The 55,116-nt window shown below is 68.6% G+C and carries 54 protein-coding genes (1 of these 54 only partly in view); 23 read left to right on the top strand and 31 right to left on the bottom strand.

The window, feature by feature from the left end; all coding sequences use genetic code 11:
- Positions 1–107, bottom strand: partial view of an ABC transporter permease gene (locus VSO01S_RS09300; RefSeq protein ID WP_068641632.1) — the 5' end (the start) only. 661 nt of this gene lie to the left of the window's left edge; the window shows 107 of its 768 coding nt (coding positions 1–107); it begins with the start codon at positions 105–107; its stop codon lies beyond the left edge, outside the window.
- Between the two features lie 113 nt (positions 108–220).
- Between VSO01S_RS09300 and VSO01S_RS09295 the strand changes: the two genes are divergently transcribed.
- Positions 221–955, top strand: a complete 735-nt coding sequence (locus tag VSO01S_RS09295; protein WP_068641631.1) for a GntR family transcriptional regulator — start codon at positions 221–223, stop codon at positions 953–955.
- A complete protein-coding gene (locus VSO01S_RS09290; RefSeq protein ID WP_068641630.1) occupies positions 952–2,115 on the top strand; it encodes a mandelate racemase/muconate lactonizing enzyme family protein in 1,164 nt (387 codons plus the stop codon). The genes VSO01S_RS09295 and VSO01S_RS09290 overlap by 4 nt, the downstream gene beginning before the upstream one ends.
- An 18-nt stretch (positions 2,116–2,133) precedes the next feature.
- Here the strand turns inward: VSO01S_RS09290 and VSO01S_RS09285 are convergent, their stop codons facing one another.
- Positions 2,134–3,180, bottom strand: coding sequence for a homocysteine S-methyltransferase family protein (locus VSO01S_RS09285; RefSeq protein ID WP_068641629.1), 1,047 nt, complete (start codon positions 3,178–3,180; stop codon positions 2,134–2,136).
- A 264-nt stretch (positions 3,181–3,444) separates the two neighbouring features.
- On the opposite strand from VSO01S_RS09285, the gene VSO01S_RS27970 reads away from it, so the two are divergent.
- Both VSO01S_RS27970 and VSO01S_RS28150 read left to right on the top strand, forming a co-directional pair.
- Complete coding sequence (locus VSO01S_RS27970) at positions 3,445–3,873, top strand: hypothetical protein (RefSeq protein WP_245684154.1); 429 nt, start codon at positions 3,445–3,447, stop codon at positions 3,871–3,873.
- A 114-nt stretch (positions 3,874–3,987) separates the two neighbouring features.
- Positions 3,988–4,110 (top strand): hypothetical protein, encoded by a 123-nt coding sequence (locus VSO01S_RS28150; RefSeq protein ID WP_281179821.1) that lies wholly within the window; start codon positions 3,988–3,990, stop codon positions 4,108–4,110.
- Between the two features lie 67 nt (positions 4,111–4,177).
- Here the strand turns inward: VSO01S_RS28150 and hutG are convergent, their stop codons facing one another.
- From hutG to VSO01S_RS09215, 13 genes are all read right to left on the bottom strand, one after another.
- Entirely contained in the window at positions 4,178–5,002 is an 825-nt protein-coding gene (hutG, locus tag VSO01S_RS09275; RefSeq protein WP_068641649.1) for an N-formylglutamate deformylase, read from the bottom strand.
- An 8-nt stretch (positions 5,003–5,010) separates the two neighbouring features.
- Positions 5,011–6,393, bottom strand: a complete 1,383-nt coding sequence (locus VSO01S_RS09270) for a formimidoylglutamate deiminase (RefSeq protein WP_068641628.1) — start codon at positions 6,391–6,393, stop codon at positions 5,011–5,013.
- Positions 6,390–7,673 carry an imidazolonepropionase gene (gene hutI / locus VSO01S_RS09265; protein ID WP_068641623.1) on the bottom strand — a complete coding sequence of 428 codons (1,284 nt, stop codon included), beginning with the start codon at positions 7,671–7,673 and terminating at the stop codon, positions 6,390–6,392. Before hutI ends, VSO01S_RS09270 begins: the two co-directional genes overlap by 4 nt.
- Before the next feature lie 33 nt (positions 7,674–7,706).
- Positions 7,707–8,276, bottom strand: a complete 570-nt coding sequence (locus tag VSO01S_RS09260) for a HutD/Ves family protein (RefSeq protein WP_068641622.1) — start codon at positions 8,274–8,276, stop codon at positions 7,707–7,709.
- Complete coding sequence (locus VSO01S_RS09255; protein ID WP_068641619.1) at positions 8,273–8,941, bottom strand: amino acid ABC transporter permease; 669 nt, start codon at positions 8,939–8,941, stop codon at positions 8,273–8,275. The genes VSO01S_RS09260 and VSO01S_RS09255 overlap by 4 nt, the downstream gene beginning before the upstream one ends.
- A 116-nt stretch (positions 8,942–9,057) precedes the next feature.
- Positions 9,058–9,801: a transporter substrate-binding domain-containing protein gene (locus VSO01S_RS09250; protein WP_068641617.1), complete on the bottom strand. Its 744-nt coding sequence runs from the start codon at positions 9,799–9,801 to the stop codon at positions 9,058–9,060.
- A 55-nt stretch (positions 9,802–9,856) separates the two neighbouring features.
- Positions 9,857–10,489 carry an IclR family transcriptional regulator gene (locus VSO01S_RS09245; RefSeq protein ID WP_245684156.1) on the bottom strand — a complete coding sequence of 211 codons (633 nt, stop codon included), beginning with the start codon at positions 10,487–10,489 and terminating at the stop codon, positions 9,857–9,859.
- 10 nt (positions 10,490–10,499) lie between these two features.
- Positions 10,500–12,227 (bottom strand): urocanate hydratase, encoded by a 1,728-nt coding sequence (gene hutU, locus VSO01S_RS09240; protein ID WP_068641615.1) that lies wholly within the window; start codon positions 12,225–12,227, stop codon positions 10,500–10,502.
- Positions 12,228–12,249: 22 nt separating this feature from the next.
- Positions 12,250–13,797 (bottom strand): histidine ammonia-lyase, encoded by a 1,548-nt coding sequence (hutH, locus tag VSO01S_RS09235; protein ID WP_068641613.1) that lies wholly within the window; start codon positions 13,795–13,797, stop codon positions 12,250–12,252.
- A gap of 168 nt (positions 13,798–13,965) precedes the next feature.
- Positions 13,966–14,691 carry a histidine utilization transcriptional repressor HutC gene (gene hutC / locus VSO01S_RS09230; protein ID WP_153305191.1) on the bottom strand — a complete coding sequence of 242 codons (726 nt, stop codon included), beginning with the start codon at positions 14,689–14,691 and terminating at the stop codon, positions 13,966–13,968.
- Between the two features lie 83 nt (positions 14,692–14,774).
- Positions 14,775–15,557 (bottom strand): ABC transporter ATP-binding protein, encoded by a 783-nt coding sequence (locus tag VSO01S_RS09225; RefSeq protein ID WP_068641611.1) that lies wholly within the window; start codon positions 15,555–15,557, stop codon positions 14,775–14,777.
- A 148-nt stretch (positions 15,558–15,705) separates the two neighbouring features.
- Positions 15,706–16,575: an ABC transporter permease gene (locus tag VSO01S_RS09220; protein ID WP_068641647.1), complete on the bottom strand. Its 870-nt coding sequence runs from the start codon at positions 16,573–16,575 to the stop codon at positions 15,706–15,708.
- A gap of 48 nt (positions 16,576–16,623) precedes the next feature.
- Complete coding sequence (locus VSO01S_RS09215; protein WP_068641610.1) at positions 16,624–17,583, bottom strand: ABC transporter substrate-binding protein; 960 nt, start codon at positions 17,581–17,583, stop codon at positions 16,624–16,626.
- A 335-nt stretch (positions 17,584–17,918) separates the two neighbouring features.
- Here VSO01S_RS09215 and recQ point away from each other — a divergent pair, with 335 nt between their 5' ends.
- Positions 17,919–19,823 (top strand): DNA helicase RecQ, encoded by a 1,905-nt coding sequence (gene recQ, locus VSO01S_RS09210; RefSeq protein ID WP_084241769.1) that lies wholly within the window; start codon positions 17,919–17,921, stop codon positions 19,821–19,823.
- 44 nt (positions 19,824–19,867) lie between these two features.
- Here recQ and VSO01S_RS09205 read toward each other — a convergent pair whose 3' ends face one another.
- The 3 genes from VSO01S_RS09205 to VSO01S_RS09195 form a co-directional block, all read right to left on the bottom strand.
- Positions 19,868–20,299: an MAPEG family protein gene (locus VSO01S_RS09205; protein ID WP_068641608.1), complete on the bottom strand. Its 432-nt coding sequence runs from the start codon at positions 20,297–20,299 to the stop codon at positions 19,868–19,870.
- Positions 20,300–20,326: 27 nt separating this feature from the next.
- Positions 20,327–21,922 carry a S41 family peptidase gene (locus VSO01S_RS09200; protein WP_245684153.1) on the bottom strand — a complete coding sequence of 532 codons (1,596 nt, stop codon included), beginning with the start codon at positions 21,920–21,922 and terminating at the stop codon, positions 20,327–20,329.
- 67 nt (positions 21,923–21,989) lie between these two features.
- Entirely contained in the window at positions 21,990–24,314 is a 2,325-nt protein-coding gene (locus VSO01S_RS09195; protein ID WP_068641605.1) for an ATP-binding protein, read from the bottom strand.
- 203 nt (positions 24,315–24,517) lie between these two features.
- On the opposite strand from VSO01S_RS09195, the gene VSO01S_RS09190 reads away from it, so the two are divergent.
- The 3 genes from VSO01S_RS09190 to VSO01S_RS09185 all read left to right on the top strand — a co-directional run bounded on the left by VSO01S_RS09190 (position 24,518) and on the right by VSO01S_RS09185 (position 27,992).
- Complete coding sequence (locus VSO01S_RS09190) at positions 24,518–25,717, top strand: threonine ammonia-lyase (RefSeq protein WP_068641604.1); 1,200 nt, start codon at positions 24,518–24,520, stop codon at positions 25,715–25,717.
- Between the two features lie 83 nt (positions 25,718–25,800).
- The gene (locus VSO01S_RS27710) at positions 25,801–25,953 is read left to right on the top strand and encodes a hypothetical protein (protein ID WP_169804091.1); all 153 of its coding nucleotides are present in this window, start codon (positions 25,801–25,803) and stop codon (positions 25,951–25,953) included.
- Between the two features lie 170 nt (positions 25,954–26,123).
- Entirely contained in the window at positions 26,124–27,992 is a 1,869-nt protein-coding gene (locus tag VSO01S_RS09185; protein ID WP_068641603.1) for a phosphoenolpyruvate carboxykinase (GTP), read from the top strand.
- An 89-nt stretch (positions 27,993–28,081) separates the two neighbouring features.
- Here the strand turns inward: VSO01S_RS09185 and VSO01S_RS09180 are convergent, their stop codons facing one another.
- Positions 28,082–28,612: a hypothetical protein gene (locus tag VSO01S_RS09180; protein ID WP_068641601.1), complete on the bottom strand. Its 531-nt coding sequence runs from the start codon at positions 28,610–28,612 to the stop codon at positions 28,082–28,084.
- A 106-nt stretch (positions 28,613–28,718) separates the two neighbouring features.
- Between VSO01S_RS09180 and VSO01S_RS09175 the strand changes: the two genes are divergently transcribed.
- A complete protein-coding gene (locus VSO01S_RS09175; protein WP_084241768.1) occupies positions 28,719–29,750 on the top strand; it encodes a LysR family transcriptional regulator in 1,032 nt (343 codons plus the stop codon).
- Positions 29,747–30,718 carry a Bug family tripartite tricarboxylate transporter substrate binding protein gene (locus tag VSO01S_RS09170; RefSeq protein WP_068641597.1) on the top strand — a complete coding sequence of 324 codons (972 nt, stop codon included), beginning with the start codon at positions 29,747–29,749 and terminating at the stop codon, positions 30,716–30,718. Before VSO01S_RS09175 ends, VSO01S_RS09170 begins: the two co-directional genes overlap by 4 nt.
- A 32-nt stretch (positions 30,719–30,750) precedes the next feature.
- On the opposite strand, the gene VSO01S_RS27705 is transcribed toward VSO01S_RS09170, so the two are convergent.
- Positions 30,751–30,918: a hypothetical protein gene (locus VSO01S_RS27705; protein WP_169804090.1), complete on the bottom strand. Its 168-nt coding sequence runs from the start codon at positions 30,916–30,918 to the stop codon at positions 30,751–30,753.
- Between the two features lie 149 nt (positions 30,919–31,067).
- Between VSO01S_RS27705 and VSO01S_RS09165 the strand changes: the two genes are divergently transcribed.
- Positions 31,068–31,880, top strand: coding sequence for a metallophosphoesterase (locus VSO01S_RS09165; protein ID WP_068641596.1), 813 nt, complete (start codon positions 31,068–31,070; stop codon positions 31,878–31,880).
- 10 nt (positions 31,881–31,890) lie between these two features.
- On the opposite strand, the gene VSO01S_RS09160 is transcribed toward VSO01S_RS09165, so the two are convergent.
- Entirely contained in the window at positions 31,891–33,438 is a 1,548-nt protein-coding gene (locus tag VSO01S_RS09160) for an alkaline phosphatase D family protein (protein WP_068641595.1), read from the bottom strand.
- Between the two features lie 41 nt (positions 33,439–33,479).
- On the opposite strand from VSO01S_RS09160, the gene VSO01S_RS09155 reads away from it, so the two are divergent.
- The 4 genes from VSO01S_RS09155 to VSO01S_RS09140 all read left to right on the top strand — a co-directional run bounded on the left by VSO01S_RS09155 (position 33,480) and on the right by VSO01S_RS09140 (position 37,571).
- The gene (locus VSO01S_RS09155; RefSeq protein WP_068641592.1) at positions 33,480–34,790 is read left to right on the top strand and encodes a D-amino acid dehydrogenase; all 1,311 of its coding nucleotides are present in this window, start codon (positions 33,480–33,482) and stop codon (positions 34,788–34,790) included.
- Between the two features lie 13 nt (positions 34,791–34,803).
- The gene (locus VSO01S_RS09150) at positions 34,804–36,033 is read left to right on the top strand and encodes a spore maturation protein (protein WP_068641590.1); all 1,230 of its coding nucleotides are present in this window, start codon (positions 34,804–34,806) and stop codon (positions 36,031–36,033) included.
- A 170-nt stretch (positions 36,034–36,203) separates the two neighbouring features.
- The gene (locus VSO01S_RS09145) at positions 36,204–36,647 is read left to right on the top strand and encodes a flavin reductase family protein (protein WP_373282886.1); all 444 of its coding nucleotides are present in this window, start codon (positions 36,204–36,206) and stop codon (positions 36,645–36,647) included.
- A gap of 33 nt (positions 36,648–36,680) precedes the next feature.
- On the top strand, positions 36,681–37,571 hold the full coding sequence (locus VSO01S_RS09140) for a DMT family transporter (protein WP_068641585.1): 891 nt from the start codon (positions 36,681–36,683) through the stop codon (positions 37,569–37,571).
- Positions 37,572–37,574: 3 nt separating this feature from the next.
- Here VSO01S_RS09140 and VSO01S_RS09135 read toward each other — a convergent pair whose 3' ends face one another.
- From VSO01S_RS09135 to VSO01S_RS09125, 4 genes are all read right to left on the bottom strand, one after another.
- Complete coding sequence (locus VSO01S_RS09135) at positions 37,575–38,741, bottom strand: TAXI family TRAP transporter solute-binding subunit (protein WP_245684152.1); 1,167 nt, start codon at positions 38,739–38,741, stop codon at positions 37,575–37,577.
- Between the two features lie 22 nt (positions 38,742–38,763).
- A complete protein-coding gene (locus tag VSO01S_RS27080) occupies positions 38,764–39,468 on the bottom strand; it encodes a hypothetical protein (protein ID WP_153305189.1) in 705 nt (234 codons plus the stop codon).
- 110 nt (positions 39,469–39,578) lie between these two features.
- Entirely contained in the window at positions 39,579–40,667 is a 1,089-nt protein-coding gene (locus VSO01S_RS09130; RefSeq protein WP_245684151.1) for an MBL fold metallo-hydrolase, read from the bottom strand.
- Positions 40,668–40,729: 62 nt separating this feature from the next.
- A complete protein-coding gene (locus tag VSO01S_RS09125; protein ID WP_068641583.1) occupies positions 40,730–41,623 on the bottom strand; it encodes a LysR family transcriptional regulator in 894 nt (297 codons plus the stop codon).
- Positions 41,624–41,714: 91 nt separating this feature from the next.
- Between VSO01S_RS09125 and VSO01S_RS09120 the strand changes: the two genes are divergently transcribed.
- Both VSO01S_RS09120 and VSO01S_RS09115 read left to right on the top strand, forming a co-directional pair.
- A complete protein-coding gene (locus VSO01S_RS09120) occupies positions 41,715–41,963 on the top strand; it encodes a DUF1127 domain-containing protein (protein ID WP_068641581.1) in 249 nt (82 codons plus the stop codon).
- 98 nt (positions 41,964–42,061) lie between these two features.
- Positions 42,062–42,958 (top strand): DMT family transporter, encoded by an 897-nt coding sequence (locus VSO01S_RS09115; RefSeq protein WP_068641580.1) that lies wholly within the window; start codon positions 42,062–42,064, stop codon positions 42,956–42,958.
- A 117-nt stretch (positions 42,959–43,075) separates the two neighbouring features.
- On the opposite strand, the gene VSO01S_RS09110 is transcribed toward VSO01S_RS09115, so the two are convergent.
- Positions 43,076–44,323 (bottom strand): CaiB/BaiF CoA transferase family protein, encoded by a 1,248-nt coding sequence (locus VSO01S_RS09110; protein WP_068641578.1) that lies wholly within the window; start codon positions 44,321–44,323, stop codon positions 43,076–43,078.
- A 142-nt stretch (positions 44,324–44,465) separates the two neighbouring features.
- Positions 44,466–45,662: an acyl-CoA dehydrogenase gene (locus VSO01S_RS09105; RefSeq protein WP_068641575.1), complete on the bottom strand. Its 1,197-nt coding sequence runs from the start codon at positions 45,660–45,662 to the stop codon at positions 44,466–44,468.
- A 192-nt stretch (positions 45,663–45,854) separates the two neighbouring features.
- Between VSO01S_RS09105 and VSO01S_RS09100 the strand changes: the two genes are divergently transcribed.
- Positions 45,855–46,757 (top strand): LysR substrate-binding domain-containing protein, encoded by a 903-nt coding sequence (locus VSO01S_RS09100; protein WP_068641573.1) that lies wholly within the window; start codon positions 45,855–45,857, stop codon positions 46,755–46,757.
- Positions 46,758–46,831: 74 nt separating this feature from the next.
- A complete protein-coding gene (locus VSO01S_RS09095) occupies positions 46,832–47,545 on the top strand; it encodes a 2OG-Fe(II) oxygenase (RefSeq protein WP_068641571.1) in 714 nt (237 codons plus the stop codon).
- Positions 47,546–47,558: 13 nt separating this feature from the next.
- Here VSO01S_RS09095 and VSO01S_RS09090 read toward each other — a convergent pair whose 3' ends face one another.
- On the bottom strand, positions 47,559–48,263 hold the full coding sequence (locus VSO01S_RS09090) for a Crp/Fnr family transcriptional regulator (protein ID WP_068641569.1): 705 nt from the start codon (positions 48,261–48,263) through the stop codon (positions 47,559–47,561).
- Positions 48,264–48,378: 115 nt separating this feature from the next.
- On the opposite strand from VSO01S_RS09090, the gene VSO01S_RS09085 reads away from it, so the two are divergent.
- Positions 48,379–48,813: a hypothetical protein gene (locus tag VSO01S_RS09085; RefSeq protein WP_068641567.1), complete on the top strand. Its 435-nt coding sequence runs from the start codon at positions 48,379–48,381 to the stop codon at positions 48,811–48,813.
- A gap of 58 nt (positions 48,814–48,871) precedes the next feature.
- On the opposite strand, the gene VSO01S_RS09080 is transcribed toward VSO01S_RS09085, so the two are convergent.
- From VSO01S_RS09080 to VSO01S_RS09070, 3 genes are read right to left on the bottom strand one after another with little or no spacing between them, the layout of a single operon-like run.
- Positions 48,872–49,315 (bottom strand): YbaY family lipoprotein, encoded by a 444-nt coding sequence (locus tag VSO01S_RS09080; RefSeq protein WP_084241766.1) that lies wholly within the window; start codon positions 49,313–49,315, stop codon positions 48,872–48,874.
- Positions 49,312–51,357: an acetoacetate--CoA ligase gene (locus VSO01S_RS09075; protein WP_068641565.1), complete on the bottom strand. Its 2,046-nt coding sequence runs from the start codon at positions 51,355–51,357 to the stop codon at positions 49,312–49,314. The genes VSO01S_RS09080 and VSO01S_RS09075 overlap by 4 nt, the downstream gene beginning before the upstream one ends.
- A 9-nt stretch (positions 51,358–51,366) precedes the next feature.
- On the bottom strand, positions 51,367–52,671 hold the full coding sequence (locus tag VSO01S_RS09070) for a hypothetical protein (RefSeq protein ID WP_068641563.1): 1,305 nt from the start codon (positions 52,669–52,671) through the stop codon (positions 51,367–51,369).
- A 121-nt stretch (positions 52,672–52,792) separates the two neighbouring features.
- Between VSO01S_RS09070 and VSO01S_RS09065 the strand changes: the two genes are divergently transcribed.
- The 3 genes from VSO01S_RS09065 to VSO01S_RS09055 form a co-directional block, all read left to right on the top strand.
- Complete coding sequence (locus tag VSO01S_RS09065) at positions 52,793–53,218, top strand: hotdog fold thioesterase (protein ID WP_068641561.1); 426 nt, start codon at positions 52,793–52,795, stop codon at positions 53,216–53,218.
- Positions 53,219–53,250: 32 nt separating this feature from the next.
- A complete protein-coding gene (locus VSO01S_RS09060) occupies positions 53,251–54,606 on the top strand; it encodes a solute carrier family 23 protein (protein WP_068641559.1) in 1,356 nt (451 codons plus the stop codon).
- 191 nt (positions 54,607–54,797) lie between these two features.
- A partial coding sequence (locus tag VSO01S_RS09055) for a septum site-determining protein MinC (RefSeq protein WP_506016898.1) occupies positions 54,798–55,116 on the top strand: 319 nt, incomplete at its 3' end.

The following is a 55,116-nucleotide window of genomic DNA, read 5'->3' as shown; positions in this document are numbered from 1 at the left end:
GCCGGGTTGACCAGGCCGCTGTAGCGCAGCGCATACCACAGCGCCAGCAGCAGCACCCACGGCAAGAGAATCAATGCAACTCGGCGCATGGCCGTGTTTCGGGGCATGGTGGTCCTGTCTCCTGGTCTTCGCCTTGCTTGCAATCGGAGTGGCGCGAGCCCGGTTCCTTCTGCTATATTGGTTTAAACGTTCTATAGACCATACCTTTAGATGGCTCAGGATGGCAAGCCCGAATTCACCCTACTTCGGCGACAACCCCACGCCGCGCTACCTGCAGCTCGCACAGCTGATGCGCCAGCGCATCGCGCGCGGTCAGTGGCCGCAGGGCCATCGCCTGCCCTCGCTCGATGAACTGGTCCAGGAGTTCGGCGTGGCGCGCGTCACCGTGCGCCAGGCGGTCGACATGCTGGCGCGCGACGGCCTGCTGTCGCCGCAGCAGGGCCGCGGCACCTTCGTCACCGGCCAGCCGAGCGAGCGCTGGCTCAGCGTGCAGACCTCGCTGGAATCCCTGGCGAGCATGTACGCCGACACCGAGCCGCAGATCGTCAACATCGACGAATCCACCAGCGCACCGGCGCTGCAGCCGGGCGAAGGCGTGCCGGCCGAGCGCTATGTGTTCATGCGCCGGGTGCACTCGCGCCAGGGCCAGCCCTATTGCGTGATCAACATCCACCTGGCCGAGCCGGTCTTCCGCCGCTCGCCCAGGCGCTTTCGCGACGAACCGGTGATTCCGATCCTGGTGGGCCTCAAGAGCCTGCGCATCGCCAAGGCGCACCAGGTGCTCACCATCGGCACCGCAGACATGGAAGTGGCGCGGCTGCTGGACGTGCCGGTCAATTCGCCCACGGCCGAAGTGCGCCGCATCTTTCGGGACGACAGCGACCGGGTCGTCTACCTGGGCGAAGTCACCTACCGCGGCGACGCCATCCACGTGGAGATGAACCTGTTGCCATGAACGAAACCGCCCTGCCCCGCGCGCCGCTTCGCATCGCCAGCGTTCAGGCGCACGTGTTCCGCTACCCGGTGAAGGTGCCGGTGCGCACTTCCTTCGGCACCATGACCGACCGGCCGGCGCTATTCGTGCAGGTGCAGGACGAAGACGGCGCCGAGGGCTGGGGCGAGGTGTGGTGCAACTTTCCGGCCTGCGGCGCGGAGCACCGGGCGCGGCTGCTGCACTCCGTGATGGCGCCGCTGCTGCAGGGCCAGGCCTTCGGCGGCCCGGCAGCGGCCTGGGAGTCGCTCACGCGCCAGACCGCGGTGCTGGCCATCCAGTCGGGCGAGCCCGGCCCCATGGCGCAGGCCATCGCCGGCATCGACCTCGCCCTGTGGGACCTCGCAGCCCGCCGTGCCGGCCAGCCGCTGTGGCGCTACCTGGGCGCTCAGCGCTCGCGCATTCCGGTCTATGCCAGCGGCATCAATCCGCAAGGATCGGTGGAGATGGCCCAGCAGATGCGCTCGGCCGGCCATTGCGCCTTCAAGCTCAAGGTGGGCTTCGGCGCCGAGCGCGACATCGAGAACCTTGCGGCGCTGCGACGGGAGCTGGGTGAATCCACGCCCCTGATGGCCGATGCGAACCAGGCCTGGACGCTGCAGGAGGCCCTGTCGATGGCGCCGCGCCTCGCGCCTTTGCACCTGGGCTGGCTGGAAGAACCACTGCGCGCCGACCGCCCCTGGTCCGAATGGCAGCAGTTGAAGGCCCAGGCGCCGATGCCGCTGGCCGGCGGCGAGAACCTGGCCGGTGATGAGGCTTTCGACGCCGCCATCGCGGCCAGGGTCTTCAGCGTGATGCAGCCCGACGCGGCCAAGTGGGGCGGCATCTCGGCCTGCTGGCCGGTGGTGCAGCGCGCCCGCGCCGCGGGCCTGCGCTACTGCCCACACTACCTGGGCGGCGGGCTGGGCCTGCTGGCCTCGGCGCATCTGCTGGCCGCCGCCGGAGGCGACGGCTTGCTGGAGATCGATTCCAACGACAACCCGCTGCGCAGCGCGCTCAGCCCGCAGCTCTGCGACATCGACGATGGCTGGGTCACGCTCGACGACGAGACACCCGGCATCGGCGCACCGCCGGACGTGGCCGGCGTGGCGGCCTCGGTGGCCCGGCCGGTCGCGCTTTCCTGAAACTGAAGGCCCGGTGGCTCAGGCCGCTTCGCGGTAGAAGCCGTTGGCCTGCACGCTGCGCGCCGCCAGCGGCTTCACCGCAGCGCCGATGGCCGCGATATGGTCCGGCGTGGTGCCGCAGCAGCCGCCGACGATGTTCACCAGCCCCTCGGCCGCGAACTCGTGCAACAGGCGCGAGGTGACTTCGGGCGTTTCGTCGAAGCCCGTGTCGCTCATCGGATTGGGCAGCCCGGCGTTGGGGTAGCAGCTGATGAAGGTGTCTTCCGCCACCTTGGCCAGCTCCTGGATGTAGGGGCGCATCAGCGCCGCACCCAGCGCACAGTTCAGGCCGATGGCCAGCGGCTGCGCATGCCGCACACTGTGCCAGAAGGCGGTGACCGTCTGCCCGCTCAAGATGCGGCCCGAGGCGTCGGTGACCGTGCCGCTGATGATGATGGGCAGGCGCTCGCCGCTCGCCTCGAAGTACTCGTCGATGGCGTAGAGCGCGGCCTTGGCATTGAGCGTGTCGAAGATGGTTTCCACCAGCAGCACGTCGGCGCCGCCTTCCACCAGCGCCTCGACCTGCTCGTAATAGGAAGCGCGCAGCTCCTCGAAGCCCACGTTGCGTGCGCCGGGGTCGTTCACGTCGGGGCTGATGCTGGCCGTCTTGGGCGTGGGGCCGAGCGCGCCGGCCACGAAGCGCGGCTTGTCGGGCGTGCTGAACTTGTCGCAGGCGGCCCGCGCGAGCTTGGCCGATTCGAGGTTCATCTCGCGCGCCAGGTCGGCCATCTTGTAGTCCTCCTGCGCGATGCGGGTGGCGCCGAAGGTGTTGGTCTCGATGAGGTCGGCGCCGGCGGCGAGGTAGCCCTCGTGGATGTCGCGGATCACGTCGGGGCGGGTGAGCGAGAGCAGCTCGTTGTTGCCCTTCACGTCGCGCTCGAAGTCCTTGAAGCGCTCGCCCCGGTATTGCGCTTCGGTGAGCTTGAAGCGCTGGATCATGGTGCCCATGGCGCCGTCGAGGATGGCGATGCGCTCGGCCAGGATGCCGGGCAATTGCTGGGCGCGGGTGTAGGCGATGGGCTTCATGCCCCCGATTGTAGGAAGCGGGACATCACCGACACGTCGGCTGGTTTTTGCGCAATGATTGAGCTGCACAACCGGAGGGAGAACACATGAAAACCGAACTTATCCATGCATTGACGGCGACCTTCGAAGGTCATGCGCAACAGACAGATAGTGGCATTGAGTATTGGCTGGCCCGCGATCTGCAGCACCTACTGGGCTATACCAAGTGGGACAACTTTCTGAACGTGGTGTCCAAGGCCAAGACCGCTTGCGAAGTCTCTGGACATGCCGTCGCCGACCCATCTTGCCGACGTCGGGAAATTGGTCGACCTCGGCTCCGGCAGCCAGCGCGAAGTGGACGACCTCATGCTCACCCGCTACGCCTGCTACCTCATCGCCCAGAACGGCGACCCCAAGAAGCAGGAAATTGCATTTGCCCAGACCTACTTCGCCGTCCAGACCCGCCGCGCGGAATTGATCGAGCAACGCCTGCTCGACGCCGAGCGCGTGTCTGCCCGCCGGAAGCTCAGCGCAACAGAAAAGGAACTCTCCGACGTGATCTTCGAGCAGACAGGCGGCACCCAGGACTTCGCGCTCATCCGCAGTAAGGGCGACCAAGCCCTGTTCAGTAAATCCACCCAGGCCATGAAGGCGCAATGGAAAGTGCCCGACGGCCGACCGCTGGCCGACTTCGCGCCGACCATCATCCTCTAGGCGAAGGATTTCGCCACCGAGATCACGATCTTCAATGCGCGCGAACACAAGCTGGGCAGCGAGCGCGCCATCTCCAAGGAGCACATCACCAACAATGAAGCCGTTCGCAACACCTTGTTGGAACGTGGCATCCGACCCGAAAACCTGCCACCGGCAGAAGACGTAAAAAAGGTCGAGCGGCGCATCGCTTCCGAAGACAAGAAGGCCCTGAAGAAACCCGGCGCGCTGGACACGTGACCATGGCCATCAAAAAGGCCCACACCCTCTCGTAGCCGACACCCTCAAGCGAGCGTGTCGCACAGCATCAAGGTGCCGGCCCTTCCACAAATGCAAGCACCGCCTCCAGCATCCTGCGCACATGCGGCTTCACGCCCGCCGCCACCTCGGGCAGGTAGTCGAAGGGCAAGGCCTCCTGCATGTAGCTCGACTGCGTCATCTCCAGCTGCACGGCATGCACGCCACCGGCCGGGTTGCCATGGTGGCGCGTGATGTGGCCGCCCTTGAAGCGGCCGTTGAGCACGCCGGTGTATCCGGTGGCCGACTTGGCAATGTTCAGCAGCGTCTGCGCCAGGGCCGGGTCGCAGCTGGCGCCGTCGGCCGTGCCCAGGTTGAGGTCGGGGAGCTTGCCTTCGAAGAAGCGCGGCAGCACCGAGCGGATGGAATGCGCGTCCCACAAGGCGGCCACGCCATGCGCAGCCTTGATGCGCGCGAGTTCCTCGGCCAGCTTGGCGTGGTAGGGCTTCCAGATCGCGTCGCGTCGCTGCGCAATCTCCTCTTCTCCTGGCAGATCCTTGGCGTCGGCATAGACGGGCGTGTCGTCGAAGGTGTCGACGGGGCACAGGCCCGTCACGCTCTGGCCGGGATACAGGCTCGCGCCATCCGGCGGACGGTTCAGGTCGATGACGTAGCGCGAGTGCGTGGCCACCAGCACCGAGGCGCCCAGTTCGTCGGCAAAGTCATACAGCTGCTCCAGGTGCCAGTCGGTGTCCGGCACATGGCGCGCCTCGCCGGTGAAGCGCGCGGCCAGCGCCGGCGGCACGTGGGTGCCGACATGCGGCATGGAAATGAGCAGCGGGCGCGTGCCCTGGCGGAAACGGAACGGCGGTTCCTGGGTGATGAAGAAGGCCATGGTATCGATCAATCCTTGAGAAGCTGGCTGCGCGCGGCGACAAAGCCCTTGGCAGCGTCATCGTGAAGTGCGTGGCGCCCGGCGCTCACGCGCTCGCGGCCCCCCACCCACACGGCATCGACGGCCGAGGTGCGGTGGCTGGCGAAGACGTGGGCCGAGAGCATGTCGGGCGCGCCCAGGCCTTGCAGCGCGAGGTGCTGCGCATCGAGCACGACGAAGTCGGCCCGCTGGCCGGCGGCCAGGCCGGCCACGGGGCGCCCCGCGGCCTGGGCCCCGCCCTGCACGGCCGCCAGCGTGAGGGCCGTGGCCACATGCGGCTGCGCGGCCGTGGCGCCAACGTTGCGCTGGCGGCTGGCGAAGCGCTGGCTGTATTCGAGCATCAACAGTTCCTCGGCCGCGTTGACGGTGGCATGGCTGTCCGAGCCCACGCCCCACGCGCCGCCGTGGTCGCGCCATTTGACGAAGTCGAAGATGCCGTCGCCCAGGTTGGCCTCGGTCGTGGGGCACAGGCCCGCCACGGCGCCGCTGGCGGCTCCGCGCCGGTATTCGTCATCGCTCATGTGCGTGGCATGCACCAGGCACCAGCGGGCGTCGACGGGCGCGTGGTCCAGCAGCCATTCCACCGGGCGCTGGCCGCTCCAGGCCACGCAATCGTCGACCTCCTTGGTCTGCTCGGCGATGTGGATGTGGATGGGGGCGCCTGGGTCCATGGCGCTCAAGCCGGCCACGGCATCGCGCAGTGCCGCGGGCGGCACGGCGCGCAGCGAGTGCGGCGCCAGGCCCAGGCGCGCGCCTTGCGCCTCGCACACCGGCTTGAGCGATTCGAGCAAGCCGAGCATCGACTCGGTGGAGCGGATGAAGCGGCGCTGCCCTTCGTTGGGCGGCAGCGCGCCGAAGCCGCTGGTCTGGTAGAGCACCGGCAGCAGCGTGAAGCCGATGCCAACTTTGGTGGCGGCGCGCAGGAGCGCCAGGCTCAAGGTCGCGTCGTCCGCATACGCACGGCCATCGGCCTGGTGGTGAACGTACTGAAATTCGCACACGCTCGTGTAGCCGGCCTCGAGCATCTCGGCATAGAGCCAGGTGGCGATGGCCTCCATGTGCTCCGGGCCCAGGCGCGCGGCAAAGCGGTACATGAGCGTGCGCCAGCTCCAGAAGCTGTCCTGCTCACCGGCGCGGTGTTCAGTCAGCCCTGCGAAGCCGCGCTGGAAGGCATGCGAATGCAGGTTGGGCATGCCCGGAATCACCGGGCCCTTGGCGACGGCCGCATCCTTGGGCCTCGATGTGCCGGCTTGCACCTGCGTGAGCTGGCCCGATGCATCCCAGGTCAGCAAGACATCCTTGGCCCAGCCGGTGGGAAGCAGCGCGTCTGACGCATGGAGAACCTTGCTCATGGCCGCATGCCCTCACCCTGCCCGTTCCCAGAGGGAGAGGGAAAGTACACGCGGCCCTGCCGCACCACGGCATGGATCGGGCGCTGGCCGAACCAGTAGGCCAGCTCGGCCGCCTCGCTCAGCTTCCAGAGCACGAAGTTGGCAGGCAGACCCACGGCGATGCGGCCATGCGTATCTTGCAGGCCCAGGGCGCGCGCCGCATGCTGCGTGACACCGGCGATCGCTTCGGGCACCGTCAGGCGGAACAGCGTGCACGCCATGTTGACCATCAGCAGCAGGCTCAGCGCCGGCGACGTGCCGGGGTTGTGGTCGGTCGACACCGCCATCGGCACGCCCGCTTCGCGCAGCGCCTCGATGGGCGGCAGGTGCGTGTCGCGCAGCGTGTAGTAGGCGCCGGGCAGCAGCACGGCCACGGTGCCGGCCTTCTTCATCTCCGCGATGCCCTTGGCCGACAGGTGCTCGATGTGGTCGCACGACAGCGCACCGTAGCGCGCAGCCAGCGCGGCGCCGTCCATGTCCGACAGCTGCTCCGCGTGCAGCTTCACCGGCAGTCCCAGGGCCTTGGCGGCCTGGAACACCTGCTCGGTCTCGGCCAGCGAGAAGGCGATGCGTTCGCAGAACACGTCGACCGCGTCCACCAGGCCTTCGGCCGCGAGCGCGGGGAGCATCTCCTTGCAGACGAGGTCGATGTAGTCCGCACTGCGGCCCGCGTATTCGGGCGGCAGCGCATGCGCCCCCAGGAAGGTGGTCTTCACCGTGACGCCGAAAGCCTCGCCCAGGCGCCGCGCCACGCGCAGCTGCTTGCGCTCGTGCCCGAGCGCCAGGCCGTAGCCCGACTTGATCTCGATGGCGCACACGCCGTCGGCCAGCAGCGCCTGCAGGCGCGCGGCGGCGGATTCGAACAGCTCGTCTTCGCTGGCCTCGCGCGTGGCGCGCACGGTGGAGACGATGCCGCCGCCGGCCTTGGCCACTTCTTCATAGCTGGCGCCTGCCAGCCGCATGGCGAATTCGTTGGCGCGGCGCCCGCCATAGACCAGGTGCGTGTGGCAATCCACCAGGCCCGGCGTGACGAGCGCGCCGCCGCCATCGTGCGTCGGCAGGGCGGCGTACGCCGCGGGCAGGGCCGCGCGTGCGCCGACCCAGCGGATATGGCCTTGCTCGACCACGATGGCGGCCGATGCGTTCGCATCGTCCAGTTGCACGTCGGGCGCTGCGCCGGGGGCCAGGCGCAGGCCGGTCCACAGGCCATCGGCCGAGGGGAATGCTTGGGTGTTCTTCATGTCCTTCTCTCTTGCACCGGCGGCCGGACGGGTTCAGGCCGGCACGATGCGCACCGCGGCCAGCCGCGCGTCGGCGCTGTCGGGCTGCACCTGCCATGCTCGCGGCTCGTCTTCCCAGCACCGTCCCTCGCCTTCGCCACACGGCTCCTCATTGAGCCGCCATCCGCCGCGCAAGGCAAGCAGCACGCCATGCGGCGCCGCGGCCAGCGTGGCGGCCTGTGCCAGCACCTGGACCTCGGCGCGCCATTGGCCGCGCCGCGTCATCACGTTGAAATCGTGCGATGCACCGCCCAGCAAGGTGCAATCGATGGCCTCGTCGCCGCTGAAGGAAAAGGGCGCGTGCGGCCGGTCGAGCCGGTGGTCGATACGGCCGTCCGACGTGAAGAGCCGCACACCGTCGCCTTCGAGCAGCATGATGCTGCGGTCGATGCCGGCGAACACCGAGAAAGGCCCGGGCGCCGCAATGCAGGCGATGCTCACGCGCCAGCCGAAGGCATCGAGGCCGGCGCCGGCCGGCCAGCTGGCAATCTGCTGCGTCGTGCCGCCGCCGTTCTTCCACGGCATGGCGGGCAGCGTGGCGCGCGAGAAGGCCTGCACGCTCATCGCACCAGCCCACCCTGGCGCAGCCGCTGCTCGAAGTGGCGCAGCACCAGCGTCACCGTGCCCGTGAGCACGAAGTACACCACCGCAATGGCCAGGTACACCTCCAGCGAGCGGTACGACACGCTGATGATCTTCTGGCCCTCGTGCATCACGTCGTGGATGGTGAGCAGCGACACCAGCGCCGAGTTCTTGATGAGCGCGATGAACTCGTTGCCCAGCGGCGGAATCATGCGCACCACCGCCTGCGGCAGCACGATCTGGCGCATGGCCTGCGCCGGCGTCATGCCCAGCGACAGCGCGGCCATGGTCTGGCCCTTGTCGATGGACTGGATCGAGCCGCGCACGATCTCCGACACATAGGCGCCCGAATACACGCCCAAGCCCAGCACGCCGCACACGAAAGCCGGCAGCAGGATGCCGAAATGCGGCAGGCCGAAGAACAGGATGAACAGCTGAACCAGCAGCGGCGTGCCGCGGATGGCCGCCACGTAGGCGGTGCACAGGCCGTAGAGCCAGCGCCGCTGCGGGTTCAGGCGTCCGATGCCGACCAGCAGGCCGAGCACGCAGCCCAACGCCAGCGCGCAGGCCGTGATCTCGACCGTGATCAGCGCGCCGCGCAGCAGCGCGGGCCAGCCTTCCCAGACTGGAGAAAAGTCCAGATCCATTCGCTACTCCATCGTGCAGCCGAGGCGGCCGAGCGCCGGGCCGCCCCAAGCCGGCCGCGCCTCCCCCTCGGGGGGTGGCGTTACACGTGCGCAGCGCGTGAAAAGCTGGGGGGTCGTCATTGCTTGAACCACTTCTTCACGATGGCGTCGTAGGTGCCGTCGGCCTTGAGCTTGGCGATGGCGCCGTTCACCGCCTTGGTCAGCTCGGGCGTGTCCTTGCGGATGGCCATGCCGTATTCCTCGGTGGTGATCTGCTCGGGCAGCACCTTCAGGCCGCCGCGGGTGCGCACGTACTGGTAGGCGGCGGGCTTGCCGGTGACGGCGGCGTCGGCGCGGCCGATGTCCACCAGGTTGAACATCTCCTGGTTCTTCTCGACTTCCATCAGCTGCACCTGCGGGAACTTCTCCTTGGTGTAGGCCACCGACTTGGTGCCCACCTGCACGCTGACCTTCTTGCCGTTGATGTCGGCCGGCGTCTTGATCGCCGTGTTGCCGTCCTTCACCATGACCACGAGGCCGCCCGCGTAGTAGGGCACGGTGAAGTCGACCACCTTCTTGCGCTCGTCGGTGATGTAGATGCCCGAGACGGCCATGTCGAAGCGCTTGGACACGAGGCCCGGCACCAGGCCCTTGAAGTCGATGTCGATCCACTCGATCTTGCGGCCCAGCACCTTGCCGATGGCCTCGACCAGCTCCACGTCGAAGCCGGTGCGCTGGCCGTTCTCCACGAACTCCATGGGCGGGAAGGTGGCGTCGGTGGCAACGCGCAGCGGCTCGCCCTGCGCCTGCGCGGCACCGGCCCAACCGAAGAATGCAAAGCCGGACAGGGCGGCGGCGACGAGGGTGCGGCGAGTGGTCATGAGTCTTCCTGGTGAATGGTTGAAGAAGAAGGAGGGAGAAGAAGAACAAGCCGCGCTACTGGAGCGCGCGCGAGATGCGGGCCGCCGTGACGACGGTCATGTGGATCAATGCAGCTTCCATGCCTTCGACGCGCGTGAGCGGCGCCATGAGCGTGATGGCACCGCGCAGCCGACGGCCGGCGCCGAGCACCGGTGCGCTGGCGCCCCACACGCCGGCGTCGACCTCGCCCTGCGTGACCGCATGGCCGGCCGCGCGGATCGCATCCAGCTCGGCCGCTCGCTCGGCGCGGCGCTCGGGCGGCTCGCCCAGCGCATCGAGCAGCGCGTCGCGCTGGTCGGTGGGCAGGTGGGCCATCAGGCACTTGGCGCTGGCACCGTCGCGGGCCGGCACGCTGCGGCCGCGGTCGAAGGAGCAGCGCAGCGACTGCTCGCTGTCGACCATTTCCAGGCACACGACGCGCTCGTTCACCATGGTGACCAGGGCCACGCTCTCGTGGCTCTGGCGGGCCAGCGCACGCATCTCGGTGCGCGCGGCCATCACCAGGTCGGAGTTGTCGTCGAAACCGCTGGCCAGCTGCACGCTGACCGGGCCGGGCGAGTAGCGCCCGTCGCTTTCCATGACGAAGCCCCAGCGCCGCAGCATGGCGATCTGCCGGTACAGCGTGCTTTGCGACAGGCCGGTGGTCATCGTCAACACATTACTTGATCATCGGCAGCTTCAGCCCGAACTTCTTGGCCGTGGCAATGGCCAGTTCGTAGCCGGCGTCGGCATGGCGCATCACGCCCGAGCCGCAGTCGTTGACCAGCACACGCGCCAGGCGCTTCTCGGCTTCGTCGGTGCCGTCGCACACGATGACCATGCCCGAGTGCTGCGAGTAGCCCATGCCCACGCCGCCGCCGTGGTGCAGGCTCACCCAGGTGGCGCCGCCTGCCGTGTTGAGCATGGCGTTGAGCAGCGGCCAGTCGCTCACCGCGTCGGTGCCGTCCTTCATGCCTTCGGTCTCGCGGTTGGGGCTGGCCACCGAGCCGGTGTCCAGGTGGTCGCGGCCGATGACGACAGGCGCCTTCAGCTCGCCCTTCTTCACCATCTCGTTGAAGGCCAGGCCCGCGATGTGCCGCTCGCCCAGGCCCAGCCAGCAGATGCGCGCCGGCAGGCCCTGGAAGGCGATGCGCTCCTTGGCCATGTCGAGCCAGCGGTGCGTGTGCTTGTTGTTCGGGAACAGCTCCTTGATCTTGGCGTCCGTCTTGTAGATGTCCTCCGGATCGCCCGACAGCGCCACCCAGCGGAACGGGCCCTTGCCTTCGCAGAACAGCGGGCGGATGTAGGCGGGCACGAAGCCGGGGAAGTCGAACGCGTTGGAGAGGCCTTCGTCGAAAGCCACCTGGCGGATGTTGTTGCCGTAGTCCACCGTGGGCACGCCCATGGCGTGGAAGTCCAGCATGGCCTGCACATGCACCTTGCAGCTTTGCGCGGCGGCCTTCTTCAGCGTGGGGTGCTGGCCCGGGTCGGCCATGGCGGCCTTCCATTCGCCGATGGTCCAGCCCATGGGCAGGTAGCCGTGGATGAGGTCGTGCGCCGAGGTCTGGTCGGTGACGATGTCGGGCCTGGGGCCGCCGGCCTTCGCGCGCTTGACCAGTTCCGGCAGGATCTCGGCCGCGTTGCCCAGCAGGGCGATGGAGACGGCTTCCTTGCGCCCGGTGTGGTGCTTGATGAGCGCCAGCGCGTCGTCGATGTCCTTGGCCTGCTTGTCCACGTAGCGGGTGCGCAGGCGGAAGTCGATGCTGGTCTGGTTGCACTCGATGTTCAGCGAGCAGGCGCCGGCCAGCGTGGCCGCCAGCGGCTGCGCGCCGCCCATGCCGCCCAGGCCGGCGGTGAGCACCCATTTGCCGGACAGGTCGTTGTTGTAGTGCTGGCGGCCGGCTTCGACAAAAGTCTCGAAGGTGCCCTGCACGATGCCCTGGCTGCCGATGTAGATCCAGCTGCCGGCGGTCATCTGGCCGTACATGAAGAGGCCCTTGCGGTCCAGCTCGTTGAAGTGCTCCCAGTTGGCCCACTTGGGCACCAGGTTGGAGTTGGCCAGCAGCACGCGCGGCGCGTTCTCATGCGTCTTGAACACGCCCACCGGCTTGCCCGACTGCACCAGAAGCGTCTCGTCGGCTTCCAGGTCCTTGAGCGAGGCCAGGATCTGGTCGAAGCATTCCCAGTTGCGCGCGGCGCGGCCGATGCCGCCGTACACCACCAGGTCTTCGGGCCGCTCGGCCACGTCGGGGTGCAGGTTGTTCTGGATCATGCGGAAGGGCGCTTCCGTGAGCCAGCTCTTGCACGACAGCTGCGTGCCGGTGGGCGCCGCGATCTTGCGGCTGGGGTCGTGGCGGGTGCCCACGGCAGCGGCCTGGGCGACGAAGGACTTTTCGGGTGCGTTCATGGTGACGGTTCTCCTAAAGGTTTCAGGCGTGGCTGGGCAGGAAGTCGAGCAGTGCGGCAGGCAGGTCGGCCCGCAGCGCCCATTGCTGCATGGCCTCGATGTCGGGGGCCAGGTAGCGGTCGCGCTCCATGAACGCCACCTTCTGGCGGATGCGGGCGATTTCGTTTTCCACCGGCTTGGAGCTGCGCAGGCTGGCGGGCGTGCGCTTGAGCTCGATGCCCTGCACGGCGGCCATGGCCTCGATGCCGACGATGACGGCCGTGTTGCGCACCATGTCCTGCAGGCGGCGGCCGCCGTAGGTCGCCATTGACACATGGTCTTCCTGGTTGGCCGAGGTGGGCAGGCTGGTCACGCTGCTGGGGTTGGCCAGGCACTGGTTCTCGGCAGCCAGCGCGGCGGCCGTGACCTGCGCGATCATGAAGCCGGAGTTGAGGCCGCCGTCGTGCACCAGGAAGGGTGGCAGCCCCGACAGGCCCGTGTCCAGCAGCAGCGCCAGGCGGCGCTCGGTGATGGCGCCGATCTCGCTCACCGCCAGCGCGATGATGTCGGCGGCGAAGGCCACCGGCTCGGCGTGGAAGTTGCCACCCGAAATCACTTCACCGGTGTCGGTGAAGACCAGCGGGTTGTCGGACGCGGCATTGGCTTCGATGACCAGCACGCGGGCGGCGTGCGAGAGGTTGTCCAGGCATGCGCCCATCACCTGCGGAATGCAGCGGATGGAATACGGATCCTGCACGCGGCCGCAGTCGGGGTGCGAGGGAATGATCGCGCTGCCGTCGAGCGCCGCGCGCACGGCGGCAGCCACGGCGATCTGGCCGGCCTGGCCGCGCGCGGCATGGATGCGCGCATCGAAAGGCTTGATGGAACCCTGGATGGCTTCGATCGACAGCGCGCCCGACATCAGTGCCGAGGCGAACACGTTCTCGGCGCCGAACAGGCCCGCCAGCGCGAAGGCGGTCGACACCTGCGTGCCGTTGAGCAGCGCCAGCCCCTCCTTGGGGCCGAGCACGATGGGCTCGAGGCCCACGCGCTTCATCGCTTCGCGGCCGCTCACGCGCTCGCCCTCGGCGGTGAAGGCCTCGCCTTCGCCGATCAGCACGCAGGCCATGTGCGCCAGCGGCGCCAGGTCGCCCGAGGCGCCCACCGAGCCCTTGCACGGAATCACCGGCGTGATGCCGGCGTTGAAGAGCCCCAGCAGCGCCTCGACCAGCGCAGGCCGCACGCCCGAATGGCCGCGCGCCAGGCTCACCGCCTTGGTGGCCAGGATGAGGCGCACCACGGCCGCATCGATGGGGTCGCCCGTGCCCACGCTGTGCGAGAGCACCAGGTTGCGCTGCAGCTCGGCCAGGTGGTCGCTGCCGATCTTGGTGCTGGCCAGCTTGCCGAAGCCGGTGTTGATGCCGTAGACCACTTCGTCGTGGTCCACGATGCGCTGCACCGCCGCCTGCGCGGCCAGCAGCCCTTCGGCGGTCGAAGCCGCCATCTGCAGTTGCACGCCGCCGGCATGGATGCGGCGCAGCAGGGCCAGGTTCACATGGCCGGGGTCGAGTGTGACAGTCTGGGTGTTCATGTTCGTAAGTTGTCTATACAAGTGGTTTCGTGCGAACGCACATCGCAAGGTCGCATTAGCGAAGGAAAGGCGGACGCCGCCGGGCCGCCCCAAGGCGGTCCGCGCCTCCCTCTTGGGGGGTGGAGTTACACGAAGCGCAGCGAAGTGAAAAGCCGGGGGGCATCATGTTCAGCCGAAGGTGGGGTTGCCGTCGGCGCGGAAGCGGCTGCCGAGGCGGTAGCGGGAGGCCGGGTGCAGGCAGCGCACCAGTGTGACGGGCACGTTGCGCGTCCAGGTGCGGCGCGTGAGCAGCAGGCAGGGCTCGGCAGCGGGCATCGACAGGCGCTTGGCCTGCTCGTCGGTGGGCAGCACGGCATCGACCAGGTGCTCGATCTGGTCGAAGGGCACGCTCCTCACCAGGTATTCGCTGGGCGGCGTGGCCTTGAGGTCCTGTTCCAGGAAGTCGGGCACCACGCGCGGGTTGACGTAGCGGTCTTCCAGCTGCACCGGCACGCCGTCTTCCAGGTGCAGGCACACGCTGTGGAACACCGACTCGCCCGCGCGCAGGTCCAGCCATGCCGCCACGTCCGCCGAAGCGGCCACGCGCTCGCCGGACACCAGCTGGTAGCCATAGTCGTGGCCGCGCGCGCGGATCTCGCTGGCGATGTTGGCAATCTGCAGCAGCGTGGATTGCGGCTTGTCTTCCGCGACGAAGCTGCCCACGCCCGCGACGCGCACGACGCGGCCCTGCTCCACCAGCTCGCGCAGCGCGCGGTTGGCCGTCATGCGCGAAATGCCGAACTGCGCCACCAGCTCATGCTCCGAGGGCAGGCGGTGGCCCGCCGGCCAGGAGCCGTCCTGGATCTTGCGGGTGATGTGCTCCTTGACCTGCTCGTACAGCGCCAGCGCGGGCATGGCCGAGGCTGGCGCGGCGGCTTTGCTGGTGCGCTTGTGCGGCTGGACGATGCGGGTCTTGGTCATCTTTTCGGGTCTTGTTGTCAATGTTCTGCGGCGGCCATGGATTCGGCGCGAATCTCTTCGGTAAGGCGCGCCTTCAGGTCCATGAACTCCGGCGAGGTCTTGATCGTGTAATGGCGCGGATGCGGCAAGTCGACCGCAATCTCGCTCTTGATGCGACCCGGCCGCGCACTGAAGACCGCCACGCGGTTGGCCATGAAGATGGCCTCGTCGATGTCGTGCGTGACGAACAGCACCGTCTTGCGCTCGGCCTCCCAGATGCCCAGCAGCAGCTCCTGCATGAGCACGCGGGTCTGGTTGTCCAGTGCGCCGAAGGGCTCGTCCATCAGCAGCATCTTCGGGTCGTTGGCCAGCGCCCGCGCAATGGCGGTGCGCTGCTGCATGCCGCCCGAGAGCTGCTTGGGAAAGTGGTGCTCGAAGCCGCGCAGCCCCACCTTGGCGATGAAGTAGTCGGCGCGCTCCTTCTGCTGCGCCTCGCTCACGCCGCGCTCGCGCAGGCCGAAGCGGATGTTCTGCTCGATGTTGAGCCACGGGAACAGCGTGTAGCTCTGGAACACCATGCCGCGGTCGGCCCCCGGTCCTTCGATGGCTTGGCCGTCCAGCAGCACCTGGCCGCCGGTGGGGTAGTCCAGGCCGGCCACGATGCGCAGCAGCGTGCTTTTGCCGCAGCCCGAGGGGCCGAGGATGGTGACGAAGTCGTTCTCGCGCACTTCGAAATCGACCGGCAGCAGCGCCTGGGTCTTCTGGCCGCGCGCGCCCTCAAAGGTGCGCGAGACGCCGCGAATGGAGAGTTGGTTGTTCATGCTGCAATCCTGTCTTGCTCCTTCCCCCTTTGGGGGAAGGTTGGGATGGGGGCCAGCGCCATTGGCTCAGGCGTGGCGTTTTGCGAGGGCTGCGCTGCCCCCACCCCTGCCCTCCCCCAGCGGGGGAGGGTGGAAGATGACTGCTTGCTCATAGCGAGGCCCATGCGAAGAGGCGCTTGTTGATCGCCTTGAAGACGAAGTCGGAAATGAGGCCGATCACGCCGATGACGATGATCCCGAAGATGATCTGGCCGGTGTTCAAGAGCGCCTGGCTGTCGGTGATCATGTGGCCGATGCCCGAGGACGAGCCGATCAGCTCGGCGACGATCACGTACGTCCAGGCCCAGCCCAGCACCAGGCGCAGCGTCTCGGCGATGCCCGGCGCCGCACCCGGAATGAGCACGCGGCGCACGATGCCGCGGCTGTCGGCACCCAGCGTGTAGGCGGCTTCCACCAGGTCCTTGCGTGCGCCGCCCACGGTCACGGCCACCATCAGGATGATCTGGAAGACCGAGCCGATGAAGATCACCAGCAGCTTCTGCGTCTCGCCGATGCCCGCCCACAGGATGAGCAGCGGGATGAAGGCCGAGGCCGGCAGGTAGCGGCAGAAGGAAACGAAGGGCTCCAGGAAGGCTTCGACCGGCTTGTACGCGCCCATCGCGATGCCCAGCGGCACCGCCACGACCGCCGCGAGGATGAAGCCGCCGAACACCCGCCACACCGTCATGCCGATGTCGTGGATGAAATTGAACTCAGTGAAGAGAAGCCACGCCTCCTTCACCATGGTGACCGGGCTGGCCAGGAAGGTGGGCGACACCAGGCCGCCCAGCGTCACGGCGGCCCACACCACCATGAAGAGCACGAAGAAGCCCACGCCCAGCATCCAGCGCGCACGCGGGCTGACGGGTTCCAAGGGTGCCCAGCTGCGCGAACGGCGCGCGGGCTTCCTGGCGGCTGCGGCCGGCAAGGGCGCCGGCGCTGCAGCGCTGCCGCTGCGAATCGGGGAGGTGGCTTGCATCGTGCTCATCCTGGTGCGCTGCTCTGGCTCTCTTGATTGCTTGCTGACTTACTTGATGAACGATGCGTCGAACGTGGCATTGAGGTCATCAGGCGCCTTGCGGATCACACCGGCTTCCAGCAGGATCGGCACCGACTCCTTCATGAACTGCATGAGTTCGCCCGCGAAGAACTTCTGGTTGGCGGCCTTGTCCTGCCAGCGCAGGTACTTGGACGACTCGGCAAACTTCTCGCCGGTCTGCTTGACCGCCGAGCCCATGATCTCGTTGGCCTTGGCCGGGTCGGCCTTGATGAGTTCGAGCGCCTCGAAGTACGAGTTGGCCAGCGCCTGCGCGGCCTTGGCGTTCGACTTGAGCCAGGTGGGCGCGCAACCCACGGTGTCCATCACCATCGGGTAGTCCAGCGTGGTGGCCAGGATCTTGCCGGCGCTCGGGTTGCCGCGCACGGTCGACAGGTACGGCTCGTAGGTCATGGCCGCATCGTTCTGGCCCGACACGAAGGCCTGCGCGGCGGGCTGGGGCTCCAGCGAGACCAGCTTCACGTCCTTCAGGCTCATGCCGTTCTTGTTGAGCATCCAGGCCAGGCCGAAGTACGGGGCGGTGCCGGGGGCGCTCACGCCGACGGTCTTGCCCTTGAGGTCGGCGAAGGTCTTCACGTCGTTGCGCACGGCCAGGCCGTCGGCGCCGTAGGACTTGTCCATCTGGAAGATCTGCGTGATGGGCACGCCGTTGGCGTTCCAGGCCACGTGCGTTTCCACCGTGGTGGCGGCGCACTGGATGGCGCGCGAGGCCAGGGCCAGGTGGCGGTCCTTCTGCGGAATCATGCGCAGCTCCACATCCAGGCCGTTCTTCTTGAAGATGCCGGCCTTGTCGGCCAGGGTGAGCGGCGCAAAACCGGTCCACCCGGACATGCCCAACGCGAGCTTGGTTTCCTGCGCATGGGCCGCGCCGGCAGCGAAGAGGCCGGCGGCGGCGAGGGTGGCGGCTTTGAGAACGACCTTGTTGGCCATGAAGACTCCTGGTGGGTGAGAACGAAGCGTTTAAAAAGTGGGCGGATTGTCCGTGGGTGCTCAGTCCTGTCTATACAGGTGAAACCCTGACAGCGCCGGTTTCGACGTGCTTCCCTCGAGTTTGCGGATTTTATAGTTGTCTATACAGGATACGCAACCCGGGCAAAACACTCGACCGGATGACCGATGCACAACCCGTGCCAGTCGTGCTGGCCTTGCCCTGGACCGAGCCGGTGGCAATTCGCTGACGCTTTTGGCGGTCGCCGAGCCCGGGCTGAGACAATGGGGCGCACGCGCCGCCACAGGGCGCGTTCATTCTTTCCAAGCCTGCCGACGTGTCCGCCCTGCCCCAATCCTCCGATGCCCCCCATCCCCTCCAGATCCTGCAGGAGGTCTGGGGCTACGCCGACTTCCGGGGCCCGCAGGCCGACATCGTCGAGCACGTGATCGACGGCGGCGATGCGCTGGTGCTGATGCCCACCGGCGGCGGCAAATCGCTGTGCTACCAGGTGCCTGCCATTGCGCGGCAGCGTGCGGGGCGCGGCGTGACCGTCGTGGTGTCGCCGCTCATCGCACTCATGCATGACCAGGTCGGTGCGCTGCACGAGGCCGGTGTGGACGCGGCCTTCCTCAACTCCACGCTGGACTGGAACGAGACGCTGGACGTGGAACGCCGCATGGCGCGCGCCGAGATCACGCTGCTGTATGCCGCCCCCGAGCGGGTGACGACGCCGCGCTTCCTGGAACTGCTCGACGGGCTGAATGCGCGCGGCAAGCTCAGCCTGTTTGCCATCGACGAGGCCCACTGCGTGAGCCAGTGGGGCCACGACTTCCGGCCCGAATACCGCGCCCTCACCGTGCTGCACGAGCGCTTCGCCGGCGTGCCGCGCATCGCCCTCACCGCCACCGCCGATGCGCTCACGCGCGCCGACATCGTCGAGCGGCTGCAGCTGCAGGAGGCGCGGCAGTTCGTCAGCAGCTTCGACCGGCCGAACATCCAGTACACCATCGTCGAGAAGAAGGATGCGACCACGCAGTTGCTGCGCTTCATCGAGCGCGAGCACGAGGGCGAATCGGGCGTGGTGTACTGCCAGTCGCGCAAGCGCGTGGAAGAAGTGGCGCAGGCGCTGGTGGATGCGGGCATCAACGCCCTGCCCTATCACGCGGGGCTCGATGCAGCCGTGCGCCAGAAGCATCAGAACCGCTTCCTGCGCGACGAGGAAGCCGCCATCGTGATGGTGGCCACCATCGCCTTCGGCATGGGCATCGACAAGCCCGACGTGCGCTTCGTCGCGCACCTGGACATGCCCAAGAACATCGAGGGCTACTACCAGGAAACCGGCCGCGCGGGCCGCGACGGCCTGCCCGCCCACGCCTGGATGGCCTACGGCCTGCAGGACGTGGTGAACCAGCGCCGCATGATCGACGAGAGCCCCGCCGGCGAGGAGTTCAAGCAGGTCATGCGCGGCAAGCTCGACGCGCTGCTGGCGCTGGCCGAAGCCATCGACTGCCGGCGCGTTCGGCTCCTGGGGTATTTCGGGGAAAAAAGTTCACCCTGCGGGAATTGCGACAACTGCCTGAATCCGCCGCAGGTCTGGGACGGCACCAACGCCGCGCGCAAGCTGCTGTCCACCATCTATCGCGTGCAGCAGCAAAGCGGCATCAGCTTCGGCGCGGGGCACATCATGGACATCCTGCGCGGCAAGAGCACCGAGAAGACCCAGCAGTACGGGCACGAGCGCATCTCCACCTTCGGCATCGGCGCCGAGTTCAGCGAGCCGCAGTTGCGCGGCGTGTTGCGCCAGCTGATTGCCACCGGCGCCCTGAACGTGGACGCACAGGCCTTCAACACGCTGCAGCTCACCGAAGGCTCGCGCGCCGTGCTGCGCGGCGAGGTGCCGGTGCGGCTGCGCGAGTCGGTGTCGCAGCCCGCGGCACGCGGCAGCTCGCGCAGGGACAAGCGGGGCGGCGGCGCTGCCAAGACCGCATCTGCCGCGGCAGCCGCGCTGGATGCCGATGGGCAGAAGCGCTTCGAGGCCCTGAAGGCCTGGCGCACCGAAGTGGCCAAGGAGCACAACCTGCCGGCCTACGTCATCTTCCACGACGCGACGCTGGCCGCCATTGCCGAGCGCGCGCCCGGCACGCTGGGCGACCTGCAGGGCATCAGCGGCATCGGCGAGAAGAAGCTCACCGCCTACGGTACCGAGGTACTGCGCGTGTGCGCCGACGCTTCGCGCTGAACCTTCGTTTTTCCAGCGTGGACGGCGCCGGCACGGGCCGCGGTTCAGCCCTGGGCGCCGAACATGCCTGCGACGAACCCCGCCCACAAACCCGCCAGCAGCAGCAGGCCCAGCATGAACGCCGCAAAGCGGTGGAGCACCTGGTTGTAGCTGCACTGGATGGCGCTGTGCGCGTAGCGCAGCAGCACGAAGCACCAGGCGCCCGCCACCAGCCAGCCGGGCGTGCGGCCGGTGGCCAGCGCCACGGCAACCAGCGTGTAGAACAGCACCGGCACTTCGAAGAGGTTCTTGAAGTTGTCCGAGGCCTGCACGCGCTCCAGGCGGGCCGCCGTCTTGACCGAGTTGGACACGGCCTGCATCGGCAGGCGCTTGGCGCGCATCTCCGCCACCCGCACCACCAAGAGGCGCAGTCCGACGATGGCCACCAGCAGCATCATGGCGCCGCAGGCGGCGACGAGATGCTGGGCGTTGGTCATCAGGTCAACTTGCGCGCCGTCGATCGGTCAGAGCTTCGCGCTCGAACGCAGCAGACCGTCGACCCGCTTGTTGTTGCGCAGCGGATTGGGGCGCAGGTACGGGCTTTCCAGCAGCGGGCCAGTGGACTTGTTCAGACCCGAGCCAGCCGAAGTTGAAGAGGGCGCGGGGCAGGCGCCCGTCTGGCTGAAGGCGAGGGCCGCGGCCAGGCGCGCTTCGTTCCTGTCGCCCAGGTCGTGGTTGAAGTCGTCGGCCACGGTGCAGCCGGGGTTGGGCGCCATGCCGTCCCCGTAGTCGCCGAAGCCCTGGGCGTTCACACCCTGGAAATTGATGGCGAGGTAGGTGGTTCCGCAATTGTCCGTGGGGAAGAAGCCGTAGGGCTTGCCACAGGTGGTCGCGCCGATCAGGTTGACCGTGACGCCGACGCCGCGCAGGCCGTTGACCACTGCTTCGCTGGCCGAGCAGGTGTCGGGGCCGCTCAGCACCGTGACCTTGTTCAGGCCCAGGTTCGGCAGGGGCTGGTCAGCCGGCAGCGAATAGCCGATGGCCGTTGCCGCAAACGGGAAGTTGGCCTCCTCGTCGGTCAGGCCGTACGGATTCTTGTTGTTGGTGACCATGCGCTCGAAGGTCTTGCCCTGGGTGGGGCCCGGGCCGGCCACCATGTACGCCAGCTCGCTCGCGATGCCCACCAGCCCGCCGCCGTTGTAGCGCATGTCCAGCACCAGTTCGGTGATGTTCAGGGCCTTGAGCTTGTCGATGGCATCCGCGAGCTCGGTTTCGGCCTGCTCATTGTGGTCGTTGAACTGCACATAGCCGACCAGGCCGTTGCCGGTGGCGATGGTCGAGACGTTCATCACCGGATCCGGGACGACCACCGCCGACGTGAGCGTGACTTCGCGCGTGATGCCGGCATTGCTGGTGACCGTCATGGTGTGGGACTCGCCCGCACTCGTCGGGAACAACGCGGCGTTGAGCGCAGCCGGGTCGCCGTTGGCGACATCCACGCCGTCCAGTTTCACCAGCGTGTCGCCACGGTTGAGGCCCTTCAGGGCTGCCGGAGTTCCGGGCGTCACGAAAGCCACGCGCACCTGGCGCGGCGGCACCGTGCTGAGCAGGGCCACTTCCATGCCATAACCCACCGTGCCTGTGCCCGCCGTCTCGCCCTGGAAAGCGGCCGTGTCCAGGAAGTAGTGAAAGCGGTCCTTGTCCGCGCCCGAAGCCGTCTTTGCCGGCGTCTTGAGCACATCGAAATAGGCCTGGGGCGTGGTGTAGTCGCTGGCCTTCAGGCTCGTTGGCACTTCGCTGTACCAGAGGTAGGTCTCGTCGATCCAGGCGCGCACCCACGACTTTTCGTTCTCCAGCGTGCCCGCGCGGTCGGGATAGGCCGTGCCAGTGGCCGGATCGGTGCCCGTGCGCGGCTTGGCGCACTGGTTGGCCAGGGCCGTCGAAGGCCCGGTGCCGCCAGAGTTGTCGGGGTTCTGCCCGGCGCTGCCGCCTTCCGGCGTGAGCTCGGCATTGCCCGGCGTGCCGGTGGAGTCGATGCTGTGGCTACTGCTGCCGCCGCCGCAGGCGGCCAGGGCTGCGCAGACAAGAACAACCGAGAGAGGGCGAACGGCAGATTTCATGGGCGGGCAGGGTAACAGACTGCAACCGGAACGCATTCATCCAGTTGAGCGATGTTGCCTCGCCGCGTCATTGCATGAAGCCGATGCCTCGTGATTCGCGTACTTCCGGCTTCACCCGGTGCTCGGCCTCGAGCTGTTCCATGAATTCGGCGGCCGTGAACTCGGCCGCAAGGATGTCGGTCTGGCGCTTCACGGCCGCGAAATCGCCGGGACAGAGCTGGTCGAGCCGCGCCAGCCGCGCGCGCAGGTCGCTACCCAGCAGCGTGTCGTTACCGGCCAGCGCCTCGGTGACGAACATGCGCTCGCGCTGCGCGGCAGTCAGCGGCATGAACCGGATCTTGAAGGTGAAGCGCCGCAGCGCCGCCTGGTCGAGGCGGTCGAGCAGGTTGGTGGTGCACACGAACACGCCGTTGAAATGCTCCATGCCCTGCAGCATCTCGTTGACCTCGGTCACCTCGTAGGTGCGCTGGGCGCCGCGGCGGTCCTGCAGGAAGCTGTCGGCCTCGTCGAGCAGCAGCACGGCCTTCTCGGATTCGGCCTCGCGGAACATGGAGGCCATGTTCTGCTCGGTCTCGCCCACGTACTTGCTCATCAGGTCGCTGGCCTGCTTGACCAGCAGCGGGCGGCCGATGGATCGGGCGATGTGCTCGGCCAGCGCCGTCTTGCCGGTGCCGGGCGGGCCGTAGAAGCACAGGGTGCCGTGGCCGCGCGCCTTGAGCGCGGTGACGATGCGCGGCACCTCGAAGCGCGTCTCGACATTGAGCATGTCGAGGTCGTAGGTGGTCACGCTGCGCCGCATGCCCCGGTCGGTTTCGAGCGTGCCCAGGGCCTGGTCGGCGTTGCGCAGCTGGCGCTCGATCAGGCTTTCGATGGGCACTTCGCCCACCTGCGCCAGGCCGGCAAAGCGCACCGCCGTGCGGATCTGCGCCGGCGTGAGCCCCTTGCGCTCGGCCAGCTTGGCGGCAAAGGCGTCGGACACCGGCACGCCTTCCAGCGTCTTGCGCACCAGCTGCTCGCGCGCGCCGGGCGGCGGCGACTTCAGTTCCAGGTGGTAGGCAAAGCGCCGCCGGAAGGCCGGATCGATCTGCTCGATGCGGTTGGTGACCCACAGCGTGGGCACCGGGTTGGATTCCAGGATCTGGTTGACCCAGGCCTTGCCGCTCACGCTGCCGCTGGGCGCGGCCGGAATCTGCTCGGCGCGGGCCATGAACTGCGCGGCCTCGGTGCTGATGGGCGGGAACACGTCTTCCACCTCGTCGAACAGCAGGGCGGCCTGGGCGCTGCCCTTGAGGAAGACCTGCGCGATCTGCAGCGAGCGATAGCGGTCGCGGCCGCTGAGCGAATTGCCGTCGCGGTCGGCGTATTCGACCTCGAACAGCTCCAGCCCCGCCGCCTGCGCCACGACCTTGGCCAACTCGGTCTTGCCGGTACCCGGCGGGCCGTACATGAGCACGTTCACGCCGGGTTCCTTGCGCGCCACCGCCGCGCGCAGCAGGGCGATGAGCATGTCGGCATCCTCGCGCACGAAGGCGAAGTCGTGAACGCCGAGCGTCGACTTGGCCGAGGGCCGGGTGAACACGGCCATCAACTCGTTGTGGTCGCGGTATTCACGCATGAGCACCGGCGGCAGCTTCTCGCTGACTTTCATCAGGTCGGCCAGGTCGGTGATGTTGTGCTCGGAGATGAGGTTCTCCACCAGGCCGATGCGCTCCAGGCGCGAGCCGGCGCGCAGCGCCTCGCCCACGTCGGTGGCGCTCACGCCGGCCACCTCGGCAATGGCGGCATAGGCCTCGGGCGCGTTGTTGACCTTGAACTCCACCAGCAGCGAGCGCAGGTCGCGCTGGTAGCGCGCCAGCGTGCCGTACAGCAGCAGCGCGCGCTCGGCCTTGTTCAGCTGCAGCAGGCCCGCGAGCGCGTCGATGTTCTTCTCGACCAGCGTGGACTGCTTGCGCAGCGCGTGGGTGAGCCAGTCGCGCGTGACCGAGAGCACGGCCAGCAGGTCCTTGGGCTGGTCCTTGGCGTATTCGTCGAGGTAGAAGAACAGCGTGCCCTCTTCATAAGGGCCGCGCCACACGCCGTGGCGCTCAAGCAGGGTGCGCGGGTCGTAGTTCTCGACACCGCTCCACACCTCGTTGCCCACGCAGCGGCGCGACAGGAATTCGCGCAGGCGCATCAGAACGGGCGCCGGCCACACCAGGTGGCGGCCGGTGAGCGAGAGCAGGCCGTTGAGGTCGCGCCGCACGTTGAAGCGCGGGCCCTGCTTGGCCGCCAGGGTCAGCACGAAGTGCGAGCACATGAGCTCCAGCACCGGTGCCTCGCGCAGCCCAGGCGACGGCAGCGACTGTGCACGCGTGGCACCCGCAACAACGTCGAACCCGGCACGCTTGACCATCTGGACAACCTCCTCTCGAGTGAGCCGGCACGCGCTGCGGGCGCCGGCCAAGGCCCCGTGAGCGCGACCATAGCGCAGAGTTTTGGCTTCGTGAAGGGTCGTCCAGCGGATTAACCCTAGGCGGGCGCGAAGGCTGCCGCAAAGCTGAGACACCGCCGCCACCTGGCTGCCTCTTCTTCCGCGGCCTTGCCGCACAATCGTGCATGGTTTCCATCGAAGACATCCGGCTGGCCGAGGCCCGCATCGGCGGCCAGCTGCTCACCACGCCTTTTCTCGAATCGCGCACGCTGTCGCAGATCGTCGGCGCGCAGGTGTTCCTGAAGTTCGAAAACCTGCAGTTCACCGCGTCCTTCAAGGAGCGGGGCGCCTGCAACATGCTCACGCAACTGGCCCAGCAGGGCGTGCGCGGCGTGATCGCCATGTCGGCCGGCAACCACGCGCAGGGCGTGGCCTACCACGCGCAGCGCCTGGGGCTGGCCGCCACCATTGTCATGCCGCGCTTCACGCCGGCCGTGAAGATCGAGCGCACCCGCAGCTTCGGCGCCGAGGTCGTCCTGCATGGCGACACGCTCGACGCCGCGCGCCAGCATGCCTTCGAACTGGCCAAGAGCCGCGGCCTGACCTTCGTCCATCCCTTCGACGACGACGCCATCATCGCCGGCCAGGGCACCCTCGCTCTGGAAATGCTCGACGCCGTGCCCGACCTGGACACGCTGGTGGTGGCGGTCGGCGGCGGCGGCCTGCTGGCAGGCATGGCCATCGCCGCGCGCGCACTGGCACCGCGCATCGAGATCATCGGCGTGCAGGCGACACGCTTTCCGTCGATGTTCAACGCCGTCAAGAAGACGGAGCACGCCACCGGCACCAGCTCCATTGCAGAAGGCATTGCGGTGGGCACCCCCGGCGTGCGGACCTTCGAGGTCATCTCCACCCTGGTCGACGACATGCTGCTGGTGGACGAGGGCGACATCGAGCAGGCGGTGCTGATGCTGCTGGAAATCGAGAAAACCCTGGTCGAAGGTGCGGGTGCTGCCGGCCTGGCCGCCCTGCTGCGGCATCCGGAACGCTTCCGGGGCAAGCGGGTCGGCCTGGTGCTGTCGGGCGGCAACATCGACCCGTTGCTGCTGGGCGCGATCATCGAGCGCGGCATGGTGCGGGCCGGCCGCCTGGCTCGGCTGCGCGTGAGCGCGCGCGATGTGCCCGGCGTGTTGGCCCGGATCACGGCGGTTGTGGCCGAAGCGGGCGCCAACATCGACGAGGTGCACCATCAGCGTGCCTTCACCATGCTGGCGGCCCAGAACGTGGAAATCGAGCTGGTGCTGCAGACCCGTGGCCGCGATCACCTGGCTGCCGTGCTGGCGGCGCTGCGCGAGGCCGGTTTCCAGACCGACCCCCAACCCTGAAAGTGCCTATGGCTTGCCCTGAGGTCACCGCCAAGGGGCGCCGGGTAAAATGGCCGAAGTCGAGACACTTGAGGTAAAGAACAATGTCGCATCCCTCCCCCGCCGATCACGGCCACGCAGCCGGCGCCGAGCAGGACACTGTCGAGTCCATCGTTCCCCTGATGCCGCTGGTGCTGCCGCTGTGCGGCGGCGTGCTGATGCTGCTGCTGGCATCCATCGCCGTCTACCTGGCCTGACGCGAGCGCCCCACACGGCGCCCCTCCCGCGGGGCGCCATTTTTTTCTTTCTTCCTTCGCGCCGCCTGGAAAAACCCGAACCGAAAGACGTTTTCTCAAACGACCCTTGCCGCCCGTGCGCGCGCCGAGCCTCGTTCGAAAAGACGGTTTTTCAACTTAGGAGTTTTTCGATGAACGCACCCGTGATGAAGGGCCTGACCATTCAGGCGCCCTCGTATGTGAAGAATGCCCGGCTCATTGCCTGGGTGGCCGACATGGCGGCCCTGTGCAAGCCCGACCGTGTCGAATGGTGCGATGGCAGCCAGGAGGAATACGAGCGCCTCTGCCAGCTGCTGGTGGACGGCGGCACCTTCAAGAAGCTCAACCCGGCCAAGCGCCCCAACTCCTTCCTCGCCAATTCCGACCCGAGCGACGTCGCCCGCGTGGAAGACCGCACCTTCATCTGCTCCGAGAAGAAGGAAGACGCCGGCCCGACCAACAACTGGGTCGCCCCCGCCGAGATGCGTGCCACGCTGCAGCCCCTGTTCGACGGCTGCATGAAGGGCCGCACCATGTACGTGGTGCCCTTCAGCATGGGCCCGCTGGGCTCGCCCATCGCCCACATCGGCATCGAGCTCTCTGACAGCCCCTACGTCGCGGTCAACATGAAGATCATGACCCGCATGGGCAAGGCCGTGTACGACGTGCTGGGCACGGGCGGCGAGTTCGTGCCCTGCGTGCACACCGTGGGTGCGCCGCTTTCGCCCGGCCAGAAGGACGTGGCCTGGCCCTGCAACAAGACCAAGTACATCGTCCACTACCCCGAAACCCGCGAGATCTGGAGCTACGGCTCGGGTTACGGCGGCAACGCACTCCTGGGCAAGAAGTGCTTCGCGCTGCGCATCGCCTCGACCATGGGCCGCGACGAAGGCTGGCTGGCCGAGCACATGCTCATCCTGGGCGTGACCTCGCCCGAGGGCAAGAAATACCACGTGGCCGCCGCCTTCCCCTCGGCCTGCGGCAAGACCAACTTCTCGATGCTCGTGCCGCCGGCCGGCTTCGAAGGCTGGAAGGTCACGACCATCGGCGACGACATCGCCTGGATCAAGCCCGGCAAGGACGGCCGCCTGTACGCCATCAACCCCGAAGCCGGCTATTTCGGCGTGGCCCCGGGCACCAACCTCAAGACCAACCCCAACTGCCTCAAGAGCCTGGACCGCGACGTGATCTTCACGAACGTGGCGCTCACCGATGACGGCGACGTCTGGTGGGAAGGCCTGGAAGACGACGTGCCCGGCAAGAAGCTGCCCGATCACCTGATCGACTGGCAGGGCAACGACTGGACCCCGGCCATCGCCAAGGAAAAGGGCACCAAGGCCGCGCACCCCAACTCGCGCTTCACCGTGGCCGCCACCAACAACCCGGCGCTCGACCCCGCCTGGGACGATCCTGCCGGCGTGCCGATCGACGCCTTCATCTTCGGCGGCCGCCGCTCCACCACCGTGCCGCTGGTGACCGAGGGCCGCAACTGGGTGGAAGGCGTGTACATGGCCGCCACCATGGGCTCCGAAACCACCGCCGCCATCGTCGGCCAGGTGGGCGTGGTGCGCCGCGACCCCTTCGCCATGATCGCCTTCGCCGGCTACAACATGAGCGACTACTTCCAGCACTGGCTCGACCTGGGCAAGAAGCTCGAAGCCTCGGGCGCCAAGCAGCCGCGCATCTTCACCACCAACTGGTTCCGCAAGGGTGCCGACGGCAAGTTCGTCTGGCCGGGCTACGGCGAGAACATGCGCGTGCTCAAGTGGATGATCGACCGGCTCGAAGGCAAGGCCGAAGGCACCGACCACCTGTTCGGCGTAAGCCCGCGCTACGAAGAACTGAACTGGACCGGCCTCCAGTTCACCGCCGACCAGTTCAAGAGCGTGACCAGCATCGACAAGGCTGCCTGGGAAGCCGAGCTGAAGCTGCATGGCGAACTCTTCGAGCAGCTCAAGCACCACCTGCCCCAGGAACTGGCGCAGACCAAGGACGCCATCGAGCAGCGCCTGGCTGCCTGACCGCCCGCCCCCGAGGCTCCTGGCCGGGAGCCTCTCCGGGCAAGAAAAAGCCGCCCTCGTGGGGCGGCTTTTTCATTGGAGCGCAGGGCTCAGTAGTACTGCGACATGCGTGCGCGGCGGCTCGCTTCGTACAGGCTGGGCACGCTGGCGACCAGCTTGCGTTGGGCCTTGGGCGCCACGTCGGCTTCGGTCGGGTTCTGCGCTTCGTGGCGGCTGATGGCCACCTGCAGGTCGTGCATCACGCGCGGGTCGAAGGCGGCGTAGGCCATGAACTGCGCGTCGGCGCGGGCGTTGGCACGGCGCTCGGCAGCTTCCTTCCAGGAGGCGGCCAGGCGGGCACCCAGCGGACGCAGCGCGCTGGCGCCCACGGCCAAGGCGACGAAGAACAGGGCGGAAACCACAGCCCAGATGGCCAGCATTTCGCCGTTTTCCAGGTTGGAAGCCATGTGGTCCACCACCACCAGGATGGCGCCGACCACGGCAGCCAGCAGGACGGCGGCCAGGCCGCGCGCGCCGTTCAGGCGGCCGCGGGCGTCGCGGAGTTGTGCCACCACGGCTTCGGCGCGTGCGACGCCGGCGTGTTGGGTGGGTTGGTCTACGTGGACAAAGCTGTTGGTCATGATGTTTTCCCTCTGTGAGTGGCTTGTGGCCTGATGGAGGTGATATTAGGGTTCTCCCTAGTGTTTGGCAACTTTATCTTTGTGATGCTCACCATTCACAAGATTTATGAATGTCAACTTCCGTACCCTCGACCTGAACCTGCTGCGCGTGTTCGACGAGGTCATGGCCGAGCGCAACCTGACCCGCGCGGCGCGCAACCTGTCGCTGACGCAGCCCGCCGTCAGCAACGCGCTGCGCCGCCTGAGGGACCTGCTGGGCGACGAGCTGGTGCGCCGCGCCGGCGCCGGCGTGGAACCCACGCCGCGCGCCCAGGCCCTCTGGCCGACGGTGCGGGAGGCCTTGCGCCAGCTGCAGCACACACTGGCCCCCAGCGAGTTCGACCCCGCCACCGCCCACACCACCTTCGTCCTGGCCATGGCCGATGCCACGGCGGCCGAGCTGATGCCGGGCCTGGTGCGCATCGGCGAAGCTGAGGCGCCGGGCATCTCGGTTCGTACGGTGCCGCTCACCACGCGCGACCCGCGGCAACTGCTCGAGGAAGAAGCGGCCGACATGGCGGTCGGCTACTTCCCCGCGCTGATGGCCAATCTCACGGCGGGCGCCCAGTCCGGCGAGGCCCTGCCCTTCGAATCGCAGCGGCTCTACGTCAGCCACTACGCCTGCGCCATGCGGCACGACCATCCGCTGGCCGAGGTTCCGCTGACGCTCGATGTGTACTGCGCCGCGCGGCACCTGCTGGTGAGCTTCTCCGGCCGGCCCTTCGGCTTTGTCGACCAGACGCTGGGCGCGCTGGGGCGCGAGCGGCGCATCGTGGCGACGGTGAACCAGTTCTTCACCGCCGGCCGCGTGGTGGCGACCTCTGACCTGCTCACCGTGCTGCCGCGTCACTTCATCGGTGTGACAGGCTTCAAGGAGCAACTGGTGCTGCGCGACCTGCCCTTCGACCAGCCCCTGATGCACGTGGACGCCGTTTGGCATCGGCGGGCGCTGTACAGTCCGGCCCACGAGTGGCTGCGGCAGGCCCTGGTGCGCGCAGCGGAGCTGGCCTTTCCGCGCCCGCCGCGGGCGGAAGACGCCGGGGGCGGCGCACTTCCTGCTTGGCAGCGTGATCCCCCCACTGGATCACCCGCACCATGAACACCTTCACCCGCCGCGGCGCCCTGCGCACCATCGCAGCCGGCGCCGCAAGCCTGGCCCTTCCCGCCTTCGCAGCCTGGCCGGAGCGCCCCATCAAGATCATTGTGAGCTTTCCGGCCGGCGGCGCCAGCGACATCGTCGCCCGGGTGCTGGGTGAACAGCTGGCGCGCAAGCTGGGGCAGCCGGTGGTCATCGACAACCGGCCGGGCGCCGGCGGCAGTGTCGGCGGGCTCGCCGTGACGCAGGCGGCGCCGGACGGCTACACGCTGCTGCTGTCGAACTCGACGCCGATCTCGATCGGCCCGTTCGCGCTGGAGAAACAGCCCTACGACCCGGTCGAGGGCTTCACCCACATCGCCCTCATCGGCACCGCGCCCTGCGTGGTCATGGCCAACCCGCAGACAACGCTCAAGACCATGGCCGACATCGAGAAGCAGGCCAAGGCCAGCGGCCGGCTGGACTTCGGCTCGGGCGGACCGGCCTCGATCGGCCACATCTACGGGGAGCTGATGCGCAAGGAGATGAACGCGCAGCTGGTGCACGTGCCCTACCGGGGCGGCGCCCCGATGACCACCGACCTCATCGCCGGCATCATTCCGATGGGCATCGACGTGCTGACGGCCTTCGTGCCGTATTTCAAGGCCGGGCAGATCCGGCCCGTTGCCGTGACCTCGAAGCAGCGTTCCTCGCTGGTGCCCGACGTCCCGACGGTGGTCGAGGCGGGCTACCCCGGGTTGGTGCTGGAGAACTTCTTCGGCCTGTCGGGCCCGGCCAAGATGCCGGCGGACGTGGTGAGCCGGCTCAACGGCGCCACCGGCGAGGTGCTGCAGGACGCCGACTTCAAGAAGAAGATGGCCGAGCTGGGCATTGCCACTCAACCCACCAGTGCCGCTGGCTTTGCGGCTTTCGTGCGCGAGCAAGTCGCGCAGCTGGCCCCGGTGGTGAAGGGCTCCGGGGTCAAGCTGTAGAAGTCAGCAGTAGGCGCTGACTTTCGCCAGACTCAGCGAACGACGCTGAGCCAGGCGCTGGCGGCGGCGCGCAGTTCTTGCGCGTGGCGAGCGTCGTAGCCCGCCATGCCGTCGGCGGCTTCCATCAGCGCGGCCGCGTGGCTGGGCTCGGCATCGGAAGAACGGAAGAAATTGACCACTTGGGCGATCAAGCTAAGCATGGTGTTGCGGGTCCTTTTGAGACCACGCCTCTGAGTTGTTGATGGACGTACTTTAGGGGTTTTCCCTAACCCTTGCTCGCCAAGGTTATGCGTGCTGTGCATGACCCGATTCCGCTGCGCCGGCGAGCTTCGCGCGGGACAATGGCCGGATGAAGCTGCAACTGTTGTCCGACCTGCACCTCGAGTCGCATCCCCACTTCGAAGTCACCCCCGCGCCCGGCGCCGACCTGCTGGTGCTGGCCGGAGACATCGGCTCCTACCAGGCAGGCTCGCGGCTGGAAGACACCCTGTACGGCCTGGAGCGGTTCTCGCCCCGCCGGGGCTGGCCGGTGCCTGTGCTCTACGTGCCGGGCAACCACGAATACGACAACGACGACTTCGACACGGTGCACCTTCGCCTGCGCGAAGCCTGCGAGCAACTCGACATCCACTGGCTCGAATCGGAAACCATGTTGATCGACGGCGTGCGCTTTGTCGGCAGCAGCCTGTGGACCGACTTCGACGCGCTGGTCGACGCGAAGGAGCCGATGACCGAGCAGTTGAAGAAGCGCGGCAAGGCCATGCGTGCCGCCAACTACTACCTGAGCACCTGCGGTACCACGCGCCGTGGCCAACCCTTTCTGGCGGAGGAAGTACGCGAACATGGCCTGGCCTGCCAGGACTGGCTGCGCAAGGCGCTGGCACAGCCCTTCGACGGCACCACGGTTGCCGTCACCCATTTCGCGCCCAGCCTGGCCAGCGCCGATCCGCGCTACGGGCTCACGCCCGGCACCGCGGGCTTCTGCAATTCGCTGGACGAGCTGCTGCCGCGCGCCCAGCTGTGGCTGCACGGCCACCTGCATTGCGCCTTCGACTATGTGAAGGACGGCTGCCGCGTGGTGGCCAACCCGCTGGGCTACCGCAGCAAGGGCGAGCAGGAAGGTTTCCGGCCGCACCTGCTCATCGAGGTGCCCGGCCGCTGATCCGATGGGGTCAGCCGGCGACCACGCCTGCGCGGCCCGCCTCCACCGCAAACAGTGCCTGACGTGACAGGGCCGCGTCCTTGACGGCCGGATGCGGCGTGGCGCGGAATTCGCAACGCGCCGCCTCCCGGTCGATGTCCAGCAAGGCATAGCCTCGCTCGTCGCCGCGGGCATGGGCGATGTCGGCGTTGTCCTGCTGCATCTTCGCCATGGCGGCGCGGCTGGCGCCGCGCGAGGTGACGGAACCGCCGACGAATTCGCTGGCCACGACGGGGGAGCCGGCATCGTTGGGCACCACTCGCAGATCCGCGGCAACAAAGCGGTGCACATCACCACCCAGCGCGACCACGTTGTGCACCTTGGCATCCGCAATGCCCTGGAGCAGGCGCTGGCGCGCCATCGGGTAGCCGTCCCAGGCGTCCGTCCAGTTCTGGCGCCCCTTCGGCGCCTCGATGCTGGTGCTGCTCACCTGCGTGGACTGGGCCAGCAGCTTCCAGCGCGCGGTGGACGCGGACAGCCCCTCGGCCAGCCAGCGCTCCTGGGCCGCACCAAGCATGGTGCGAGCAGGATCCGCCAGCTGTGCGCAGTCCGTCACCATGCGGCCGTGCGACATCTGCGGATCGCCGCAGGCGTGATGGCTGCGGTACTGGCGGCAGTCCAGCGTCCAGATGTCGGCCAGGTCGCCCCAGGCGAACCGGTCATGGATGCGCATGTCCGCACCTTCTGGCGCCAGGGCCAGCGGCATGTGTTCGAAGTAGGCGCGGTAGGCGGCGGCGCGACGGCGCAGGAACTGCTCGGTGCCGGTAGGCGCAGGCTCCCGGTCGGCGGCGTAGTCGTTCACCACCTCATGGTCGTCCCAGGTGAGGATCCATGGATGTGCGGCGTGCGCGGCCTGCAGGTCGGGGTCGCGCTTGTACAGGGCATGGCGCGCCCGGTATTCGTCCAGGCCGTGTGGCATGGGCGCGTCGTGGCGGCGCTGCGCGTTGGCCGCGTTGATGCTGCCTTCGTAGATGTAGTCGCCGACGAAGACGACCGCATCCAGATCGCGCCCGGCGATCTCGCGGTGCGCCACGTAGTAGCCGTATTCATAGTGCTGGCAGGAGGCCAGCGCCAGCCGCAGGCGCCGCACGGGCGCGCCGGCCGCTGGCGCGGTGCGGGCGCGCCCCACCCTGCTCACCGCGTCGCCGCACGAAAAGCGATACCAGTAGGTGCGCTGCGGCGCCAGGCCGTTCACCTGCACGTGCACGCTGAAGGCACGTCCCGCGTGGGTGATCTGCTCGCCTTGCGCCACGCGCTGGCGCAAGGCTTCGTCGGCAAACACTTCCCAACGTACCTTGCAGGGTGCGCGCGCATCGCGCTCGGCCACCTCCTCGCCAGGCGGCGCCAGGCGCGTCCACAGCAGGACGCTGTCCGGCCTGGGCATGCCGCTGGCCACGCCCAGGCCGAAGGGGTCGGCACGCCAGCGCGGCGCCTCCTGCGCGCGCACGGGCAGCGGCACGGCCCAGGCACTCAAGGCCAGCCAGAATGCGGCACGGTTCAGCTCACGGCGATTCAGCATGGCGCGGATTGTGCAGCGTCGATGCGCCACACTCGGGGGCCATGAAAGTCATTGTCCTGGGCGCCGGCATCATCGGCGTCAGCACCGCGTGGCACCTTCTCGAGCGCGGGCACGAAGTCACCCTGGTCGATCGCCGCAGCGACGCCGCCCTCGAAACCAGCTTTGGCAATGCGGGCCAGATTTCCGTCAGCTATTGCGAGCCCTGGGCCTACAAGGGCGCGCCGCTGCAAATATTGAAGTGGATGTTCCGCAAGGACTCGCCCCTGCTCTTCCGTCCGCAGGCCGACTGGCAGCAGTGGCGATGGGGCCTGGCCTTCCTCGGCCAGTGCAACGACGCGGCCTTCGCGCGCAATGTGGCACAGCTGGTGGCGCTGGGCGCCTACAGCCACCAGGCGCTGCGCGAGGTGGTGAGCATGACCGGCATCGAATACGACCGGCTCGAGCGCGGCATTGCGCACTACTTCACCAGCCAGAAGTCCTTCGACGAGGCGGCGCATGCGGCCGAGCTCATGCGCACGCACGGCGTGCAGCGCCAGCTGCTCTCGCGCGATGAGTTGCTGGCCATCGAGCCTGCCTTCCGAGCCTTCGGCGAACAGCACATCGTGGGCGGCACCTACACCGCCAGCGACGAATCGGGCGATGCGCGGCGCTTCACCCAGGCCCTGGCGCGGCACTGCATGCGCCTGGGCGCGCGCACGCTGTTCGGCCGCACGGTGCACGGCATCGAGGTGGCCGGCGGCGAGGTGCAGGCGGTGCATGTGAGCGCGGGCAGCGGCGACGACTCGGCCAGCAACGACGTCGCCCTGAAGGCCGACGCGGTGGTGGTGGCCTGCGGCTCGTACAGCGCACCGCTGCTGCGCAGCGTGGGCGTCGACCTGCCCATCTATCCGGGCAAGGGCTACTCGGCCACCTTCGACATCCTGCGGCCCGAGGCCGCGCCGTGGGTCAGCACCATCGACGACGAGGTGCAATGCGCCATGACCCGCATGGGCGGCAAGCTGCGCGTGGCGGGCACCATCGAGCTGGCCGGCTTCGACACCTCGCTGGACACGCCGCTGGCCCGGGCGCGCTGCGAGATGCTCGCCCGCCGCGTGGAGCAGGTGCTGCCCGGCGTGTGCGACACGCGCAGCCAGGCCCAGGGCGGCGATCCGCATTACTGGACGGGCCTGCGGCCGGCCACGCCCACCAACATTCCCTTCATCGGCCGCACGCGCGTGGGCAAGCTGTGGGTCAATGCCGGCCACGGCACGCTGGGCTGGACGCACGGCGCCGGCTCGGGCAAGGCGCTGGCGGCGCTCATCAGCGGGGAGCGGCAGCCCATTGCAGGCTTCGGCTTCCACGGCATGGCCTGATAGAAAGAAGCGCATGCTCAACGCTCTGTGGCTCGGATTCTTCGTGGCGGCGGCCATCGCCGCCCTGGTGCGGTGGCTCGGCGCGGGCGACGCGGCGGTGTTCGCCGCCATGGTCGACAGCCTGTTCGCCATGGCCAAGCTGGCGGTGGAGGTGATGGTGCTGCTGTTCGGCACGCTGACGCTGTGGCTGGGTTTCCTGCGCATTGCGGAGGCGGCCGGCCTGGTGAACGCGCTGGCGCGCTGGCTCGGGCCGCTGTTCAGGCGGCTGATGCCCGAAGTGCCCGAAGGCCATCCGGCGCTGGGCCTGATCACGCTGAACTTCGCTGCCAATGCGCTCGGGCTGGACAACGCGGCCACGCCCATCGGGCTGAAAGCCATGCGCGAGCTGCAGACGCTCAACCCCAGCCCGGTGAGCGCCAGCAACGCGCAGATCCTGTTCCTGGTGCTCAACGCGTCCTCGCTCACGCTGCTGCCCGTGGGCATCTTCATGTACCGGGCGCAGCAGGGGGCGGCGGACCCGACGCTGGTGTTCCTGCCCATCCTGCTGGCCACCAGCGCGTCCACCCTGGTCGGCCTGCTGGCGGTCGCGGTGGCGCAGCGTCTTCGCCTGTGGGACCCGGTGGTGCTGGCCTACCTGCTGCCGCTGGCCCTGGGGCTGGCCGCCTTCATGGCGCTGCTGGCCAGCCTCAGCGCCGCGGCGCTGGCCTCGCTCTCGTCGCTGATGGGCAGCCTGGTGCTGTTCGGCCTGATCCTTCTCTTCCTGCTGCTGGGCGCCGTCAAGCGCGTGGGCGTGTACGAGCGCTTCATCGAAGGCGCGAAGGAAGGCTTCGACGTGGCGAAGAACCTGCTGCCCTACCTGGTGGCCATGCTGTGCGCCATCGGCGTGCTGCGGGCCTCGGGCGCGCTGGACCTGGCGCTGGACGGCATCCGCTGGCTGGTGGCGCAAAGCGGCTGGGACACGCGTTTTGTCGATGCGCTGCCCACCGCGCTGGTCAAGCCCTTCTCGGGCAGCGCCGCCCGCGCCATGCTGATCGAGACCATGCAGAGCCACGGCGTGGACAGCTTCCCCGCGCTGGCGGCGGCCACCGTGCAGGGCAGCACCGAGACCACCTTCTACGTACTGGCGGTGTACTTCGGCGCGGTGGGCATCCAGCGCACGCGGCATGCGGTGTCGTGTGCGCTGCTGGCCGAGCTGGCGGGCGTGGTCGCCGCGATTGCGGTGACGTACTGGTTCTTCGGCTGACTGCGCCGCGCCGGGCCCTTGTCGCGCTTGCGCGGCGCGTTTGCCTTGCTTCGGCCAGAATAGAAGGCTGCCCGCCTGCGGCATCTTCCTTCATTGCATCCAACGTGAGTCCACCCCAAAAGGCGCAGCCGCCCTCCTTCACCACCGACGAGTTCCGCGCCGCGCTGGGCATGTTCGCCACCGGGGTCACCATCGTCACGGCGCGCTCTGCGAATGGCAGCCTGATCGGTCTCACGGCCAATTCCTTCAACTCGGTGTCGCTCGCGCCGCCGCTGGTGCTGTGGAGCCTGGCGCGCGGTGCCGGCTCCATGCCGTCGCTGCGCACCGGCTCGCACTACGCCATCAACATCCTGGCGGCCAGCCAGAAGGAACTGGCGGAGCGCTTTGCCACCAAGAACGTGGACCGCTGGAGCGACGTGCAGTTTTCCACCGGCATCGGCGGCGCGCCGGTGCTCGAGGGCTGCGTGGCCAGCTTCGAGTGCTTCAACCGCAGCCGCTATGACGAAGGCGATCACGTCATCTTCGTGGGCGAGGTGGAGCGGTGCACGCACCGCCCGGGCGCCTCGCCGCTGCTGTTCCACGGCGGGCGCTTCTACACCGAGCATCCCTTGTGATGCCGGCCTACCCATCGGAGTCATCGCCCTTTCATGATCGCCCGCAAGGACCACCTCGACACCCTCGCCGTCACCCTCCTCGTCTTCTGCTGCGCCTTCTGGGGGCTGCAGCAGATCCTCATCAAGACCACGGTGGGCGAAGTGCCGCCGCTGTGGCAGGCGTCGATCCGCATGGCCGGGGCGGTGGTGCTGCTGTGGGCCTGGTGCGCGGCGCGCGGCGTCAAGCTGTTCGAGCGCGACGGCACGCTGCCGGGGGGCCTTCTCGCGGGCGCGCTCTTTGCGGGCGAGTTCACCTGCATCTACATCGGCCTGCAGCACACCAGCGCCTCGCGGCTGACCGTGTTTCTCTACACCTCGCCCTTCGTGGTGGCGCTGCTGCTGCCGCGCTGGGTACCCAAGGAACGGCTGCACGGTGTTCAATGGTTCGGGCTGGCGCTGGCCTTCGGCGGCGTGGTGGTCGCCTTCAGCGAAAGCCTGGGCCACAGCTCCAGGGACATGCTGCTGGGCGACGCACTCGCGCTGCTCGCGGGCCTTCTGTGGGGGCTGACCACGCTGGCCATCCGCACCACCCGGCTGGCCACGGCCAGCGCCGAGAAGACGCTCTTCTATCAGATCGCCGTCACCGCGGCGCTCTCGCCCTTTCTGTCGCTGTTGCTGGGCGAGACGTGGAGCTTCTCGTACTCCGGCTACGCGTGGTTCTCGGTGGCACTGCAGACGGTGATCGGCGCCTTTGCGAGCTACCTGGCGTGGATGTGGATGCTGCGGCACTACCCGGCCACGCGCATCTCGTCCTTCACCTTTCTCACACCGCTGTTCGCGCTGATCTTCGGCGTGGCGCTGCTGAAGGAGCCGCTCACGCTGCAGCTGATGCTGGCGCTGGCCGGCGTGGGCCTGGGCATTCTGCTGGTCAATCGGCGGGCCTGAAGGCTAGCGCTTGCAAAGGCCGAGAACCAGCTCCTGCTCGGTGCACGCGCCGGTGCGCGGCGGCTGGGTCTGGTCGGCCGCGGGCGAGGCGCTGCTGCGCGCCGCCACTTGTCCGGCGATGCAGTTGCGCAAGCGCTTTTCCACAGGACCGTAGTAGCGCCAGTCGCGGCCCAGGGGCGGCAGTTCGAGCTTGACCTGCTTCCACTTCGGATGGCCGCTGGCCTGCAGCTTGTCGAAGTTGGTGCACAGCGAATCGGCGAAGCGGTTCAGGTTGACCACGGTGGACTGCAGGCCGTAGTCGTAGGTCACCAGGAAGGCCTTCACCGTCAGCGTCGGCACATCGGCCGTGAGCCAGGCGGGGTAGCTGCTGGCACGCAGGGTGGCCGGGAAGTAGGTCTTGCGGGCGCGCGTGGTTTCGACCGCGCCCTCGTCGAGCCTGAGGATCTTGATGAACTTGCGCGCCTCCGGCTGCATGTCCGTGAACAGCTTGGCCGGCTGCCCCGCCACGATGATGGCCACGTCGATGCTCTTTTCCACCGTGAGCTGGATGAGCGCTTCCTCGTTGGTGAGGTACTTCGCGTTTTCAGGCGGAAGGGGTTCGTTGAACATCAGCTGGTAGAGCGTGCGCGCGCTGAGCGCCGTGCCGCTGCCGATGGGCCCGACGCCGATCTTCTTGTTCCTGATCTCGTGGATGGCGTTCAGCGGCGAATCGGCCCGCGCGACGAAATAGATCTCCTCGTCGTACAGCGGCATGATCAGGCGCAGCGGCCGGATGATCTTGCCGGCCTCGGCGTTGCCGGCCTTGGCTTCGTCCAGGTAGGCCTGGAACACGTCGGACTGCACCAGCGCCAGCTTCACGTTGGGCTCGAAGCGCATGCGCCGCACGTTCTCCGCCGAGCCCTTGGATTCGAGCACCTCCAGCTCGATGCCGGCCGGCTCGGCCACCCACTTGGCCAGGTCGCGGCCGATCTGGATGTAGGTGCCGGTCTTGGAGGCCGTGACGATCTTGTACTGCGCCGGGCCGGCGCTTGCGGGAGCGCGGGCAGGAGGGGTCGCCGGCTTTCCACGCGTCGAGGCCCAAGGCGGTGGTGACTGGGCCACGCAGGACGCACTGGCCAGCGCGGCGGCCATCGCCAGTACCAGGCCCCTGAAGATCGATCGGATCGGCATAGCGGCTCCCGGGAGCTGTTGTTCATCGGTTCGGGCACAGTGCCATGGCTGCCATGGCCGGCGGGCACGCACCCTCCTGGCCTGGCGTTTCGGCGGCTGGCGCGGAAGAGGTGCTGGTTGCAGGCGCTGGCGCAGGCAACTCGGGAACCGTCCTGGCGGTGGGCGCGGGCGCGGGCGGCGCAGCTGCAGCAGTTGCGGCGGCGGGTGCACCCAATGCCGAAGCGTCGGCCGGCTTTGTTTCGGCGGCGACCGGCGCGGGTTCGGCTGGCTTCCGGGGCGCCGCTTTTTCTTCCACGCGTGCGCCGCCACCTGCCGCCTGTGAAGCCTGGGGCGCCCGCTCTTGCCTCCCGCCCACGTACCAGTCGTACGACAGCACGCCTGCCAGCGCGAGGAGCACGGCGGCTGCCAGACCCATCGACCAACGGCTTCGCGCAACCGCGCGGCCGGGCCCGCTGTCCGGGGCGCCAGCCGGCCCGGGAGCGTCCTGCAGCAGAACCGGCTCGCGCCGCGGATGGCGCCGGGCGGCATGCTTCGCTGGAAGGGGGTCGGAGGCCATGCCGTCGCCATTGGACGCCGGCTGCGTGATGTCGATCACCGCCGACGGATCGCCCTCCAGCTGGTCCTGGCCGCAGTAGCGGCAAAAGCGGTCCCCTTCCTGCAAGGTCTGTTCGCAACGCTTGCAGGTCACCTGTAATTGCGTGTCCGAAAAATCGGCCAGGATCACCATGTCTTGCCGCGCCGGTCGCCCGCGAACGTCTGGGGCGCGCCAAACATCCTAAGCCTGCCGGCGCCGCGCTGTCGACGTGCAATGCGGCGTAGGCCTTTGGTCAGATCAGGCTAGCGCAGGCCTTCCCACCAGTGCCTGTTCTCGCGCGGCTTGCCCACGGTGAGCACCTCGCCGATCTCGGGCGTGGCCAGGTGGATGCCGCGCTCCTTGGCCAGGGCCGCCACGCGCTCGAGCGGATCGCGCCAGCCGTGGAAGGCCAGGTCGAAGGTGCTGTTGTGCACCAGATAAAGGACGCCGGCGCCCAGGTCCTGGAAGGCCTGTACTGTTTCTTCCGGTTGCATGTGGACGGCCGGCCAGTAGGTGTCGTAGGCGCCGTTCTCCATGAGCGCGATGTCGATGCGCGGCAGGCGCTCGCGGATGGTCTTGAAGCCGCTGAAGTAGCCCGAGTCGCCGGAATAGAAGATGTGGTCGCTGCCGCTTCGCACCGACCACGAGGCCCACAGCGTTCGGTCGCGGTCCCACAGGGTGCGGCCGGAAAAGTGCTGCGCGGGCGCGGCCGTCAGGGTCACCTCGCCCCACTTGCGCTCCTGCCACCAGTCGAACTCCTCGATGCTGTCCGCAGGAACGCCCCAGCTGCGCAGGTGCTGCCCCACGCCCAGCGGCACGAAGTAGCGCTTGACCCGGCCCTTGAGCGCCTCGATGGTGGGCACGTCCAGGTGGTCGTAGTGGTCGTGCGACAGGATCAGCCCTTCGATGGGCGGCACGTCTTCCAGCGCGATGGGAGGCTGGTGAAAGCGCTGCGGCCCGGCCCAGGTCACCGGCGACGCGCGCGGCCCGAACACCGGGTCGATCAGCCACCACTTGCCGCGCAGCTTGAGCAGGTGCGACGAATGGCCCAGCCGGATGATGTGGCTGGACGCGTTGTCCAGCGCATCGAGCGCGGCCTTGTCCAGCATGCGCACCGGAATGGGGTCGATGGGCACGGTGCCCTGCTTGCTCTCGAAGAAGAAGCGCGACCAGATGTCCCAGGTGGAGCGGTTGGGCTTGAGGTCGGGGTTGGGCAGGTTCTGGAAGCGATGCTCGCGCGCCACGTACTGCGGCGAACGGACCAGGTCGTCTTCGGTGACTTGGGCCTGCGCAGCGCCGGGCAGCAAAGCACTGAAGATCGGAAGAAGGCAGCCGCAGGTGAAGCGTTTCATGAGCATCCCCGATGTGTCGTCGTCGTTGTGCCGCGCAGGATAACGCGACGGCCCGGGACCGCTCAGGCCTGGCGGAATTCCCCGAGCACCTCCAGCACGCGCAGCGTGGCGCCGTCCAGCCCGCTGCGCGCGCGGTGCGCGATGCCCAGCCGCCGGGTGAGCCTGGGCGAGATGGGCAGCACCACGACCTGCTCATGCTCGACGCTCTCCTGCACCGGCAGCAGGGCGGCGCCGTAGCCCGCCGCCACCAGGCTGCGGATGGCGGCGTCGTAGTTGAGTTCGATGCGCGCGCGCGGCGCCTCGCCGGCGGCGGCGAACCATTCCATGGTCAGCCGGTACAGGTGGGTGGTGGCCTCGTTGAAGATGAGCGGCTGCTGCGCCAGCCAGCCGGGCGTGATGCGGCGCGGCACGCGTTGCTCGCTCTGCCAGCGCGGCGGCACGAAGGCCATCACGGGCTGGGTGCGCCAGGCGCTGAACACGAGCTGCGGCTGCGGCGGCTGCGGAAGCGCCACCAGGCCGATGTCCAGCGTACCGGCCAGCAGGCGCGACAGGGCCTCGCCGGAGCCGAGGATGCTCACTTCCACGTCGATGCCCGAATGCTCCTTTTCCAGCCGCGCCAGCACCTGGGGCAGCAGGTCGACCACGACGCCGGTCGAGGTGCCCAGGCGCACGCGGCCCGCGCGCCCTTCGGACTGGCGCCGCACGGCATCGACCGCGTCATCCGCATCGCGCAGCAGGCGGCGGCCGCGCTCCACCAGCGCCGCGCCGGCGGGCGTGGGCGTGACGCGCCGGTTGCCGCGCACCACCAGCGGCGCGTCCAGGCGCGACTCGAGTTCGCTGATGTGCAGGCTCACCGTTGGCTGCGCCAGGTGAAGGGCGCGGGCGGCGGCCGAGAAGCTGCCGAGGTCCGCGATGGCAACGAGGGTGCGAAGCTGGTCCAGGTTGAGTTGGCGCATGAATCAGGAAAACTGATAGTTCATCTCAGAATTCTCAACTTCCACAATAGCATGGCGCGCAGGAAGATCGCATCCAACCCAGGAGAACTTCATGTCGTCGTCGATTTATCCGCACCTCTTCCGACGCATCGCTTCGGCGCTGGCGGCATGGCGCCGCCGGCAGGCGGACCGCCGCCAGATGCTGGCGATGAGCGACGCCGAGCTGCGCGACCTGGGCATCGGCCGCGGGCAGATACCTGCACTGCTGGAAACGGCGCCGAGCCAGCATGCACCCTTGCATGCCGCCAGCGCACGCCCGGCGCGCAGCAGGCGGATGACGCTGCAAAAAACGACCGCCTGAGGAAACGCGCTTGCCCCAGCGCGCACGAACGGGGGCGCTCGTGGTTATGCTCGGCCGGCGCGGCGCGAATGCCGCGTCACTTCGACTGCCCTCTCCCCATGCTCCCACCCGGAACCCTGCGCGGCATCGTTGCCATGCTGGCCGCCTGCGCCGCCTTTGCCTGCATGGATGCGCTGCTCAAGATCCTGGCCGGCACCTTTGCGCCGGCGCAGGTGGCTGCGCTGCGCGGACTGACGGGGCTCCCGCTGGTGTGCCTCTACGTGGCCTGGCACGGCGAAACGCGCGCCCTGTTCTCGCGCCAGCTGCGCTGGGGACTGCACGCCGCGCGCGGCGTGCTCGCCCTGACGATGCTGCTGCTGTTCACCTTCGGGCTCAAGAGCCTGGGCCTGGCCGAGGCCTACACCCTGACCTTCGTGGCGCCGCTGATCATCACGCTGCTGTCCGTGCCGCTGCTGGGCGAGCGGGTGCGGCCGCGCCACTGGGTGGCCATTGCCGCGGGTTTCATCGGCGTGGTGGTGGCGCTGCGGCCCGAGCAGGATGCCTTCATGTCGGTGGGCGCGCTGGCCATCCTGGCGGCCGCCGTCTGCTATGCAATGACCAACGTGCTGGGCCGGCTGGTGAGCCGCAGCGAGCCCAGTTCCACCCTGGTGTTCTGGACCACCGCGGCCCTCGCGGTCGGCGGTTCCGTGCTGGCGGCGCCGCATTGGGTGCCGCTGTCGATCGAGCACGCGTGGCCGCTGGCCGGCCTGGCGCTGAGCGGCTTCCTGGGCCAGCTGGCGATCTCCGAGGCCTTCCGCCACGGCCAGGCCGCCGCCATCGCGCCCTTCGAATACAGCGCGCTGGCCTGGGGCATCGCGCTGGACTGGCTGATCTGGAGCGCCACGCCCGACGGATGGACCCTGGGCGGCGGCGCCATCATCATTGCCAGCGGCCTGTACCTGGCGCGCAGCGAGGCGCCGCGCAGGCGGGCGGCAACCGAAGCTGGCCTGGGTTGACGAAGCTCCCTCCCCCGCTGGGGGAGGGTCGGGGTGGGGGCACGCGCCGCGCTTGTCCTTGCAACGTCGTGAGCCCCCATCCCTGCCTTCCCCCAGAGGGGGAAGGAGAAAGGCCCTTCACACCACGCCGGCGGCGCGCAGGGCTTCGATCTTCTCGGGCGACAGGCCCACCTCGGCCAGCACCTCGTCGGTGTGCTGGCCCAGCGCCGGCGGCGCGCGGCGCAGCACCGGCGGGGTGCCCTGCAGGCGCAGCGGGCTGGCCACGCCGGTGATGGCTTCGATGCCGTCGCCCGCGTCGCGCGGCAGCGTCACGGCCAGGCCGCGCGCCTTCACCTGTTCGTCCTCGAAGGCCTGGCCGATGTGGTTGATGGGGCCGCAGGGCACGGCCTTGTCTTCCAGCAGCGCGATCCACTGCGCCGTGCTGCGGGTGCGCGTGACCTCTTCCATCATCGGAATGAGCAGGTCGCGGTGCCGCACGCGCAGGGGGTTGGTCGCAAAGCGCGGGTCCTGCGACCACTCGGTGTGCCCGGCCGCCTCGCAGAAGCGCTCGAACTGCCCGTTGTTGCCGATGGCCAGCAGCATGGCGCCGTCGCTGGTGCGAAAGTCCTGGTACGGCGCCAGGCTCGGGTGGCTGTTGCCCTGGCGCTGCGGCACCTTGCCGGTGTTGAGAAAGCCGCTGGCCTGGTTGGCCAGGATGGCCATGCCCACGTCGAGCAGGGCCATGTCGATGTGCTGGCCCTCGCCCGTGCTGTGCCGCACGTTGAGCGCGGCCAGGATGGCGCTGCTGGCGTACACGCCGGTGAACAGGTCGGTGAGCGCCACGCCCACGCGCAGCGGGCCGCCGCCGGGCTCCTCGTCGGGACGGCCGGTGATGCTCATCATGCCGGTGGTGGCCTGGATCATCAGGTCGTAGCCGGCGCGCTGCGCGTGCGGGCCGTCGTGGCCGAAGCCGGTCACGCTGCAGTAGATCAGGCGCGGGTTGAGCTGGCGCAGGCTCTCGTAGTCCAGGCCGTACTGCTTCAGGCCGCCGGTCTTGAAGTTCTCGACCAGGATGTCGGCCTCCTGTGCCATCTGCGTGAGCAGGGCCTGGCCCTCGGGGCTGGCCATGTCGACGGTGACCGAACGCTTGTTGCGGTTGCAGCAGGTGAAGTAGCTGGCCTGATCGGTGTCGCGGCCCTCGCCGTCCTTCAGGAAGGGCGGGCCCCAGTGGCGCGTGTCGTCGCCCACGCCGGGGCGCTCGATCTTCACCACGTCGGCGCCCAGGTCCGCCAGGATCTGGGTGCACCACGGCCCCGCGAGCACGCGGGACAGGTCCAGGACCTTGATGCCGTCGAGTGCTGCTGGAGTTCTTGAGGAATTAGACATGGGTAGCGAGGCTTGTTCCTTGAACCGCTCCCAGCCCAACGGTGGCCAGGGCCACCGCGGAACCGGCTTTGCCGGGCCGCTGGTGGCGCCCCCTTGAGGGGGGATGCGAGCTACACGAAGTGAGCGAGAGTCGGGGGTGTGCTCAAAATGCTGCGATGCCGGTGATGGCGCGGCCGAGGATCAGGGCGTGGATGTCGTGCGTGCCTTCGTAGGTGTTCACCACTTCCAGGTTCACCAGGTGGCGCGCCACGCCGAATTCGTCGCTGATGCCGTTGCCGCCCATCATGTCGCGCGCCAGGCGGGCGATGTCCAGGGCCTTGCCGCAGTTGTTGCGCTTCATGATCGAGGTGACTTCCACCGCGGCGGTGCCTTCGTCCTTCATGCGGCCCAGGCGCAGGCTGCCTTGCAGGCCCAGCGTGATCTCGGTCTGCATGTCGGCCAGCTTCTTCTGGATGAGCTGGTTGGCCGCCAGCGGCTTGCCGAACTGCTTGCGGTCCAGCACGTACTGGCGGGCGCGGTGCCAGCAGTCTTCGGCGGCCCCCATGGCGCCCCACGAAATGCCGTAGCGCGCGCTGTTCAGGCAGGTGAAGGGGCCCTTCAGGCCCTGCACCTCGGGGAAGGCGTTCTCTTCGGGGCAGAACACGTTGTCCATCACGATCTCGCCGGTGATGCTGGCGCGCAGGCCCACCTTGCCGTGGATGGCCGGGGCCGACAGGCCCTTCATGCCCTTTTCCAGCACGAAGCCGCGGATCGGGCCGACGGCGCCGCTCTCGCTCACTTCCTTGGCCCAGACGACGAACACGTCGGCGATGGGGCTGTTGCTGATCCACATCTTGGCGCCGGTGAGCGCGTAGCCGCCCGGCACCTTCTTGGCGCGGGTGACCATGCTGCCGGGGTCGGAGCCGTGGTCGGGCTCGGTCAGGCCGAAGCAGCCGATCCACTCGCCGGTGGCCAGCTTGGGCAGGAACTTCTGCTTCTGCGCCTCGGTGCCGAATTCGTTGATGGGCACCATCACCAGCGAGCTCTGCACGCTGGCCATGGAGCGGTAGCCGGAGTCCACGCGCTCGATCTCGCGGGCGATCAGGCCGTAGGCCACGTAGTTCAGGCCGGGGCCGCCGTATTGCTCGGGAATCGTCGGGCCCAGCAGGCCCAGCGCGCCCATTTCGCGGAACACGGCCGGGTCGGTCTCGCCCTTGCGGAAACCGTCGAGCACGCGCGGGGCCAGGCGCTCCTGGCAGTAGGCATTGGCGGCGTCGCGGATGGCGCGCTCATCGTCGGTGAGCTGCTGGTCGAGCAGCAGCGGGTCGTCCCAGTGGAAGGAAGCTTTCTTGGTGGCCATGGCAGTCTCTCTGTCGTGTCTGTCGGAATGAAGGGCGGACGGGGGTGTCTGGGAGGGGATCGTAGTCCTGCCACCCGTGCCGAGGCAACCGATTGTTCTGCACCCAGTCATGCGTTCTGAGCATATCTCGGCCCACGGGTACAGATGCCGGGCCGTCGCAACGCCCCCTGAAGTCATACACTCGCCGCATACATGCGCCGCAAGATTCCACCGCTGCAAACCCTCGTGTGCTTCGACGCCGCTGCGCGGCACGAGAGCTACACCCGCGCCGCGCAGGAGCTCGCGCTCACGCAAAGCGCGGTGTCGCGGCAGGTCGGCGCGCTCGAGTCCTTCCTGGGCGTGCCCCTGTTTCGCCGCACCCGCCACGGCGTGGCGCTCACGGCCAGCGGGGCGGCCTATGCGCGGCAGATCGCCCGGCGGCTGGAGGCCATGGAGCGCGACACGCTCGATGCGATGGCCGGCCAGGGCGAGGGCGGCTCGCTCTCGCTGGCCGCCGTGCCCACTTTCGCCACCCGCTGGCTGGTGCCGCGCCTGCCGGGCTTCGCCAGGCTGCATCCCCATGTGCCGGTGCACATCGAGACCCGCACCCGCCCCTTCCTGTTCGCCGACGCCGAGTTCGACGCCGCGCTGTACGCCGGCACCCCGGCGCAGGTGCAGAACTGGGCCGGCACGCGCGCGCTGCTGCTCATGCCCGAAGACGTGGTGCCGGTGTGCAGCCCGGCCCTGCTGCCGCGCGGCAAGCCGGTGACGCCGGCCGCCGTGGCGCAGATGCCGCTCTTGCAGCAGAGCACCCGGCCGGAAGGCTGGCGGCAATGGTTCGAGGCGCAGAACGTGGACGCCTCCAATGCGCGCGGCGGCCCGCGCTACGAACTCTTCTCCATCCTGGCTGCCGCCGCCTCGCACGGCCTGGGCGTGGCGTTGATGCCCACCATGCTGGTGCAAGACGAACTGGCGCGGGGCGAGCTGGTGGTGGCCTGCAACAAGCCGCTGGCGGGCCGGCGCAACTACTACCTGGTCACACCCGAACGGGTGGACGCACGGCCCCTGCTGCAGGTCTTCAGCGACTGGCTGCTGGCGCAGGCTCGCCAGGGCTGAACCGCCGGCCACCGCCGCAAACGCAGGTCCGGAAATGGCGCACGCACCGGACGCTGCGGCGCCACACTGGCGAGATGCCCACTTCTCCTGCCGCGCGCGTCGAGGCCCTGCCCTGGACCGACATCGAAACCTCCCTCGCCCAGCATGGCTGCGCCGTGACCGGGCCCCTGCTCACGCCGGACGAGTGCGCGGCCCTGGCCGCGCTGTATGAGCAGGACGCGCTCTTTCGCAGCCGCGTGGTGATGCAGCGCCACGGCTTCGGCCAGGGCGAATACAAGTACCTGGCCTACCCGCTGCCCGCCGGACTCGCGCAGTGGCGCAGCGCGCTCTACGCCCGGCTGGCGCCGCTGGCCAATGCCTGGGCCTCGGCGCTGGGTCTCCCGCCCGACTATCCCGCGCGCCATGCCGACTACCTGGCGCGCTGCCACGCCCAGGGCCAGACGCGCCCCACCCCGCTGCTGCTGCGCTACCAGCCTGGCGACTACAACTGCCTGCACCAGGACCTGTACGGCGACCTGCAGTTTCCGCTGCAGCTCACGCTGCTGCTGAGCCGGCCGGGCGAAGACTTCACCGGCGGCGAATTCGTGCTGACCGAACAGCGGCCGCGCATGCAGTCGCGCGCCGAGGTGGTGCCGCTCCAGCAAGGCGAAGCCGTGCTCTTCTTCGTGAACCAGCGGCCGGTGAGCGGCACGCGCGGCACCTACCGCGTGGCCATGCGCCACGGCGTGAGCCGCGTGCGCTCGGGCCGGCGCATGACGCTGGGCCTGATCTTCCACGACGCGGCGTGAAGGCGCGTGCCGTTCAGGCGGCGCCGCGAACCTCCGCCACCATGCGCTCGAGCTGCGCCACGTCGCACAGCACGAGCGCCTTGCCCGCCTTGGCCAGCAAGCCGCGCTGCGCCAGCGCGTTGAGCTCGCGCGTGACCTGCTCGCGGTTGGTGCTGATGCGGCTGGCCATCTCCGAATGCGTGGGGGCCGGGTCGAGCGTGGCCCGGTTGCCGGCGCACCCCGCCTCGCGCGCCAGCCGCAGCAGCTCCGCGTGCACGCGGTTCTGCACGCCCAGGGTGCTCAGGTCGATCACGCGCTCGGACACCTCCCGCACCAGGCTGCACAGGCCGCGCATCACGCGGTCTGCCACCACCCGTTCCTCGTCCAGGACCTGGCGGAAATCGTCGGCGCCCAGGCTGGCCACGACGCTGGGGCGCAGCGTGAGCACATCGGCCGAGCGCGGCTGCCCGTCGATGGCGGCCAGCTCGCCGAAATGCCCGCCCGCCTCCACTTCCCGAAAGGTGAGCTGGCGCCCGTTCAACGCAAAGATGGTCACGCGCAGCTGCCCGTCGATGACGAAATGGACGTCGCGCTCATGCTCCGCGCGCTGCACCAGCATGCGGCCCGCGGGCAGGCTGCGCCATCGGCAGGCCTGCGCGAGCGCTTCGAGGCGCGAGGGCGCGAGGCCTTCGAACAGCCGCACCGCGCGCAGGCCCAGGCTGGATCTGACTTGTGTCATGGCATCGCTCCAAATGTGTGCGAAAGCGCACTGCCCGATCGCGCCGGTAAGAGGACAGTTCAATCCCGTGATGGCGCGATACCCGCGGCCCACACAGCCACCGGAGATTCTGATCATGAACCGCAAGCAAGTCCTCTGCATGGCCGCGTTGACGCTGTCGGCCGCTGCCTCCGTCTGCGCACAGACCGTGCCTGCCGAGCAATGGGCCGGCCCGCCCGTCACCTTCACCAGCACCGAAAGCCGCGCAGAAGTCACGGCCGGGTACTTCGCCGCGCCGTCGCGGGCGCCGCAGGAACTGCGCGTGGGTCCGGCCGATGCCGGCCCCGGGGCGATGGACCGCGCCACCGTGGCGGCCGACCGCAACCTGTGGCTGCGCGCCGGCCTGGGCAGCTACGGCGAATATGCCGACATGGACCCGCTGCATGCGCAGCGCATGGCCAACTACACGCGCATGCGCAACGGGCCGGAATTCACCGCCGAACTCAGCCGCATCGAAGGCGCCAGGTCGCGCGGCACGGCCATGCTTGCCGCCCCGGCGGCTGCCGAATGAGGGAGCGAGCTCGAGGGGGCGCCGGGCGCTCCCTCTTTTTGTCCGGCGTGTGGCCTGTTCAGCGGCGCACCTGGACCAGCAGGAGGTTGGCGGTGTAGCCGCCGCCCTGCGTGATGACCGCGTAGGACGTGTCGTTGATGAACATCAGCACCCCGTTGCGCTCGACGCGCGCTGCCACCGTGTAGCGCATGCGCGCGTCGATGCGCGACCCATCCACGGTGAGCTCGAAGGGGTACGGCGGCTGCCGGCCCTCGGTCTTGAATCGCTGCTCGGCCAGCACGATGGCCGGCGCATCCATGCGGGAGACGTCCTGCAGGCGCACGATGACGTCGGCATCGGGCGGCACCGCCATGCGTTCGCCCCAGGTGATGGTGCCGGTGACGCGCACCGGCTGCAGGGTCTGCGGCGTGCTCTGGCTGGGGCCTATGGTCGAGGTGCAGGCCACCAGCAGCATGGCGCTGCCGAAGGCGGCCAGTGCAATGGCTGCGTGCCGAATCTTCATGTCGCACCTCCTTGGCCTTGGCGGCGCTGCGCCTCGGTGTGGCGTTGCGCCAGTTGCACGTACCAGTCCAGGCAGCCCGGATTGGCCATCGCCTCGCGGTTGACCACGCGCTCCAGCGGCTGGCCCAGCATCAGCTTCTTGATCGGCAGCTCCTGCTTCTTGCCCGACAGGGTGCGCGGAATCTCGGCCACCTGGAAGATGTCGTCGGGCAGGAAGCGCGGCGACAGCTGCGTCTTGATGGCGTTGTTGATCTTCGCGCGCATCGCGTCGTCCAGCGAGGCGCCCGCGCGCAACACCACGAACAGCGGCATGTAGCTGTCCCGACCGAGGTATTCGAGGTCCACCACCATCGAGTCGAGCACCTCGGGCAGGCCCTCGACCGCGCTGTAGATCTCGCTGGTGCCCATGCGCAGGCCCTGGCGGTTGATGGTGGCGTCGCTGCGGCCGTAGATGATGCAGCCGCCGTCCTCGCCGATCCTGAGCCAGTCGCCGTGCCGCCACACGCCCGGATAGGTGTCGAAGTAGCTCGACAGGTAGCGGGCATTGCCCTCGTCGTTCCAGAAGTACAGCGGCATGGAGGGAATGGGCCGCGTGCACACCAGCTCGCCCACCTGGCCGACCACGGCGTGGCCGTCTTCGTCCCAGGCATACACGGCGGCGCCCAGAAAGCGGCACTGCATCTGGCCCGGCACCTCGGGCAGTTCGCGGTTGCCGCCGACAAAGGCGCCGCAGAAATCCGTGCCGCCCGAGATGTTGCACCACCAGACATCCTTGGCACCGGCAGCGCGCGCAAGTGCGCTGCCCCATACCTGCACGTCCGCGGCCAGCGGCGAGCCGGTGCTGCCCAGCACCCGCATGCGGGACAGGTCGCCCACGTCCTTGGCTTCGAGCCCGGCCTTCATGCAATTGGCGAAGTAGGCCGCGCCCGCGCCGAAGAAGGTCACGCCGTGCCGGGCCACGAAGCGCCACAGCACGCTCCAGTCGGGCTGGCTGGTGCTGCCGGCCGGGTGCCCGTCGTAGATGCAGACGGTGGTGCCGCCCGCCAGGCCCGCCAGCTGCGCGTTCCACATGACCCAGCCGGTGGAGCTGTACCAGTGGAAGCGCTCGCCCCGGTTGTTGTCGCTGTAGCTGGCGCCCAGGTCGTAGTGGATGGCCGAGAGCGCCATGCTCAGCAGGATGCCGCCCTGGCCGTGCACGATGGGCTTGGGCAGCCCGGTGGTGCCGCTGGAATAGACGATCCACACGGGGTGGTCGAAAGGCAGCCACTCGGGCGCGAAGGCCGCCACCTCGGCGTCGTCCTGGGCGATGGCCGCCTGCCAGTCGAGCTCGCAGGGCAAGGCCTGCGCCGCATGCGGCGTCTTTACCAGCAGCAGGGACTGCACCGTCGTCAGCTCCTGCCGCAGCTGCCGCACGATGGCGCTGCGGTCGTGCGCCTTGCCGCCGTAGTGCACGCCGTCCACCGCGATGAGCAGCTTGGGCTCGATCTGGCGCAGGCGGTCCACCACCGCAGCCACGCCCATGTCGGGCGCGCACACGCTCCACACGGCGCCGATGCTGGAACAGGCCAGGAAGGCCACCATGGTCTGCGGGATGTTGGGCAGGTAGGCGGCCACGCGGTCGCCGCGGCCGATGCCCTGGCGGCGCAGGGCCTGCGCGAGCGACGCCACCTGGCGCCGCAGTTCGGGCCAGCTCATCTCGCGCACCTCGCCCAGCTCGTTCTCGCTCACGATGGCGGGCAGGCCGGCCGCATGGGCGGCATCCACATGCCGCATCACCTGGGCCGCGTAGTTGACCTGGGCGCCGGGGAACCAGCGTGCGCCGGGCATCTTCTCCTCGGCCAGCACGGCGCTGTGCGGCGTGGGCGAGAGCAGGCCGCCGTAGTCCCAGATGCTCTGCCAGAACGCGTCCAGGTCGCGCACCGACCATTGCCACAGCGCGTCGAAGCTGTCGAAAGCCAGGCCGCGCGTCTCGCGCAACCAGTCCTGGTAGAGGCGGATCTGGGGAGCGTTGGGTGCCAGAGAGGTGATGCTGTTGCTGCTCATGCAGCGAGCCTACCGCGCCGGCTTGCCAGCCGGGGCGGGGGATTGTCCGCTTGCCTTGGGGGGCTCGCCCAGCAGGCGCTCCACCTGCTGGCCCACCCGCGCGCCGATGGCCGTGCCCACGCCCGGCAGCACGGCAGTGCCGACCGCGGCGCCGGTGACGGCGCCGGCCGTCATCGACAGCACCGGCTCTTCCACCGTGCCCGAGATCTTGAGCGGAATGCCCACCACGCCGCCCACCAGGTCGATGGCCAGTTCGCCATCGAGCTTGCGGCGGAACATGCTCACGTTGCCGCTGGCCTCGAGCACGCCGGAGCGCGCCGAAAGGCCGGTGTAGCGAAAGCGCGTGCCGTTGCCCGTGTTCTGCGTCTCGACGGTGCCGCCGAGTTCGTCGAGCGCGGTCTGGCCGTTCTGGGTGGCACCGGCGCTGCGCACGGCCCGGGCCAGGTCGAAGCGCGTCAGCCGCGCCGGCTTCATCACGAACTTCGTGCTGGTGTGCAGGTTGGCCAGCAGCCCGGTGGGCGTCTCCGCTTCGGCCGCGAGCGTGGTCTTGCCGCTGGCCCGGCCGGCCACCACGCTGTGGCGGCGGAACACCGCGAGCAGCGCCTGCACGTCCACATCCCTGGGTTCGAGTTCGGCCGTGAGCCTGACGCGGCCGCTGTCGGCACGGGCCAGTTGGGCCGAGCCGTTCCACGTGCCGCCGGGCACGTCGATGAGCACGCGCCAGCGCGATGCCTGGCCCTCGCGCTCCAGGCGCAGCTGCGTCAACGGGCTGCTGCCGGCACGCACGATGCGCGCCCGATCCGGCAGCCCGTCGACCCCCAGGTCGACCGTGCCTTCGTAGTCCAGTTCGATCCCGCGGCGGTCGATCCAGGTGAGCTCCCGAAAGCGCAGTTGCACGCCGCCCGGAAGCCAGTCCGCCGCCGGCTTTGCATCTGGGGGCCCGTTGCGGCCGCCTCGCAGTTCGCGAAGCGACACCTGCGGCACCACCCCGCCGTCCACCTCGACGTCCTGCAGCCGGGGCGAGCGCCGGAGCACCGACGACCACGACGCCTGCAGGCGCAGCTTGCGCAGCACGACCGGGCTGGCCTGGCGCGTGACGGCGTTCTCGATCACCAGCGTGGGCTGCGGCCAGAACGACCAGCGCACGTGCGAGAAGTCGACCTGCACGCCGGTGCGCTCCTTGAATTGCTGGGCCGCGCGGGCGGCGACTTCCTCCTGCGAGGGCAGCCACGACCAGGCGGCCGTCACGAGCACGATGAGCCCGCCGGCCAGCAGGCCGCTCGTGGCGTAGAGCAGGCGTCGTGCGCGGGACATGGCCCCAGCTTAGGCCTGCAGTAGCCTGCGGGGCTGTAGGCCCCGGCGCCGCCCCCATGCAGCATTTTTCCCGCCGCCGCGGTCCGACTTTTCTTGATCCGTCTTCCTGGAGTTTCCGCACATGGCCATCTGGCAAAAGCCCATCTCGCTCGACATCCTCAACAGCACGTCCGACGGCACTGCGGTGCGGCATCTGGGCATCGAATTCACCGAGATCGGTGACGACTGGATCCGCGCCCGCGTGCCGGTGGACAGCCGCACCATCCAGCCCTACGGCCTGCTGCACGGCGGCGTCTCGGTGGTGCTGGCCGAAACGCTCGGCTCCACCTGCGCGCACTTCAGTTCGCCCGAAGGCCACCGCTGCGTGGGCCTGGACATCAACGCCAACCACCTGCGCGGCGTGACCAGCGGCTGGGTGAGCGCCACGGCGCGCCCGGTGCACCGCGGCAAGACCACGCAGGTGTGGCAGATTGACCTCACCAACGAGGCCGGCGAGCTCACCTGCGTGTCGCGATTGACGATGGCGGTGCTGCTGCCCCGACAATAGCGCCCGCCATAAACAAGAGGACGGAGAAGAAGATGAGCGAATCGCGCCTTTTTCAATGGGACGTGGTCAAGCCCGCCAGCGGCCAGGTGGTCGCCCCCACCGAGCGGCTGCCCTGGCCGCAGACCGCCGCACTGGGCGTTCAGCACGTGATCGCGATGTTCGGCGCCACCGTGCTGGCACCGCTGCTCATGGGCTTCGACCCCAACCTGGCCATCCTCATGAGCGGCATCGGCACGCTCATCTTCTTCGTGGTGACGGGCGGCCGGGTGCCCAGCTACCTGGGCTCCAGCTTCGCCTTCATCGGCGTGGTGATCGCCGCCAGCGGCTATGCCGGCAAGGGCCCCAACACCAACCTGGGTGTGGCGCTGGGCGGCATCATCGCCTGCGGCGCGGTGTACGCCATCATCGGCTTCATCGTGGCGGCCACCAACCGGCAGCAGCACCGCGTGTCGCAGCCGCTGAAGGGGCTGGAGGTGGACGAGATCGAGGACGGCGTGGCCACCCACTGGATCGAACGGCTCATGCCGCCGGTGGTCACCGGCTCGGTGGTGGCCGTGATCGGCCTGAACCTGGCCCAGGTGCCCATCAAGAACATGGCACCCACCGGCTTCGACACCTGGATGCAGCTGGTCACCTTCCTCTGCGTGGGGCTGGTGGCGGTGTACACGCGCGGCATGGTGCAGCGCCTGCTCATCCTGGTGGGACTGATCGTGGCCAGCCTGATCTACGCGGTGCTGACCAACGGCTTGGGCCTGGGCAAGCCCATCGACGTGTCGGCCATCGTGGCCGCGCCCTGGCTGGGCTTTCCGACCTTCGTGGCGCCGGTGTTCAAGAGCGACGCCATGCTGCTCATCGCGCCCGTGGCCATCATCCTGGTGGCGGAAAACCTGGGCCACCTGAAGGCGGTGGGCGCCATGACCGGCACCGACATGAACCCCTACATCGGCCGCGCCTTCGTCGGCGACGGCATTGCCACCATGGTCAGCGGCGCGGCCGGCGGCACCGGCGTGACCACCTACGCCGAGAACATCGGCGTGATGGCGGCCACCAAGATCTACTCCACCGCCATGTTCGTGGTGGCGGCGCTGATCGCCATCGTGCTGGGCTGCAGCCCCAAGTTCGGCGCGGTGATCCAGGCCATTCCGCTGGCGGTGATGGGCGGCGTGAGCATCGTGGTGTTTGGCCTGATCGCCATGGCCGGCGCCAAGATCTGGGTGGACAACCGGGTGGACTTCACCGACAACGCCAACCTCATCGTGGCGGCCGTCACGCTCATTCTCGGCACGGGCGACTTCACGCTCAAGTTCGGCGGGCTGGCCCTGTCGGGCATCGGCACCGCCACCTTCGGCGCCATCCTGCTGTATGCGCTGCTGGGCCGTCGCCGCTGAAAAGCACAGCGCCGCCATCAGCGTGGGCCGCCTCGTGCGGCCCTTTCTTTTTTTGCATGGCGAATTCACAAGGCGTCCAGCCATGCAACAACATGAAAAAGCCTGCCCGAAGCAGCCCCTTGTGGCGCCCGCACGCCAGCCGAAGGCCCTGCGCCCATTAGACTCGGACGCTTTTCGTACCTACGTTTGACATGGCAGATGCTTCCGCCGCGCGCAGCACCCGAGCGGTTTTCGAGTTCAAGAGCGCGACGCTGCCGCTGATTGCGGTGATCCTCAAGACATCCGACCTCGACCTGCTGGCCGAGGCGCTGGATGCCCAACTGGCCGATTCGCCCGACTTCTTCGAGCAGGAGCCGGTGGTGATCGACCTCTCCCAATTGGAAGAATCCGGCGACGAGGACGCCGCCGAGATCGATTTCGATCGCCTGCGCCAGTTGCTGGCGCGGCACCAGACCCAGCCCATCGCGGTGCGCGGCGGCACCGACGAGCAGCACGCGGCCGCCCGCGCGG

It is taken from the genome of Variovorax soli NBRC 106424 (genome assembly GCF_001591385.1).
In the GTDB taxonomy this organism is placed as follows: domain Bacteria; phylum Pseudomonadota; class Gammaproteobacteria; order Burkholderiales; family Burkholderiaceae_C; genus Variovorax; species Variovorax soli.
This window is presented reverse-complemented; position numbering and strand designations above follow the sequence as displayed.

Coding starts and splice junctions, on each gene's coding strand:
- VSO01S_RS09105 (WP_068641575.1), bottom strand. CDS start 45,662: ATGGCCACCAAGAAAGCTTCCTTCCACTGGGACGACCCGCTGCTGCTC.
- VSO01S_RS09080 (WP_084241766.1), bottom strand. CDS start 49,315: ATGAAGATTCGGCACGCAGCCATTGCACTGGCCGCCTTCGGCAGCGCC.
- VSO01S_RS09205 (WP_068641608.1), bottom strand. CDS start 20,299: ATGACCAACGCCCAGCATCTCGTCGCCGCCTGCGGCGCCATGATGCTG.
- hutG (WP_068641649.1), bottom strand. CDS start 5,002: ATGGCCTTCTTCATCACCCAGGAACCGCCGTTCCGTTTCCGCCAGGGC.
- VSO01S_RS09075 (WP_068641565.1), bottom strand. CDS start 51,357: ATGAGCAGCAACAGCATCACCTCTCTGGCACCCAACGCTCCCCAGATC.
- VSO01S_RS27710 (WP_169804091.1), top strand. CDS start 25,801: ATGTCGCATCCCTCCCCCGCCGATCACGGCCACGCAGCCGGCGCCGAG.
- VSO01S_RS09295 (WP_068641631.1), top strand. CDS start 221: ATGGCAAGCCCGAATTCACCCTACTTCGGCGACAACCCCACGCCGCGC.
- VSO01S_RS09135 (WP_245684152.1), bottom strand. CDS start 38,741: ATGCCGATCCGATCGATCTTCAGGGGCCTGGTACTGGCGATGGCCGCC.
- VSO01S_RS09175 (WP_084241768.1), top strand. CDS start 28,719: ATGAATGTCAACTTCCGTACCCTCGACCTGAACCTGCTGCGCGTGTTC.
- VSO01S_RS09160 (WP_068641595.1), bottom strand. CDS start 33,438: ATGCTGAATCGCCGTGAGCTGAACCGTGCCGCATTCTGGCTGGCCTTG.
- VSO01S_RS09065 (WP_068641561.1), top strand. CDS start 52,793: ATGGCCATCTGGCAAAAGCCCATCTCGCTCGACATCCTCAACAGCACG.
- VSO01S_RS09170 (WP_068641597.1), top strand. CDS start 29,747: ATGAACACCTTCACCCGCCGCGGCGCCCTGCGCACCATCGCAGCCGGC.
- VSO01S_RS09130 (WP_245684151.1), bottom strand. CDS start 40,667: ATGAAACGCTTCACCTGCGGCTGCCTTCTTCCGATCTTCAGTGCTTTG.
- VSO01S_RS09200 (WP_245684153.1), bottom strand. CDS start 21,922: ATGAAATCTGCCGTTCGCCCTCTCTCGGTTGTTCTTGTCTGCGCAGCC.
- VSO01S_RS09245 (WP_245684156.1), bottom strand. CDS start 10,489: ATGACCACCGGCCTGTCGCAAAGCACGCTGTACCGGCAGATCGCCATG.
- VSO01S_RS09120 (WP_068641581.1), top strand. CDS start 41,715: ATGTCGTCGTCGATTTATCCGCACCTCTTCCGACGCATCGCTTCGGCG.
- VSO01S_RS09070 (WP_068641563.1), bottom strand. CDS start 52,671: ATGTCCCGCGCACGACGCCTGCTCTACGCCACGAGCGGCCTGCTGGCC.
- VSO01S_RS27080 (WP_153305189.1), bottom strand. CDS start 39,468: ATGGTGATCCTGGCCGATTTTTCGGACACGCAATTACAGGTGACCTGC.
- VSO01S_RS09225 (WP_068641611.1), bottom strand. CDS start 15,557: ATGAACAACCAACTCTCCATTCGCGGCGTCTCGCGCACCTTTGAGGGC.
- VSO01S_RS09090 (WP_068641569.1), bottom strand. CDS start 48,263: ATGACACAAGTCAGATCCAGCCTGGGCCTGCGCGCGGTGCGGCTGTTC.
- VSO01S_RS09250 (WP_068641617.1), bottom strand. CDS start 9,801: ATGACCACTCGCCGCACCCTCGTCGCCGCCGCCCTGTCCGGCTTTGCA.
- VSO01S_RS09140 (WP_068641585.1), top strand. CDS start 36,681: ATGATCGCCCGCAAGGACCACCTCGACACCCTCGCCGTCACCCTCCTC.
- VSO01S_RS09255 (WP_068641619.1), bottom strand. CDS start 8,941: ATGGATCTGGACTTTTCTCCAGTCTGGGAAGGCTGGCCCGCGCTGCTG.
- VSO01S_RS09095 (WP_068641571.1), top strand. CDS start 46,832: ATGCCCACTTCTCCTGCCGCGCGCGTCGAGGCCCTGCCCTGGACCGAC.
- VSO01S_RS09125 (WP_068641583.1), bottom strand. CDS start 41,623: ATGCGCCAACTCAACCTGGACCAGCTTCGCACCCTCGTTGCCATCGCG.
- VSO01S_RS09285 (WP_068641629.1), bottom strand. CDS start 3,180: ATGAAGCCCATCGCCTACACCCGCGCCCAGCAATTGCCCGGCATCCTG.
- VSO01S_RS09155 (WP_068641592.1), top strand. CDS start 33,480: ATGAAAGTCATTGTCCTGGGCGCCGGCATCATCGGCGTCAGCACCGCG.
- hutU (WP_068641615.1), bottom strand. CDS start 12,227: ATGAACGCACCCGAAAAGTCCTTCGTCGCCCAGGCCGCTGCCGTGGGC.
- VSO01S_RS09110 (WP_068641578.1), bottom strand. CDS start 44,323: ATGTCTAATTCCTCAAGAACTCCAGCAGCACTCGACGGCATCAAGGTC.
- VSO01S_RS27705 (WP_169804090.1), bottom strand. CDS start 30,918: ATGCTTAGCTTGATCGCCCAAGTGGTCAATTTCTTCCGTTCTTCCGAT.
- VSO01S_RS09270 (WP_068641628.1), bottom strand. CDS start 6,393: ATGAGCAAGGTTCTCCATGCGTCAGACGCGCTGCTTCCCACCGGCTGG.
- VSO01S_RS09185 (WP_068641603.1), top strand. CDS start 26,124: ATGAACGCACCCGTGATGAAGGGCCTGACCATTCAGGCGCCCTCGTAT.
- VSO01S_RS09115 (WP_068641580.1), top strand. CDS start 42,062: ATGCTCCCACCCGGAACCCTGCGCGGCATCGTTGCCATGCTGGCCGCC.
- VSO01S_RS09215 (WP_068641610.1), bottom strand. CDS start 17,583: ATGGCCAACAAGGTCGTTCTCAAAGCCGCCACCCTCGCCGCCGCCGGC.
- VSO01S_RS09190 (WP_068641604.1), top strand. CDS start 24,518: ATGGTTTCCATCGAAGACATCCGGCTGGCCGAGGCCCGCATCGGCGGC.
- VSO01S_RS09290 (WP_068641630.1), top strand. CDS start 952: ATGAACGAAACCGCCCTGCCCCGCGCGCCGCTTCGCATCGCCAGCGTT.
- VSO01S_RS27970 (WP_245684154.1), top strand. CDS start 3,445: ATGCCGTCGCCGACCCATCTTGCCGACGTCGGGAAATTGGTCGACCTC.
- VSO01S_RS09165 (WP_068641596.1), top strand. CDS start 31,068: ATGAAGCTGCAACTGTTGTCCGACCTGCACCTCGAGTCGCATCCCCAC.
- hutI (WP_068641623.1), bottom strand. CDS start 7,673: ATGAAGAACACCCAAGCATTCCCCTCGGCCGATGGCCTGTGGACCGGC.
- VSO01S_RS09195 (WP_068641605.1), bottom strand. CDS start 24,314: ATGGTCAAGCGTGCCGGGTTCGACGTTGTTGCGGGTGCCACGCGTGCA.
- hutC (WP_153305191.1), bottom strand. CDS start 14,691: ATGCCCGCGCTGGCGCTGTACGAGCAGGTCAAGGAGCACATCACCCGC.
- VSO01S_RS09060 (WP_068641559.1), top strand. CDS start 53,251: ATGAGCGAATCGCGCCTTTTTCAATGGGACGTGGTCAAGCCCGCCAGC.
- hutH (WP_068641613.1), bottom strand. CDS start 13,797: ATGAACACCCAGACTGTCACACTCGACCCCGGCCATGTGAACCTGGCC.
- VSO01S_RS09100 (WP_068641573.1), top strand. CDS start 45,855: ATGCGCCGCAAGATTCCACCGCTGCAAACCCTCGTGTGCTTCGACGCC.
- VSO01S_RS09150 (WP_068641590.1), top strand. CDS start 34,804: ATGCTCAACGCTCTGTGGCTCGGATTCTTCGTGGCGGCGGCCATCGCC.
- VSO01S_RS09260 (WP_068641622.1), bottom strand. CDS start 8,276: ATGAGCGTGCAGGCCTTCTCGCGCGCCACGCTGCCCGCCATGCCGTGG.
- VSO01S_RS09145 (WP_373282886.1), top strand. CDS start 36,204: ATGTTCGCCACCGGGGTCACCATCGTCACGGCGCGCTCTGCGAATGGC.
- VSO01S_RS09085 (WP_068641567.1), top strand. CDS start 48,379: ATGAACCGCAAGCAAGTCCTCTGCATGGCCGCGTTGACGCTGTCGGCC.
- VSO01S_RS09220 (WP_068641647.1), bottom strand. CDS start 16,575: ATGCAAGCCACCTCCCCGATTCGCAGCGGCAGCGCTGCAGCGCCGGCG.
- VSO01S_RS09180 (WP_068641601.1), bottom strand. CDS start 28,612: ATGACCAACAGCTTTGTCCACGTAGACCAACCCACCCAACACGCCGGC.